Origin of the sequence: Pseudomonas sp. FSL R10-0399, assembly GCF_009600165.1 — a bacterium.
Classification (GTDB): domain Bacteria; phylum Pseudomonadota; class Gammaproteobacteria; order Pseudomonadales; family Pseudomonadaceae; genus Aquipseudomonas; species Aquipseudomonas helleri.
In genome coordinates this window covers 1-44,538 of the sequence record NZ_WIWK01000042.1, presented here as the reverse complement: position 1 = coordinate 44,538, position 44,538 = coordinate 1, and the positions used below count along the sequence as shown (strand labels likewise).

At 59.6% G+C, this 44,538-nt stretch carries 37 protein-coding genes; 20 read left to right on the top strand and 17 right to left on the bottom strand.

The window, feature by feature from the left end:
- From GHO41_RS14145 to GHO41_RS14105, 9 genes are all read left to right on the top strand, one after another.
- The coding region (locus GHO41_RS14145; protein WP_153433896.1) for a hybrid sensor histidine kinase/response regulator at positions 1-1,799 on the top strand (1,799 nt) is incomplete at its 5' end.
- Complete coding sequence (locus GHO41_RS14140; RefSeq protein WP_153373655.1) at positions 1,796-2,806, top strand: chemotaxis response regulator protein-glutamate methylesterase; 1,011 nt, start codon at positions 1,796-1,798, stop codon at positions 2,804-2,806. The genes GHO41_RS14145 and GHO41_RS14140, both read left to right, overlap by 4 nt.
- A 52-nt stretch (positions 2,807-2,858) precedes the next feature.
- Entirely contained in the window at positions 2,859-3,860 is a 1,002-nt protein-coding gene (locus GHO41_RS14135; RefSeq protein ID WP_153326151.1) for a PleD family two-component system response regulator, read from the top strand.
- Positions 3,861-4,279: 419 nt separating this feature from the next.
- Positions 4,280-5,375 (top strand): peptide chain release factor 2 gene (prfB, locus tag GHO41_RS14130; RefSeq protein ID WP_123749704.1). Its coding sequence is split into 2 segments (ribosomal slippage): positions 4,280-4,351 and positions 4,353-5,375, totalling 1,095 coding nucleotides; the frame shifts between segments, so codons are not numbered across the junction.
- 113 nt (positions 5,376-5,488) lie between these two features.
- On the top strand, positions 5,489-6,991 hold the full coding sequence (gene lysS / locus GHO41_RS14125; protein WP_048368143.1) for a lysine--tRNA ligase: 1,503 nt from the start codon (positions 5,489-5,491) through the stop codon (positions 6,989-6,991).
- A 259-nt stretch (positions 6,992-7,250) separates the two neighbouring features.
- Positions 7,251-7,799: a hypothetical protein gene (locus tag GHO41_RS14120; RefSeq protein ID WP_153433895.1), complete on the top strand. Its 549-nt coding sequence runs from the start codon at positions 7,251-7,253 to the stop codon at positions 7,797-7,799.
- 24 nt (positions 7,800-7,823) lie between these two features.
- Positions 7,824-9,101 carry a flavohemoglobin expression-modulating QEGLA motif protein gene (locus tag GHO41_RS14115; RefSeq protein WP_371928923.1) on the top strand — a complete coding sequence of 426 codons (1,278 nt, stop codon included), beginning with the start codon at positions 7,824-7,826 and terminating at the stop codon, positions 9,099-9,101.
- A 16-nt stretch (positions 9,102-9,117) separates the two neighbouring features.
- Positions 9,118-10,023, top strand: coding sequence for an alpha/beta hydrolase (locus tag GHO41_RS14110; protein ID WP_153326153.1), 906 nt, complete (start codon positions 9,118-9,120; stop codon positions 10,021-10,023).
- Entirely contained in the window at positions 10,020-10,346 is a 327-nt protein-coding gene (locus tag GHO41_RS14105) for a hypothetical protein (RefSeq protein ID WP_048385602.1), read from the top strand. Before GHO41_RS14110 ends, GHO41_RS14105 begins: the two co-directional genes overlap by 4 nt.
- A gap of 195 nt (positions 10,347-10,541) precedes the next feature.
- Here the strand turns inward: GHO41_RS14105 and GHO41_RS14100 are convergent, their stop codons facing one another.
- Positions 10,542-11,321, bottom strand: coding sequence for an OmpA family protein (locus tag GHO41_RS14100; protein ID WP_153433894.1), 780 nt, complete (start codon positions 11,319-11,321; stop codon positions 10,542-10,544).
- A gap of 65 nt (positions 11,322-11,386) precedes the next feature.
- Positions 11,387-11,800, bottom strand: coding sequence for a DUF4398 domain-containing protein (locus tag GHO41_RS14095; RefSeq protein ID WP_048368136.1), 414 nt, complete (start codon positions 11,798-11,800; stop codon positions 11,387-11,389).
- A 269-nt stretch (positions 11,801-12,069) separates the two neighbouring features.
- Here GHO41_RS14095 and ppc point away from each other — a divergent pair, with 269 nt between their 5' ends.
- The 5 genes from ppc to GHO41_RS14070 all read left to right on the top strand — a co-directional run bounded on the left by ppc (position 12,070) and on the right by GHO41_RS14070 (position 17,759).
- Positions 12,070-14,700: a phosphoenolpyruvate carboxylase gene (gene ppc / locus GHO41_RS14090; RefSeq protein ID WP_153433893.1), complete on the top strand. Its 2,631-nt coding sequence runs from the start codon at positions 12,070-12,072 to the stop codon at positions 14,698-14,700.
- Positions 14,701-14,986: 286 nt separating this feature from the next.
- Positions 14,987-15,634, top strand: a complete 648-nt coding sequence (adk, locus tag GHO41_RS14085) for an adenylate kinase (RefSeq protein ID WP_048368134.1) — start codon at positions 14,987-14,989, stop codon at positions 15,632-15,634.
- 95 nt (positions 15,635-15,729) lie between these two features.
- Positions 15,730-16,416, top strand: a complete 687-nt coding sequence (tsaB, locus tag GHO41_RS14080; protein WP_153326159.1) for a tRNA (adenosine(37)-N6)-threonylcarbamoyltransferase complex dimerization subunit type 1 TsaB — start codon at positions 15,730-15,732, stop codon at positions 16,414-16,416.
- A gap of 172 nt (positions 16,417-16,588) precedes the next feature.
- Positions 16,589-16,885, top strand: a complete 297-nt coding sequence (locus GHO41_RS14075) for a hypothetical protein (RefSeq protein ID WP_048368132.1) — start codon at positions 16,589-16,591, stop codon at positions 16,883-16,885.
- Positions 16,886-16,889: 4 nt separating this feature from the next.
- Complete coding sequence (locus GHO41_RS14070) at positions 16,890-17,759, top strand: DUF72 domain-containing protein (RefSeq protein ID WP_153433892.1); 870 nt, start codon at positions 16,890-16,892, stop codon at positions 17,757-17,759.
- Here the strand turns inward: GHO41_RS14070 and GHO41_RS14065 are convergent.
- Positions 17,756-18,376 (bottom strand): hypothetical protein, encoded by a 621-nt coding sequence (locus tag GHO41_RS14065; protein ID WP_048368129.1) that lies wholly within the window; start codon positions 18,374-18,376, stop codon positions 17,756-17,758. The two genes, GHO41_RS14070 and GHO41_RS14065, sit on opposite strands and share 4 nt — an antisense overlap.
- A gap of 92 nt (positions 18,377-18,468) precedes the next feature.
- Here GHO41_RS14065 and GHO41_RS14060 point away from each other — a divergent pair, with 92 nt between their 5' ends.
- Positions 18,469-19,251 (top strand): class I SAM-dependent methyltransferase, encoded by a 783-nt coding sequence (locus GHO41_RS14060; protein WP_048368128.1) that lies wholly within the window; start codon positions 18,469-18,471, stop codon positions 19,249-19,251.
- A gap of 98 nt (positions 19,252-19,349) precedes the next feature.
- Here GHO41_RS14060 and GHO41_RS14055 read toward each other — a convergent pair whose 3' ends face one another.
- Positions 19,350-19,988 (bottom strand): TetR/AcrR family transcriptional regulator, encoded by a 639-nt coding sequence (locus GHO41_RS14055; protein ID WP_048368127.1) that lies wholly within the window; start codon positions 19,986-19,988, stop codon positions 19,350-19,352.
- A 90-nt stretch (positions 19,989-20,078) separates the two neighbouring features.
- On the opposite strand from GHO41_RS14055, the gene GHO41_RS14050 reads away from it, so the two are divergent.
- Positions 20,079-21,179 carry an efflux RND transporter periplasmic adaptor subunit gene (locus tag GHO41_RS14050; RefSeq protein ID WP_048368125.1) on the top strand — a complete coding sequence of 367 codons (1,101 nt, stop codon included), beginning with the start codon at positions 20,079-20,081 and terminating at the stop codon, positions 21,177-21,179.
- A 5-nt stretch (positions 21,180-21,184) separates the two neighbouring features.
- Positions 21,185-24,253 (top strand): efflux RND transporter permease subunit, encoded by a 3,069-nt coding sequence (locus GHO41_RS14045; protein WP_048368124.1) that lies wholly within the window; start codon positions 21,185-21,187, stop codon positions 24,251-24,253.
- A gap of 121 nt (positions 24,254-24,374) precedes the next feature.
- Here the strand turns inward: GHO41_RS14045 and GHO41_RS14040 are convergent, their stop codons facing one another.
- A complete protein-coding gene (locus GHO41_RS14040; RefSeq protein WP_123749714.1) occupies positions 24,375-24,773 on the bottom strand; it encodes a YbaY family lipoprotein in 399 nt (132 codons plus the stop codon).
- Positions 24,774-24,856: 83 nt separating this feature from the next.
- Positions 24,857-27,364, bottom strand: coding sequence for a glycerol-3-phosphate 1-O-acyltransferase PlsB (gene plsB / locus GHO41_RS14035; protein WP_048368121.1), 2,508 nt, complete (start codon positions 27,362-27,364; stop codon positions 24,857-24,859).
- 241 nt (positions 27,365-27,605) lie between these two features.
- On the opposite strand from plsB, the gene GHO41_RS14030 reads away from it, so the two are divergent.
- Positions 27,606-27,815: a cold-shock protein gene (locus tag GHO41_RS14030; RefSeq protein WP_048368120.1), complete on the top strand. Its 210-nt coding sequence runs from the start codon at positions 27,606-27,608 to the stop codon at positions 27,813-27,815.
- A 98-nt stretch (positions 27,816-27,913) separates the two neighbouring features.
- Here GHO41_RS14030 and GHO41_RS14025 read toward each other — a convergent pair whose 3' ends face one another.
- The 4 genes from GHO41_RS14025 to GHO41_RS14010 all read right to left on the bottom strand — a co-directional run bounded on the left by GHO41_RS14025 (position 27,914) and on the right by GHO41_RS14010 (position 33,026).
- A complete protein-coding gene (locus tag GHO41_RS14025; protein WP_048368119.1) occupies positions 27,914-28,288 on the bottom strand; it encodes a hypothetical protein in 375 nt (124 codons plus the stop codon).
- A 79-nt stretch (positions 28,289-28,367) separates the two neighbouring features.
- Positions 28,368-29,177, bottom strand: coding sequence for a putative RNA methyltransferase (locus tag GHO41_RS14020; protein ID WP_153433891.1), 810 nt, complete (start codon positions 29,175-29,177; stop codon positions 28,368-28,370).
- Complete coding sequence (dapE, locus tag GHO41_RS14015; protein WP_048385577.1) at positions 29,177-30,328, bottom strand: succinyl-diaminopimelate desuccinylase; 1,152 nt, start codon at positions 30,326-30,328, stop codon at positions 29,177-29,179. Before dapE ends, GHO41_RS14020 begins: the two co-directional genes overlap by 1 nt.
- 106 nt (positions 30,329-30,434) lie before the next feature.
- Positions 30,435-33,026, bottom strand: a complete 2,592-nt coding sequence (locus tag GHO41_RS14010; protein ID WP_048385575.1) for a glycosyltransferase — start codon at positions 33,024-33,026, stop codon at positions 30,435-30,437.
- Between the two features lie 276 nt (positions 33,027-33,302).
- On the opposite strand from GHO41_RS14010, the gene tcdA reads away from it, so the two are divergent.
- Positions 33,303-34,115, top strand: a complete 813-nt coding sequence (tcdA, locus tag GHO41_RS14005) for a tRNA cyclic N6-threonylcarbamoyladenosine(37) synthase TcdA (RefSeq protein ID WP_048368114.1) — start codon at positions 33,303-33,305, stop codon at positions 34,113-34,115.
- A gap of 129 nt (positions 34,116-34,244) precedes the next feature.
- On the opposite strand, the gene GHO41_RS14000 is transcribed toward tcdA, so the two are convergent.
- The 4 genes from GHO41_RS14000 to GHO41_RS13985 all read right to left on the bottom strand — a co-directional run bounded on the left by GHO41_RS14000 (position 34,245) and on the right by GHO41_RS13985 (position 37,358).
- Entirely contained in the window at positions 34,245-34,649 is a 405-nt protein-coding gene (locus GHO41_RS14000) for a SufE family protein (RefSeq protein WP_153433890.1), read from the bottom strand.
- A complete protein-coding gene (locus GHO41_RS13995) occupies positions 34,646-35,851 on the bottom strand; it encodes an aminotransferase class V-fold PLP-dependent enzyme (protein WP_153433889.1) in 1,206 nt (401 codons plus the stop codon). The genes GHO41_RS14000 and GHO41_RS13995 overlap by 4 nt, the downstream gene beginning before the upstream one ends.
- Before the next feature lie 62 nt (positions 35,852-35,913).
- On the bottom strand, positions 35,914-36,948 hold the full coding sequence (dapD, locus tag GHO41_RS13990) for a 2,3,4,5-tetrahydropyridine-2,6-dicarboxylate N-succinyltransferase (RefSeq protein ID WP_153433888.1): 1,035 nt from the start codon (positions 36,946-36,948) through the stop codon (positions 35,914-35,916).
- Positions 36,949-36,995: 47 nt separating this feature from the next.
- Positions 36,996-37,358, bottom strand: a complete 363-nt coding sequence (locus GHO41_RS13985) for an ArsC family reductase (RefSeq protein ID WP_048368107.1) — start codon at positions 37,356-37,358, stop codon at positions 36,996-36,998.
- Positions 37,359-37,595: 237 nt separating this feature from the next.
- Between GHO41_RS13985 and GHO41_RS13980 the strand changes: the two genes are divergently transcribed.
- Positions 37,596-39,245 carry a Na+/H+ antiporter gene (locus GHO41_RS13980; RefSeq protein ID WP_048368106.1) on the top strand — a complete coding sequence of 550 codons (1,650 nt, stop codon included), beginning with the start codon at positions 37,596-37,598 and terminating at the stop codon, positions 39,243-39,245.
- 89 nt (positions 39,246-39,334) lie between these two features.
- Here GHO41_RS13980 and dapC read toward each other — a convergent pair whose 3' ends face one another.
- Genes dapC through map form a run of 3 tightly spaced genes read right to left on the bottom strand, consistent with a single transcriptional unit; the run spans position 39,335 to position 44,079 of the window.
- Positions 39,335-40,534: a succinyldiaminopimelate transaminase gene (dapC, locus tag GHO41_RS13975; protein WP_153433887.1), complete on the bottom strand. Its 1,200-nt coding sequence runs from the start codon at positions 40,532-40,534 to the stop codon at positions 39,335-39,337.
- Between the two features lie 23 nt (positions 40,535-40,557).
- Positions 40,558-43,257 (bottom strand): [protein-PII] uridylyltransferase, encoded by a 2,700-nt coding sequence (locus GHO41_RS13970; RefSeq protein WP_153326186.1) that lies wholly within the window; start codon positions 43,255-43,257, stop codon positions 40,558-40,560.
- 39 nt (positions 43,258-43,296) lie between these two features.
- Positions 43,297-44,079: a type I methionyl aminopeptidase gene (map, locus tag GHO41_RS13965; RefSeq protein ID WP_048368102.1), complete on the bottom strand. Its 783-nt coding sequence runs from the start codon at positions 44,077-44,079 to the stop codon at positions 43,297-43,299.
- Between the last annotated feature and the right edge of the window lie 459 nt (positions 44,080-44,538).

Genomic DNA, 44,538 nt, shown 5'->3' with positions numbered 1-44,538 from the left:
CCGAGCCGGCCCCCGAACCTGCGCGTCGGCCTCAGCGCCTGACAGAAAGCGGCGAACGGGTGTTGCGCGTCACCGCCGAGCGCCTCAACAGCCTGCTCGACCTGTCGAGTAAATCGCTGGTCGAAACCCAGCGTCTCAAGCCGTATCTGATGGCGCTGCATCGGCTTAAACGCATGCAGAGCACCAGCCTGCGGGCGCTGGATACCCTCAACGAGCAGCTCAAAGTGGTGGGCCTGACGCACGAGGTTGAAGAGGCCCTGAACGAGGCCCGGCGCGTGCTCTCCGAGTCGCAGCATTTGCTCAGCGAGCAGACCGCCGAACTCGACGAATTCGGCTGGCAGACCAGCCAGCGCGCGCAATTGCTCTATGACACCGCGCTGGCCTGCCGCATGCGCCCGTTCGCCGATGTGCTGGTGGGCCAGGAGCGCATGGTCCGTGATTTGGGTCGAGCGTTGGGCAAGCAGATTCGCCTGGAAATCGAAGGCGAGAAAACCCAGGTTGACCGCGATGTCCTCGAAAAACTCGAAGCGCCGCTCACCCACTTGCTGCGCAACGCCGTCGACCACGGGATTGAATCGCCCGAGCAACGCTTGCTGGCGGGCAAACAGCCGGAAGGCACGATCCGCTTGCGGGTGTCGCATCAGGCCGGGTTGCTTGCCGTCGAACTGAGCGACGATGGCGCCGGTGTCGACCTCGAACGCTTGCGTCGCAGCATCGTCGAGCGCCAGTTATCCACCGCCGATACGGTGGCGCAACTGAGCGAAGAAGAACTCCTGACCTTCCTCTTTCTGCCGGGGTTCAGCCTGCGCGATACGGTGACTGAAGTCTCCGGGCGCGGCGTCGGGCTGGATGCGGTGCAACACATGGTGCGCCTGTTGCGCGGTGCCATCGTGCTGGAGCAAACCGCAGGGCAGGGCAGCCGGTTCCTGCTGGAAGTGCCGCTAACCTTGTCGGTGGTGCGCAGCCTGGTGGTTGAAGTGGCCGACGAGGCCTACGCCTTCCCGCTGGCGCACATCGAGCGTATGCGCGACCTGTTGCCGGATGACATCGTGCAAGTCGAGGGGCGTCAGCACTTTTGGCACGAAGGCCGGCACGTTGGTCTGGTGGCCGCCAGCCAGTTGCTCCAGCGCCCGCCCAGCCAAAGCGATGACGAAACCCTCAAAGTGGTGGTGATCCGTGAGCGCGACGCCGTATATGGCGTGGCCGTTGAGCGCTTTATCGGTGAGCGGACTCTGGTCGTCCTGCCGCTCGATCCACGCTTGGGCAAGGTGCAGGACATCTCGGCCGGTGCGCTGCTGGACGATGGTTCGCCGGTGCTGATTGTTGATGTTGAAGATATGCTGCGTTCGGTCGATAAGTTGCTCAACACCGGGCGTCTGGAGCGTATTGATCGGCGCAATCGGCACACCGCAGAATTGACCCGCAAACGCATTCTGGTGGTAGACGACTCGCTGACCGTACGTGAATTGCAGCGCAAATTGCTGATTAATCGGGGTTACGAAGTGGCCGTTGCGGTTGACGGCATGGACGGCTGGAACGCCCTGCGTGCCGATCATTTCGACCTGTTGATTACCGACATCGACATGCCGCGCATGGATGGCATAGAGCTGGTCACCCTGTTGCGCCGCGACAACCGCCTGCAGTCCATGCCGGTGATGGTCGTTTCCTACAAAGACCGCGAAGAAGACCGACGACGTGGCCTGGATGCGGGAGCCGACTATTATCTAGCCAAAGCCAGCTTCCATGACGACGCCTTGCTTGATGCCGTGGTTGAACTCATTGGGGGAGCCCAAACATGAAAATCGCCATCGTCAACGACATGCCTTTGGCGGTTGAAGCGCTGCGTTGGGCGCTGGCCTTTGAGCCGAGCCATGAAGTGGTCTGGGTCGCTCACAATGGTGCCGAGGCGGTACAAAAGTGTGCTGAGTTCACCCCGGACCTGATTTTGATGGACCTGATCATGCCGGTCATGGACGGGGTGCAGGCGACGCGACGGATCATGGCTGAAACGCCCTGTGCCATCGTGATTGTGACCGTTGACCGGGAGCAGAACGTACACCGCGTGTTCGAGGCCATGGGCTTTGGCGCGCTGGATGTGGTGGACACGCCCGCGTTGGGCGCAGGCAATGCCAAAGAAGCGGCAGCGCCGTTATTGCGCAAGATCCTCAACGTGGGCTGGTTGATGGGGCAGAGTGACAAGCGGGTACGCCCGGTGTCGGCGCAGCCGCGGGCATTGGGCTTGCAGGGCGGGCTGGTGGTGATTGGCTCGTCTGCGGGCGGCCCGGCGGCGCTGGAAAGTTTGCTCAAGGGGCTGCCGCGAGATTTCCAGGTGCCTATCGTCCTGGTGCAACACGTAGACCAGGTGTTTGCGGCGGGCATGGCGGAGTGGTTGAGCGGCTCGTGCGGGCTGGACGTACGTTTGGCTCGGGAAGGCGAAGTGCCACAGCCGGGGACGGTATTGCTGGCGGGCACCAACCACCACATACGCTTGTTGAAAAACGGCACCCTGGCCTACACGGCAGAGCCGGTAAACGAGATCTACCGCCCCTCGATTGATGTGTTTTTTGAAAGTGTTGCAAGGTACTGGAAGGGAGATGCCGTGGGGGTGTTATTAACCGGCATGGGACGCGATGGGGCTCAGGGGCTTAAACTCATGCGCCAACAAGGCTTCCTCACCATTGCGCAAGACCAACACAGCAGTTCGGTGTACGGCATGCCTAAAGCAGCTGCGGCCATTGATGCCGCGGTTGAGATCCGTCCTTTGGACAAGATTGCGCCACGTTTGCTGGAGATATTTGCCAAATGATCGACAAAATCCCGCAGGACTGGCTTGAAGGCAGTAATTCAGGTGAACGCGCATGAGCGATTTACAGTTGGACGACGTTAAAACAGACGAAAACGCCGCCATGGTGCTGCTGGTAGACGATCAGGCGATGATCGGCGAAGCCGTGCGCCGGGGTTTGGCGCTAGAGCAGAACATTGATTTTCACTTCTGTGCAGACCCGCATCAGGCGATTGCGCAAGCCATCCGCATCAAACCGACCGTGATTTTGCAGGACCTGGTCATGCCGGGGCTGGACGGTCTGACCCTGGTGCGTGAATACCGCAATCACCCGGCGACGCAGAATATTCCGATCATCGTGCTGTCCACCAAAGAAGACCCGCTGATCAAAAGCGCGGCGTTTTCGGCGGGGGCCAATGATTACTTGGTCAAACTGCCCGATAACATCGAGCTGGTGGCGCGCATTCGCTATCACTCGCGCTCTTACATGACCCTGTTGCAGCGTGACGCGGCCTACCGTGCGCTGCGTGTGAGCCAGCAGCAACTGCTCGATACCAACCTGGTGCTGCAACGGTTAATGAACTCGGACGGCCTGACCGGGCTGTCGAACCGTCGGCACTTTGACGAATACCTCGAACTGGAGTGGCGCCGCGCCTTGCGTGAGCAGACCCAGCTGTCGTTGTTGATGATCGACGTTGACTACTTCAAGTCGTTCAACGACACCTTCGGCCATCTGGACGGCGACGAAGCATTGCGCAAAGTGGCCTCGACCATTCGTGATGCCAGCAGTCGCCCGTCTGACCTGCCGGCGCGTTACGGCGGCGAAGAATTCGCCATCGTCTTGCCCAACACCTCCCAGGGCGGAGCACGGCTGGTGGCAGAAAAACTGCGTCAGGCCGTAGAAGCCCTGAAAATCCCGCACATCCAGCCCAGCGAAGGCCGCAGCCTGACCATCAGCATTGGCCTGGCGACCCTCACCCCGCAACAAAACGGCAGCTCACGCCAATTGATCTCCGCGGCGGACAAAGGCCTGTACCTGGCCAAGCACAACGGACGTAACCAGGTCGGGATCGAGTAACCATCCCACCTTGTCTCGCGAACTTTTGATCATTAAAGGCAAAAGATCGCGAGACAAGCTCGCTCCTACAGGGTAGGTTTTGCTTACATGAGGGGGGTTGTTACTCAGCGTTGTCCAGCAATGAATCCACCACCGCACGGGCCATTTCGACCGAGTGCACCATCTGCTAGGCGCATAACAGCAACTAGGAAGTGCCCTGCATTGGGAAGAGGAAATTGCTGACGGAATGCGTCAAAAAGCCATCCCAAAACTCTGTAGGAGCGAGCTTGCCTCGCGATCTTTTGATATTTAAAGGCAAAAAATCGCAGCCTTCGGCAGCTCCTACAAAGTGAACTGCCCCCGCCAGGCGGGCTGCTGCCAACCCATGTTTGCGGTATACTCCCCGGCTTTGTAAAAATCGCCTACGAGTGCCGCCAGCCATGGAAATCAACCCGATCCTTAACAGCATCAAGGACCTGTCAGAGCGCTCCGAAACTATTCGGGGGTATCTTTGACTACGATCAAAAGCATGAGCGTCTGATCGAAGTCAATCGCGAGCTTGAAGATCCTAGTGTCTGGAACAACCCGACGTACGCCCAGGAGTTAGGCCGCGAACGCGCCCAACTGGCGCAGATCGTCGAAACCCTGGATGAGATGCACACAGGTCTGGCCGACGCCAAAGACCTGCTGTTGATGTCTGCCGAAGAAGAAGACCAGGCCGCTGTCGATGACGTTGCCGCTGAAGTCGAGCGTCTGCGCGAAGCCCTTGAAAAACTCGAATTCCGCCGCATGTTCAGCGGTGAGATGGACGCCAATAACGCTTACCTGGACATTCAGGCAGGCTCCGGTGGTACCGAAGCGCAAGACTGGGCCAATATCCTGTTGCGGATGTATCTGCGTTGGGCCGACAAGCGCGGCTTCGATGCCACCATCATGGAACTGTCTGCCGGTGAAGTCGCCGGGATCAAAGGCGCAACCGTGCATATCAAGGGTGAATACGCCTTTGGCTGGCTGCGTACCGAGATTGGCGTCCATCGTCTGGTGCGTAAAAGCCCGTACGACTCGGGCAACCGTCGTCACACCTCGTTTTCGGCTGTTTTCGTTTCGCCGGAAATCGACGACAACATCGAAATCGACATCAACCCGTCTGACCTGCGGATCGATACCTATCGTTCCTCCGGTGCGGGTGGTCAGCACGTAAACACCACTGACTCGGCCGTGCGGATTACCCACGTACCGACCAACACTGTGGTGAGCTGCCAGAACGAACGTTCCCAGCATGCGAACAAAGACACCGCCATGAAAATGTTGCGGGCCCGTCTTTATGAGCAAGAAATGCAGAAGCGCAGCGCGGCGTCCCAAGCCCTGGAAGACACCAAGAGTGACATCGGCTGGGGCCACCAGATCCGCTCGTACGTACTCGACGCTTCGCGTATCAAGGATTTGCGTACCAACATCGAGCGCAGCGATTGCGACAAAGTGCTCGACGGCGATATCGACGAATACCTGGTAGCCAGCCTGAAACAAGGGCTGTAAGTCGCGCAATAACCGTAAGTGCGCAGCCAATGCGATGCCTCAAGGCGCGCTAAAGGCCCGCCAACCCCTGCCGCAGGGCAGGGGCAACGAACCTGTGATGGAATTTTTAAGACATGAGCGACCAACAACTCGACCCCCAAGACCTGCAACAGGAAGAAAACGCCCTGATCGCCCTGCGCAAGGAAAAACTTGCCGCCGAGCGCGCTAAGGGCAACGCCTTCCCTAATGATTTTCGTCGTGAAAACTACTGCGCTGACTTGCAGAAGCAGTACGCCGACAAGACTAAGGAAGAGCTGGCTGAAGCAGCCATTCCGGTCAAGGTTGCGGGTCGCATCATGCTTAACCGTGGCGCGTTCATGGTGATCCAGGACATGACCGGTCGCATCCAGGTCTACGTCAACCGTAAAACCCTGCCAGAAGAAACCCTGGCCGCCGTGAAAACCTGGGACCTGGGCGACATCATCGCCGCTGAAGGCACCCTGGCCCGTTCCGGCAAAGGCGACCTGTACGTTGAAATGACCAACGTGCGTCTGCTGACCAAATCCCTGCGCCCGCTGCCAGACAAGCACCACGGTCTGACTGACACCGAGCAGCGCTATCGTCAGCGTTACGTTGACCTGATCGTTAACGAAGACGTGCGCCACACCTTCCGTGTGCGTTCGCAAGTGATCGCGCACATCCGCAGCTTCCTGATGGCGCGTGACTTCCTTGAAGTTGAAACGCCGATGCTGCAAACCATTCCGGGCGGCGCGGCAGCCAAGCCTTTCGAAACTCACCACAACGCGCTGGACATGGAAATGTTCCTGCGTATCGCGCCTGAGCTGTACCTCAAGCGTCTGGTGGTGGGCGGCTTCGAAAAAGTGTTCGAGATCAACCGTAACTTCCGTAACGAAGGCGTGTCGACCCGTCACAACCCAGAATTCACCATGCTTGAGTTCTACCAGGCGTACGCCGACTACGAAGACAACATGGACCTCACCGAAGAGCTGTTCCGTGAACTGGCACAGCTGGTGCTGGGTAGCACCGACGTGCCGTACGGTGACAAGGTGTTCCACTTCGGCGAGCCGTTTGTGCGCCTGTCGGTCTTCGACTCGATCCTCAAGTACAACCCTGAGCTAACCGCTGCAGACCTGAACGACATCGACAAGGCGCGTGAAATCGCCAAAAAAGCCGGTGCCAAGGTGCTGGGCTTCGAAGGCCTGGGCAAGCTGCAAGTGATGATTTTCGAAGAGCTTGTCGAGCACAAGCTGGAACAGCCGCACTTCATCACCCAGTACCCGTTTGAAGTGTCGCCGCTGGCCCGTCGTAACGACGACAACCCGAACGTGACCGACCGCTTTGAGCTGTTTATCGGTGGTCGTGAAATCGCCAACGCCTACTCCGAGTTGAACGACGCGGAAGACCAGGCCGAGCGTTTCATGGCGCAGGTAGCGGACAAAGACGCCGGTGACGACGAAGCCATGCATTACGACGCCGACTTCGTACGTGCGCTGGAATACGGCATGCCGCCAACGGCGGGTGAAGGTATCGGTATCGACCGTCTGGTGATGCTGCTGACCAACTCCCCGTCGATTCGCGACGTGATCCTGTTCCCGCACATGCGCCCACAAGCGTAACGATGCCGAATAAAAAACCGCCGATTCAAGGCGGTTTTTTATTGCCTGCAGAACGCTGAGCTGGATCTTTGTGTGGGAGCGGGCTTGCTCGCGATAGCATCAACGCGTTGTCGCAGGTAGATCAGGGCGCTTGCATCGCGAGCAAGCCCGCTCCCACAGTCAGTCATAAGGCATACCAACGGTTGACGGCGATTGTCAGTCGGATGGAATATCAGGCCCTACTCAATGAGCCCTGGCCGCTCTATAGAAGGATGCAGGCATGAAAGTGTGGCGCGTATTGCTGGTGGCATTGTCATTTTTGATGTTGAGCGGGTGCCTGGTGACGTTTAAAGACGCACCGATCGCGGCCCAGCCAGCGCCAAAACAACTGCTCGGAAAATGGACCAGCAAGGATGCCTGGGGCGAGGCGCGCAACCTGAATATCCGCGCCGTCGACAAGACTCGCTACCAAGCCGTGATCTACCCCAAGGGCGAACCCAAGGCGCGTGATCGTTACACCTTTATCGTTGCCCGCCACGGCAGCCGCTGGTACGCCTCGGCCAATTTGCCGGCCAAACTGGGCGGTGGCTACACCCTCAATGGTTTTGAGGTGAACGACAACGGCGAGTTGGTGGTGTACGACCTGGACCTTGACCAGATCAAGCAGGCGATAGGCCAGTCGGCCTTGAACGGTGAGCCGGTCGAAACGTCTGAAGGCTCAGGCGTACAGATCCAGAGCCCATCAGCTACAGTTTTTGCATACCTCGATGATCCTGCCAATTCGGACGTCTTTGTCGAAGTGGCCCGCTATCAGCGTGCGATCAAGTAACCGTATTTAATCAAGGAGCCGCGGGTGGACGATTACCAGCGCACCATACGCACATTGTCAGACCGCATTGTGCTGGCCCAGGCGCCGATCCGCGTGCTGGATGCGGTGAAGTGGGATGACAGCATCCGCCAGGGTTTTTTAAAGGCCAAAGGCAAAGAGATGCCAGCGATCAGCCGTGACTATTACTTGTCCCGGCCGCTGTCTTTTGACTCCAGTGCGGTCAAGTCAGAGTTCCAGCACATCGAGCGTGACATCACCCGGCAACTGGGGCAGTTCAACCCGGTCGGGCAGATCATGCGGCGTATGTGCAAAGAGTACCGAATGGTGGTGCGCATGCTCGAAGCCCGCGGCACTGAAGACTTCGGGCTGATTTCCCAAGAGTTGTACGGCGCCGCTTCCGACGCGTTCCATGCCGGTGATCCGACGCTGGCCGATCTGGGCCTGATGATGTCCGATTACCTGGACAACATCGACGGGCGTGGTGACCTCAAGGACGAAGCCAAAAACCTGACCGCCAAAGACGCGGTCAACCTGCTGCAAAGCCGGCTCAACAAGGTCTTTGGCGAGTGCGAAGAAACCATCCGGGTGTTTGAGTCTGACGGTATCGTCGCGGACGCAGCGGCCGGCGCCGACTACATCAAGATCCGCAGCGATGCGATGTTCAACGAGCGTGACGTGCGCGCCCTCGAAGTACACGAAGGGCTGGTGCACGTGGGCACCACGCTCAATGGCCAGAACCAGCCGATTTGCACCTTCCTGTCCAAAGGCCCGCCCTCATCGACCGTGACCCAGGAAGGGCTGGCGATTTTGATGGAAGTCATCACCTTTGCCTCTTACCCGAGCCGCCTGCGCAAACTGACCAACCGCACCCGCGCCATCCACATGGTGGAGGAGGGCGCGGACTTTATGCAGGTGTATCAGTTCTTCCGTGATCAGGGGTTCGAGATGCCAGAAAGCTACGGCAACGCGAGTCGGGTTTTCCGTGGCTCGGTGCCAAATGGACTGCCATTCACCAAAGACTTGTCCTACCTCAAAGGCTTCATCATGGTTTACAACTACATTCAGTTGGCCGTGCGTAAGGGCAAGCTCGAACAAGTGCCGCTGCTGTTCTGTGGCAAGACCACGCTGGAAGACATGCGCACCTTGCGCCAGTTGGTCGATGAAGGATTAGTGGTTGCGCCTAAATACCTGCCGGACCAGTTCCGCGACATGAACGCCTTGTCGGCATGGATGTGCTTCTCCAACTTCCTCAACCACTTGAGCCTGGACCGGATCGAAGCCGACTACTCCAATATTTTGTGACAAGGCGGTCCATTCAATGAAAACCCTGGCTGCACTCTGCCTGCTGCTCGCCCTCAGCGGATGCAGCTCATTGTTGTTTTACCCCGAACCTGGCCAGCCGATTACCCCGACGGCGGCGGGCCTTGCCTACAAAGACGTCAACCTCACTGCCGCCGATGGCACGCAACTGCATGGTTGGTGGCTGCCGGCCAAGCCCGGCGTGCCGCTCAAGGGCACCGTGCTGCACCTGCATGGCAATGGCGGCAATCTGGCGTACCACCTGGGCGCGGTGGCCTGGTTGCCCGAGCAGGGCTATCAAGTGCTGATGCTCGACTATCGCGGTTATGGCCTGTCGCAGGGCAAACCGGGCTTGCCCGCGGTGTATCAGGACATCGACGCCGCCTTTGACTGGTTAGAGCAACAACCGTCCGTGCAGGGGCAGCCGCTGATTGTGCTGGGGCAAAGCCTGGGCGGAGCCATGGGCGTTCATTACCTGAGCCAGCACCCGCAGCAGCGCGCTCGGCTCAAGGCTGTGGTGCTTGATGGTGTACCGGCCAGTTACCGCGAAGTGGGGCAATTTGCCCTGAGCACGTCCTGGCTGACCTGGCCCTTGCAAGTGCCGCTGTCATGGCTGGTGCCTGACGCAGACAGCGCGGTGTACGCGATGCTGGACATGAAAGACGTGCCTGTGTTGATTTTTCACAGCATGGACGACCCTATCGTGCCGTTGTCCAACGGCATCCGCCTGTACCAAGCCGCGCCGCCGCCCAAGGTGTTGCAACTGACCCGGGGCGGTCACGTGCAAACGTTTGGTGACCCGACCTGGCGCCAAGTGATGCTGCGTTATCTTGAAGACCCGCAACATTTCAACGGTGTGCGGCGACTGGGGGAGATCCCCAATTACCCACCGACTAAAGCTCCCGAAACAGAGACCCCGCAATGAGTGAAGAGCGTAACGCCATCCCCCTGATCCTCACTGGTATCGGCACCATCATCGGTACGGTGGGCTGCCTGTGGTACTACGGTTACCTGCACTTCGCCAAGCCTGAGGATGCGTTGCTGCTCAACGACTTCACCATGCTTAAGACCTTGCCGGGGGAGGATTACAAAGTCTCCCTGACCCCGGCCAACCAGGTGGCACAGTGCATTGACGGGATCGTGGTGTTGTTTGATACCGAACAAAAAGGCCTGACCGGGGTGTTGGTCAACAACAAGAAACAGGCCGTGCATTGCATGGGGCAAGAAACGCCGAAGCTGCAACCTTAAGAGCAAAAGGCCCTCACCACGCCTCTCCCGATTGCGGGCTGCTGCAGATTTTGTCGATCTGTGAGCCTGACGCTGAATGTGCGAACACTGTAGAGCTCCCTCTCCCGCGGGAGAGGGCTGGGGTGAGGGGAAAGCCATACAACAAAAAGCCCCGCCTGATCACTCAGGCGGGGCTTTCATTTAACGCTTATCGATTTACTGGATCGAAGAGCGTGGCGCAACCGGCTGGTTGTCGTTGGAGATGGTCACTTCAACGCGGCGGTTTTGAGCGCGGCCCGAGTTGCTGCTGTTGTCAGCAACCGGGTATTCCTTGCCATAGCCTTGGGCAACGATACGCGATGGGTCTACACCGGCACGTACCAGTGCCGCTTTAACCGCATTGGCGCGACGCTCGGACAGGTTCTGGTTGTAAGAAGCGCTGCCTTTGCTGTCGGTGTAACCCTCAACAATTACCTTGCGATCCGGGTTCTGGATCAGGTAATTGGCCAGGGTCGAGATGCTTTCGCGGCTGTTAGGCTTGAGGTTGGCCTGGTCGAAGTCAAACAGCACGTCACCGAAGGTCACCAGGGTGCCACGGTCCGTTTGCTTGGCGTTCAGGCTTTGCAGCTTTTTGATCTGCGCATCACGGGCGTCCAGCAGAGCCTGGGCACGATCGGAACCGGCGTTTTTCAGCTGGTTTTCAGCGGTACGCAGGGCGATGGTTTGCTTGGCCAGTTCAACACGCTGGTTGGTCAGGTAAGCCAGTTGGTCAACCTTGGACTCTTTTTCTTTGTCCAGGTAGGCCTTTTCAGCTTTGTCCAGCCACTCGCCAGCGTCTTTGGTTTCAAGCGCTGCAACCTTGGTCGCTTCCGGGTTGGTTTGCAGGGCCGAGTAGTTGCTCTTGGCGTTTTCCAGGTTAACGTTCGGCTGGTGCGAGCACGCGGCCAAACCAACGCTCAGGGCCAGCAGGGCAGGGATCATTACTGTATTGCGCATAATAGTTGTCCTTTCTATCTATTAGGAATGCTGTATCGCCAGTTGCGATCAAAGAGGGGCGGCTGTTATTGCAGGCCGCGCATGCCTTCCTGACGCAGTTGCTGGACGGCTTTCTGAGCATCCTGAACGGCCTTCTCGGCTTTTGCGGCCTGGGCTTTACGTTCTGCTACGCGAGCGTCCCATTCAGCTTGTTCGGACAGGCGACGGGCTTCGTCATATTTTTTGTCGTGCATAGCCAGCTCAGCTTGTTTGAGCTTGTCTTGTGCCGACTTCATTTCCACTGGAGCGTATTCGGTACCGCCAGCGCTGACGGCGTTGTTCACGGCCGACTGCGTCACAGCGTATTGCTCGGTTGGCGGGTTGCCAGCGCAACCGGCTAAAACGAAGCTGGCACCGATCGCCAATGCAGCCAGTTTCAGCCCGCGCAGGCGAGGAGAGGTGGTTTTGACAGTGCGGGTCATCATGGTCTTCAACTCCATTAGGAAACTCCTTAAAAACATCATCTCCATCACAACTGTCGGGTGACCTGGAGCAGTTGGACGCAGGTTCCTGCAGTGATGGTTAAAAGCTGTGACCTGAACGAAATTTGAATAGTTCAAAAAAAAAGATGGCAGTTTGCCTAAAAATTTTCTGACTGACGGGTCATAGGGTAATTAGCTGTTTAGCGCGCGCATGGCTTGCCAGCGACGCCCATTGCGACGCACTCTTGGGTCACGAACTCGCCCAGAATCTGCTGGAGAAATGGCTGATGACCGATATTGATGCACGCTTGCGCGATGATGTTCACCTGTTGGGTGAGCTGTTGGGTAATACGATTCGTGACCAATACGGCGACGCCTTTCTCGCCAAGATCGAACGCATCCGCCAGGGTGCCAAAGACGACCGGCACGGCACTCCGGGCGAAGAATTGAGCGCCATTCTCGATGCCCTCAGCGATAACGAAGTGCTGCCGGTAGCACGGGCGTTCAACCAGTTTTTGAACCTGGCCAATATCGCCGAGCAATACCAGTTGATTCACCGGCGTGGCGATGACCAGCCGCAACCGTTTGAGTCGCAAGTGCTGCCCACCTTGTTGCGCCGCTTGCTGGCCGAAGGGCATGACGCGAACTCGCTGGCGCAACAACTCAGCAGCCTTGAAATTGAGTTGGTGCTCACGGCGCACCCGACTGAAGTCACGCGCCGCACCTTGATCCAAAAATATGACGCGATTGCCGAGCAACTGGCGGCTCAAGATCACCGGGATCTGACCCTGGCCGAGAAGTCGCGAATCGAAGAGCGCTTGCAACGCTTGATCGCCGAAGCTTGGCACACCGAAGAAATCCGCCGCACCCGGCCTACACCCGTGGATGAGGCCAAGTGGGGTTTTGCCGTTATTGAACACTCGTTGTGGCAGGCGCTGCCCAATATGCTGCGGACCGCCGACGCGGCGTTGCACGGGGCCACCGGGCTGCATTTACCGCTGGATTCAGCGCCCATTCGCTTCGCCTCGTGGATGGGCGGCGACCGTGATGGCAACCCCAACGTGACCGCCACGGTCACCCGCGAAGTGCTCTTGCTGGCGCGCTGGATGGCCGCCGATTTGTACCTGCGTGATATCGATAAACTCGCCGCCGACCTGTCCATGCAGCAGGCCACCGATGAATTGCTCGCGGTGGCGGGGGAGAGTGCCGAACCGTACCGCGCGGTGCTCAAACAATTGCGTGAACGCTTGCGCATCACCCGTGCCTGGGCGCAGAGCGCCTTGCACAGCGCACAACCTGCGCCAGAAGGTGTGTTGAGCGACAACCAGGACCTGCTGGCACCCTTGAAGCTGTGTTACACGTCGCTGCACGCCTGTGGCATGGGCGTGATTGCTGACGGGCCGCTGCTCGATTGCCTGCGTCGGGCGGTGACGTTTGGTCTGTTCCTGGTGCGCCTGGATGTGCGTCAGGACGCGGCCCGGCACACCTCGGCCATGACTGAAATCACCGATTACCTGGGCCTTGGCCGCTATGAAGACTGGGATGAAGACGCGCGCCTGATCTTCCTGATGCGCGAATTGAACAACCGTCGCCCGCTGTTGCCGGGTTACTTCAAACCCGCCGCCGAGACGGCCGAAGTGCTGGCCACATGCCGTGAGGTGGCAGCTGCGCCGGGGGCTTCGCTGGGCTCATACGTGATCTCCATGGCGGGTGCGGCTTCTGACGTGCTGGCCGTGCAACTGCTGCTCAAAGAGGCAGGGCTTGAGCGCCCGATGCGCGTGGTGCCACTGTTTGAAACCCTGGCCGACCTGGACAATGCCGGGCCGGTGATTGAGCGTCTATTGCTGTTGCCGGGCTACCGCGCACGCCTGCAGGGGCCGCAGGAAGTGATGATCGGCTACTCCGACTCGGCCAAGGATGCTGGCACCACGGCAGCGGCGTGGGCGCAGTACCGGGCGCAAGAAAATCTGGTGAATATTTGCCGCGAGCAACACGTCGACCTGCTGCTGTTTCATGGCCGTGGCGGTACCGTGGGGCGTGGCGGCGGCCCGGCGCATGCGGCGATTCTGTCGCAACCGCCGGGGTCGGTGGCGGGGCGTTTCCGTACCACCGAACAGGGCGAGATGATCCGCTTTAAATTTGGCCTGCCTGACATCGCCGAGCAAAACCTCAACCTGTACCTGTCGGCGGTACTCGAAGCCACATTACTCCCACCGCCGCTGCCTGAGCCGGGGTGGCGAGTGCTGATGGACGAACTGGCCGACGATGGGGTCAAGGCCTACCGCTCGGTGGTGCGCGACAACCCGCAATTTGTCGAGTATTTCCGCCAGTCCACCCCGGAACAGGAATTGGGCCGCTTGCCCTTGGGCAGTCGCCCGGCCAAGCGCCGTGCAGGCGGGATTGAAAGCTTGCGCGCCATTCCGTGGATTTTCGGCTGGACCCAAACCCGCCTGATGCTGCCCGCTTGGCTCGGCTGGGAAACCGCGCTCAGCCAGGCGCTGGCGCGCGGTGAAGGAGAGCAACTGGCGCAAATGCGCGAGCAGTGGCCGTTCTTCCGCACCCGCATCGACATGCTGGAAATGGTCCTGGCCAAAGCGGATGCCGACATCGCCCGGCTCTATGACGAACGTCTGGTGGCCCCTGAATTGCTGCCTTTGGGTGCTCACTTACGCGACTTATTGTCGCAGGCGTGCGAGGTGGTGCTGGGTTTGACCGGGCAGTCTCAACTGATGGCGCACAGCCCGGACACGCTGGAGTTCATCCGCTTGCGCAACACCTACCTTGACCCGCTGCACTTGTTGCAGGCTGAGCTGCTGGCGCGTTCGCGACGCCAGCAAACCGATCAGGACAGCCCTCTGGAACAAGCGCTGCTGGTGACTGTGGCGGGGATCGCGGCGGGTTTGCGCAACACCGGCTAAGCTCGTTCGCTAGTCAAAAGTCGCGCCGTGGTGCCAAACATCGGGGCTTTTCATGGCCTGATCCGGCCCCGGCGCGACACTTTTTGCCAGGGTTACGACCTGTGACACCCGGTCGCAAGGGCTGCTTTAGCAGTGATTATTCCTACTTTGGCCCGCTTGTGTGGTCCGGAACGGCTGTGTATCTTGGTCAGCCCTTTGGCCTGTTTTGCGGCCATTACCCGATTTTGAGATTGGCCCCAAGAGGCGAGTCTGTTGTCATTTAAATAAAAAATTGAGGAGCACATCGATGCGCGTAATTCTGCTGGGAGCTCCCGGGGCCGGTAAAGGTACTCAGGCGAAGTTCATCACTGAAAAATTTGGCATCCCGCAAATCTCCACCGGCGATATGTTGCGTGCTGCGGTCAAGGCTGGCACCGAGCTGGGCCAGAAAGCTAAAAGCATCATGGACAGCGGCGGTCTGGTTTCTGACGATCTGATCATCAACCTGGTCAAAGAGCGCATTGCTCAGCCAGATTGCGTCAACGGTTTCCTGTTTGACGGTTTCCCGCGCACCATCCCTCAAGCTCAAGCACTGGTCGACAACGGTGTAGAGCTGGATCACGTGGTTGAAATCGCCGTAGAAGACGAAGAAATCGTTCAGCGCATCGCCGGTCGTCGCGTTCACGAAGCGTCGGGCCGCGTTTACCATATCGCGCATAACCCGCCAAAGGTTGAAGGTAAAGACGACGTGACCGGTGAAGACCTGGTTCAGCGTAAAGACGACACCGAAGAAACCGTTCGTCACCGCCTGTCGGTTTACCATTCGCAAACCAAGCCGCTGGTGGATTTCTACCAGAAGCTTGAGTCTGCCCAAGGCAAACCCAAGTACAGCCACATCGCCGGTGTTGGCTCGGTAGAATCGATCACCGCCAAGGTGCTTGCAGCCCTGAGCTGATAAGTCGATTTTGCTTGGTGACAACAGCCCGCTTGCGGGCTGTTGTTGTTTATACTGCTGCACTTTTTTCAATTTTGATTCTGACGGGAACACCGATGAGCACCTTGCTGGCCCTGGATACCGCGACTGAAGCTTGCTCTGTTGCCTTGCTGCACGATGGCAAGGTCACAAGCCACTACGAGGTGATCCCGCGCCTGCATGCGCAAAAGCTGTTGCCGATGATTAAAGATCTGCTGGCCCAGGCTGGCGTTGAGCTGTCGGCGGTCGAGGCGATTGCCTTTGGTCGCGGGCCGGGTGCGTTTACCGGTGTGCGCATCGCCATCGGCGTGGTGCAAGGCCTGGCCTTTGCCCTGGAGCGCCCGGTATTGCCTATCTCCAACCTGGCAGCATTGGCCCAGCGTGCCTATCGCGAGCACGGCGCGACCCAGGTGGCATCGGCCATTGATGCGCGCATGGACGAAGTGTATTGGGGTTGCTACCGCGAGCAGGCCGGTGAAATGCGCCTGCAAGGCGTCGAAGCGGTGTTGCCACCTGAAGCCGCTGCGTTGCCGGACGGCGCCAGCGGTGACTGGTTTGGTGCAGGCACCGGCTGGGGCTATGCCGAGCGCTTGAACGTCAAACCAACGGCGCTGGACGCTGGCATGTTGCCTCACGCTGAAGACTTGCTGACCCTGGCGCGTTTTGCCTGGGCGCGCGGCGAAGCCATCCGCGCTGACGATGCGCAGCCGGTGTACCTGCGCGACAAAGTAGCGGCAACCCGCGCCGAGCGTGGTCTTATCTAGCCCAGCTATTATTGGATCGGGTTGTGGGAGCGGGCTTGCTCGCGATTGAATCGGCAAGGTGTAACAGGCATACCGCGTTGCCTGCATCGCGAGCAAGCCCGCTCCCACAGGACTATTTGCTTAGTCGGGCCAACGCCGCTAAATTGCCAATACCGCTACCGAGCTTGCACTTATGCGTATTGACGGCTTTTCCTCCCAGTCTTACCCCATCAAGCGCAAGCCGCGTAAAGGCAAGGTGCAGGTTGATGAGTCGGTAGAAGACAGCCCGGCTGAACTTGAAAACCTGCCGCAAGTCACTCGCCAGGCCTCGTCGGGTGAGCGCATCAGCCAACTGCCGGTGCGTTCCCAGGACATGATTTTCCAGCGCGGGATGAGCAAAAACGCCGCCAGCGCCCTCGCCAGTTACCTGACTACCCAAGGCTTTGTTGATTGGGAAATAGAAGTGATGGGGCTGGACCTGTACATTTGACGGCATGACTGACGCCCAACTGCCTTATTACCTCGGCTGCCCGTCCTGGAGTGAAAACGCCTGGCGTGAAGGCCTGTACCCCCAAAATGCCCAACCCACCGAGTTTTTGAGCCTGTACGCGCAGGTGTTCAATACCGTTGAAGGCAACACCACGTTCTATGCCAGCCCCAAGCCCGCCACGGTGGCGCGTTGGGCAAGCAGCATGCCCGAACATTTTCGCTTTACGGCCAAGTTCCCCCGTGAGATCAGCCACGGCGGCGATTTGCGTGAGCAAGGGCAGGCAATCGAAAGCTTCCTGCAGTTGTTAAAGCCACTGGGGCCGCGCGTGGCGCCGTTCTGGCTGCAACTGCCCGCAAGCTTCGGGCCGCAGCGGCTGGCCGAGCTGGTGAGCTTCATCGATGACTTGCAGCGTCCATTGGCCGTTGAGGTGCGTCACCCGGAATTTTTTGCCAAGGGCGATGCCGAGCGCTTGCTCAATCGCGTGTTGATGGAGCGCGGGGTTGAGCGTATTTGCCTTGATCCGCGGGCGCTGTTCAGTTGCGACTCCAGCGACCCGGCGGTGCTGCATGCCCAGTCGAAAAAGCCCAAGGTACCGCCACGACCGGCGGCGTTTACCCAATGCCCGCAAGTGCGCTTTATCGGGCGCCCGGAACTGCAGGCCAATGACCCTTACTTGAAACCCTGGGTGGAGAAAGTCGCTGGCTGGATCGAAGAAGGCCGCAAGCCTTATGTCTTTTTGCACACCCCGGACAACCACCGGGCACCGGAGCTGGCGCGGCGTTTTCATCAGCAGTTGACTGAGCGCTTGCCGGGGCTGCCCGCACTGGCCCACTTGCACACGCCGCAAACCACCGAGCAACTGGGGCTGCTTTAAGCCGCCAGGCGCAGGTTATTGACGATCAATGGGCGCGCCCAGGCGAGGTCAAAGTCCATCGCGTTCTGCTGTTCAATCAAGGTGGCGACGTCGAATGGCTCGGCGGGTTTATCCAGCAGGTCCATTTCAAATTCGGCAATCGGTAAGTGCAAAGGCCGAGGCTCAGGCGCCGGACCCGGCTCGGGCAACGGCTGACCTTGGGCCATGACCAATGGACGAACCCAGGCGTCGTTGAACGCCTGCAGGTGCTGTTGTTCGGCGATGACATCCGGCGGGAAGGGCAGCGCGGTAGGCGGCAGCAAATCCAGCTCGAACTCAGCAATTGGCAAGAACAACGCTTCGGGCGGTTTGATCTCGGTGTCCTGCACGTTGCAATGGCGCTGGGTCACGATGGCGCTCAGGACATCATTGCCGCCGCTGGGCTCGGCATTCTCGTGCGCCGCCGCGAGGGGCATCTCGATGGCCGGGAATTCATCCGTCGCCGACTGCTCTGCCATGGCCTGGGCATAGAAGTCCTTCCACAGGTGATTGACGCTGCCTGTGACTTGCGAATTGTGTCGGCCAAAGTCGCCAATGGGGGCGATAAAGCCGATGGATGCGGAATGAATGTCTGACATAGCTCTCGGTCGACGCCCAGCTCTGGCAAAATGCCGGATATTTCATTTATCGGCAGCGTTTGCCGATCATTAAATTTTTGAGCGTGTTTTAAATGATTGAGCAAGCAGCGGGCAGTCGTATCAAAGTCGAAGCGTTGGACGAGGCTTATCAGGCCCTGGCCGAGCAATGGGCTGAGCGCCTGGGGCTGCCGTTGGACGAGCCGCAGGCTGACTTTGCCTTGCAGATCGGCGACCAGGGGTTGCAGTTGCAACAGCTGGGCCCGGATGCCCCCGGCCCGGTGCGGGTTGATTTTGTGGAAGGCGGCGCAGCTCACCGGCGCTTGTTTGGTGGCGGCACCGGGCAAATGATTGCCAAGGCTGTGGGAATTCAACAGGGCGTACGCCCGCGCGTGCTGGATGCCACGGCGGGGCTGGGCAAGGACGCATTCGTGCTGGCGAGCCTGGGCTGCGAGATGAGCCTGATCGAACGCCAGCCCTTGATCGGCGCCTTGCTGGAAGACGGTTTGGCCCGTGGCCTGGACGACTTTGAGGTGGCGCCGATTGTGTCGCGCATGCACTTGCTCAAAGGCAACTCGATTGAAGTGATGCGCAACTGGGAAGGCGAGCCGCCGCAGGTGATCTACCTCGACCCGATGTTCCCGCACCGAGAGAAAACCGCCCTGGTGAAGAAAGAAATGCGCCTGTTCCGCCCGTTAGTAGGGGATGACAACGACGCACCGGCCTTGCTTGAGGCGGCGTTGGCGCTGGCCACCCACCGCGTGGTGGTCAAACGCCCGCGCAAGGCCCCGTGCATTGCCGGCCCCAAGCCGAGCCACGCGCTGGACGGCAAATCGAGCCGTTACGACATCTACCCGAAGAAGGCGTTGAAGCCTTAAGCGCTATAAATCCCGCTGTAGGAGCGAGCTTGCCTCGCGATCTTTTGATCGTTAAAAAGATCGCGAGGCAAGCTCGCTACACAGGGGGTGTGGGCCTTTCAGTTCGCCCGATAAGCCCGCATAAACACTTCGACCACTTCCTGTATATGCGCCTCGGTTTCTTCGTCGGTCAGCACGCCGCCGTAGCCATACAGCAGGCGAAAGTTGGGCGAGCCCTTGAGCATGCAGAAGAAGTGCTCCGCCGCGTAATGCGCACGCTCAATGCGCAGGGTACCGGTGTTGTGAATCTTGTTCAGCAGGCGCTCCATTTCCAGCACCACCCGCTCCGGCCCCGCCTCAAAAAAGATCTGCGACAGCTTCGGGTCCTGGGTGCCCAGGGTCACCATCAATCGATGCAGGTTGAGCGACTCTTCGCTGTTGATCAGCGCCACAAACCCCCGGCCAATGGCGAGCAAGACCGTTTCAATCGGTACGCCGTCGGGCAGTTCAAAAAACAAATCCGGTAACTGTTCAGAGCACTTGGCGAGGATCGCCGAGGAGAACAGCGTCTCTTTGTCGGTGAAATGGCTGTAGACCGTCAGTTTTGAGACCCCCGCCAGGGTCGCGACCGCATCCATGCTGGTGTTGGCATAGCCATGGGTCAGAAACAGGGATTTCGCCGCATCAAGGATGGCCTGGCGTTTTGCCATGTCCTTGGGGCGTCCGAGTGCAGTGGGGGGTAAATGATCGTCAGACATATCCGTTTATTACTGGACTGGTGAGTTTAGTATTAATAACATGCCGTCCAGTATAAATATTCCAAGCCTCATTAGCGAAAGGTCATCCCCATGTTGCGCCATGCCTTGCCCCGCGCTTTGCCTGTCTGTCTGGTGTTTTTGCTGTCTGCGTGTGGGCAGGAGCAGCCCGTCAAAGTCACTGTTAGCCCGGCGCTGGTGGTTCAGCCGCAGCCTTCGGCGTTGGCGATGCAAAGTTATCCGGGCGAGGTGCGGGCACGGTTTGACCCGCAACTGGCGTTCCGCATCGGCGGCAAAGTGACCAAGCGCCTGGTGGATGAAGGCGAGCGGGTCAAGGCGAATCAGCCGCTGGCAGAACTCGACCCGCAAGACGTACGGCTGCAACTGGATGCCACCCGCGCGCAAGTCACGGCGGGGCAGGCCAATTTGAATCTGGTGCGTGCCGAGCGTGATCGCTACAAAACCTTGCTCGACCGCCAGATGGTCAGCCGTTCGCAGTTCGACAATGCCGAAAACCTCTACCGCGCCGGTGAAGCCAAGCTCCAGCAGCTTAAGGCCGAGCAGGACGTGGCCAGCAATCAGGCCAGTTATGCCGTGTTGCGCGCGCCACAAGACGGCGTGATCGCTCAGCGTCAGGTAGAAGTGGGGCAAGTGGTGGCCGCCGGTCAAACCGTGTTTACCCTGGCCGCCGATGGCGAGCGTGAGGTGCTCATCAGCTTGCCGGAACAAGCCTTTGGCCGTTTCAAGATCGGCCTGCCGGTTGAGGTTGAACTGTGGTCGCAGCCGGGCCAGCGCTTCAGCGGGCGGATTCGTGAGCTGTCGCCGTCTGCTGATCCAAAATCGCGCACTTTCGCCGCCCGAATCGCTTTCACCGAAGGCAAAGTCCCTGCCGAGCTGGGCCAAAGTGCCCGGGTTTTTATCCCGAGCGAAGGGGTGAGCCCCTTGTCGGTGCCGCTCTCGGCCCTGACCGCAGAAAACGGCGCGACCTATGTGTGGCGCGTTGGCCAGGGCAACAAACTGGAGCAGGTGCCTGTGCGGGTCGGACCGTTTGGCGAGAACAGCGTGCCGGTGCTCGAAGGGCTCAAGGCCAATGACTGGATTGTCTCGGCTGGCGTGCACGTGCTGCATCAGGGGCAGGAGGTACGACCTATTGATCGTTCCAACCGAACGATCAATGTCGCGGTGAAGGAGTAATCCAGATGGGTTTCAACCTTTCCGCCTGGGCGCTGCGCAACCGCCAGATCGTGCTGTTTTTGATGCTGTTGCTGGCTGTGGTTGGTGCGCTTTCTTATACCAAGTTGGGACAAAGCGAAGACCCGCCGTTCACCTTCAAGGCCATGGTCATTCGTACGTTGTGGCCGGGTGCGACCGCCGAAGAAGTGTCGCGTCAGGTCACCGAGCGCATCGAAAAGAAGCTGATGGAGACCGGCGAATACGAGCGCATTGTTTCGTTTTCCCGGCCTGGCGAATCGCAAGTGACCTTTATGGCCCGCGACTCGATGGACTCTTCGCACATCCCGGACCTGTGGTATCAGGTGCGCAAAAAAATCAGCGACATTCGCCATACCTTGCCGCCTGACGTGCAGGGGCCGTTTTTCAACGATGAATTCGGCACCACCTTCGGCAATATCTACAGCCTGAGTGGCGAAGGTTACGACTACGCGGTGCTCAAAGACTACGCCGACCGCATCCAGATTCAGCTGCAACGGGTCAAGGATGTGGGCAAGGTGGAGTTGCTCGGCCTGCAAGATGAAAAGATCTGGATCGAACTGTCCAACCTGAAACTGGCGACCTTGGGCTTGCCGTTGGCGGCGGTGCAACAAGCGCTTCAAGAACAGAACGCGGTATCGACCGCAGGTTTTTTTGAGACCCCGACCGAGCGCGTGCAATTGCGCGTTAGCGGTAATTTCAAAACCGTTGAAGAGATCGAACGCTTCCCGATTCGGGTGGGTGAGCGCACGTTGCGCATCAGCGACGTGGCCGATGTGCGCCGTGGGTTCAATGATCCACCAGCACCGCGCATGCGCTTTATGGGTCAGGACGCTATTGGCCTGGCCGTGGCGATGAAAGACGGCGGCGACATTCTGGTGCTGGGCAAAGCCCTCGAAGTCGAATTTGAGCGTCTACAACGCAACCTACCGGCCGGCATGAAACTGGCCAAGGTGTCGGATCAGCCGGCTGCGGTAAAAACCAGCGTCGGTGAGTTCGTTCAGGTGCTGGTGGAGGCTTTGGCGATCGTGTTGCTGGTGAGTTTCTTCTCGCTGGGCGTGCGCACCGGCATGGTGGTGGCCCTGACCATCCCGCTGGTGCTGGCGATGACATTCGCCGCCATGCATTACTTCGGCATTGGCCTGCACAAGATCTCGCTGGGTGCGCTGGTGCTGGCGCTGGGCCTGCTAGTGGACGACGCGATCATTGCCGTTGAAATGATGGCGATCAAGATGGAGCAGGGCTACGACCGGCTCAAGGCGGCGAGTTTTGCCTGGACCAGTACCGCGTTCCCCATGCTCACCGGCACGCTGATCACAGCGGCGGGCTTTTTGCCGATTGCCATGGCGCAGTCGAGCACCGGTGAGTACACCCGCTCGATTTTCCAGGTGGTCACCATCGCACTCTTGGCATCGTGGATTGCTGCCGTGGTGTTCGTGCCGTATCTGGGCGCGTTGCTGTTGCCGGATCTGGCCAAGCTGCATGCCGCCAAACACGGCACCGGCGCGGGCGCTCCGGACCCGTATGGCACACCGTTTTATCAGCGCATTCGACGTTTGGTGGAGTGGTGCGTACGCCGCCGCAAAACCGTGATCGCGCTGACCGTGCTGCTGTTTTTGGGCTCGGTGGTGCTGTTCAAGTTTGTCCCGCAGCAGTTCTTTCCGGCCTCCAGCCGCTTTGAACTGATGGTCGATCTGAAGCTGGCCGAAGGGGCTTCGCTGAGCAACACCACGGAACAGGTCAAACGCCTGGAAAACCTGCTCAAGGATCACCCCGGCATCGAGAACTACGTGGCCTACGCGGGTACCGGTTCGCCGCGCTTTTACTTGCCGCTGGACCAGCAGTTGCCGGCCGCCAGCTTTGCCCAGTTTGTGGTGCTGGCCAAGACCATTGAAGACCGCGAAAGCCTGCGCACCTGGCTGATCGATACCCTGAACGAGCAGTTCCCCACGGTGCGGGCGCGGGTCACCCGTCTGGAAAACGGCCCGCCTGTGGGGTATCCGGTGCAGTTCCGGGTGACCGGCGAACACATCGAAGAAGTCCGGGCGCTGGCGCGTAAAGCGGCGGCCAAGGTGCGCGAAAATCCGCACGTGGTAAACGTGCACCTGGACTGGGAAGAACCGAGCAAGGTGGTGTACCTCAATGTCGATCAGGACCGGGCGCGGGCGCTGGGCGTGAGCACCGCCAACCTGTCGCGGTTTCTGCAAAGCACCTTGCTGGGCTCGACCGTCAGCCAGTACCGCGAAGACAACGAGTTGATCGAGATCCTGCTGCGCGGCACCCCTCAGGAGCGGACCGAGTTGTCGTTGCTGCCGAGTTTGTCGGTGCCCACCGACAACGGTCAGAGCGTTGCCTTGTCGCAAATCGCGACGCTGGAATATGGCTTTGAAGAAGGCATCATCTGGCACCGCAACCGCTTGCCGACAGTCACCGTGCGCGCTGACATCTACGGCAAGGAGCAACCGGCCACTTTGGTACAGCAGATTTTGCCGACCCTGGAAGGGGTTCGCGCTGAACTGCCGGATGGCTATTTGCTTGAAGTGGGCGGCACCGTGGAAGACTCCACCCGCGGCCAGGATTCGGTGAAAGCCGGCGTGCCGCTGTTTATCGTGGTGGTGCTGACGTTGCTGATGGTGCAACTGCGCAGCTTCTCGCGCATGGCGATGGTGTTTTTGACCGCGCCGCTGGGGTTGATCGGTGTGACCCTGTTTTTGCTGGTGTTCAACAAGCCATTTGGCTTTGTGGCCATGCTCGGCACCATCGCTTTGTCGGGGATGATCATGCGTAACTCGGTGATCCTCGTGGACCAGATCGAGCAGGACAAGGCGGCGGGGCTGGCCCCGTGGCAGGCGATTATTGAGGCGACAGTGCGGCGGTTCCGACCGATTGTGCTGACCGCTCTGGCGGCGGTGCTGGCGATGATTCCGCTGTCACGCAGCGTGTTCTTCGGCCCGATGGCGGTGGCGATTATGGGCGGCCTGATCGTGGCCACGGCTTTGACGCTGCTGTTCTTGCCAGCGCTGTATGCCGCGTGGTTCAGGGTGAAAAAGCCTGAGTGAGGGCTAAAGAACCTGTGGGAGCGGGCTTGCTCGCGATGCTGGCGGTGCGGTGGTTCTGCATGTCCGCGTTGCTGCCATCGCGAGCAAGCCCGCTCCCACAGGGGAATAAGCAATTAGTTGCTTAACGCACCTGATCGACGCGCAAGCGAATCGGTTGCAGGGTTTTGGCGTTCAGGTCAACGCTGTTGCGTTCGGTGCTGATAAACAGCAATTTGCCGTCTTCTTCGATCCGCGCGCTCACCGCATAGGTGTGCCCTGGTTTGACGTCTGCGGGATCATAGGTGAGGTGGAACGGCAGTGGCACCTGGCCTTTGATGGTGCCGCTTTGCTTGGCCAGGGTCACGGCCGGGGCGTCGGCCAGCGACACGTCTTGCAGGCTCACTTCAAGGGTGGCGGTGGGCGGCAGGGCGATGCGTTGCAGGTAAAACACTTCGCCGTCGAGGGTGGCTTGCGGGGTGGAGTTCATCGAGCTGCAGGCTCCGAGCAAGGCCGTGAGGCTGAGTAAAAGGATTTTTTTCATGGCAGTTTCCAAAGGATTAACAGAATAAAGTCGCCGATGTGTACACCCGGCCAATCACTGCATGAGTGGCCGGGTGTTCTTGGTTAAGGCGTTTTTTCGAGCGGCGGTGGTGGTTGGTCTTGTGCATCTTCACTGCGATGCAGTGCCACCTGGCGGATCGACAGGCGAATCTCAGGCGGCAGCACGCGTTTAGCCGCGCCTTCGGCCAGTTCACCCAGCACTTCACGATAGCTCAGCTTGCCGTTGGCATCGCGGCGCAACACGTCTTGCTCCAGCAATGTCTCGATAAAGTGACGGAACAGGCTCTTGTCGAAAAACTCGGGGGCGTTGAGCCCGTGCAGGATCGACAGGCGCTGGGCCATCATCGTGCACAGGTCTTCCAGTTCTTCACTGCTCAATGTGTTCTGGCCGCTGTTAAGCAGCAGCGAGATGGCCATGTAGAAGCGCTGCAAGGTTTGCGCAATGCTCTTGGACAGCAGCGTCAGCAGCACAAAGTGCCGTGAGCTGGGGGCCGGGCGCAGGTAAATGTCGTTTTCGAAGCGCAGCAACCCTTGCTCGACAAAGGCTTCAAGCCATTGATCAACCACACCGTCGAGCTCGTCCAGTGACCAGCGGATAAACAGCTCCGATTGCAGGTACGGGTAGAGTGCGCGGGTGTAGCGCAGGATTTGCTCGCGGGTCATGCGTGACGAGCTTTGGAAGAAACTGGCCAGCAAGGCGGGCAGGGCAAAGATGTGCAGCACGTTGTTGCGGTAGTACGTCATCAATACCGCGTTCTGCTCATCCAGATAGAGGATTTTGCCCAGCGCGTCACTTTGCTCAGACAGCAAATCCATGGCTTTGACGTGTTCGATCAAGGCCTGGCCATCGCCGTCGGGCAGGGTGGTGTGCGGCGAGTAAGGCACACGCCGCAGCAACGCCAGGTACAGGTCCAGCACCCGCGCCATCGCCCGGTCGTCGAGTGCCAGTTTGCTGGTCGACAACAAGGCCAGCGCCACCAGGTTGACCGGATTGATCGCCGCCGCTTCGTTGAGGTGCCGGGCGACTTTCTCGCCCAGGCGGTTGGTGGTGGCATTCAACCAGTCAGGCCGGTACAGCGGTGCCAGCTCTTGCTTGCGCCAGTCGGGTTGTTCCTGGTCGAGAAACTCCGCCAGTTTGATCGGCTCGCCAAAGTTGACTGCCACCTGGCCAAACTTCTGTTTCAGAGCGCCGATGACTTTGAAGATGTCGAAAATCGATTCTTTTTTCTTGCTCGCGCCGCGCAGTTCGCCCAGGTACGTGCGGCCTTCGAGTACGCGCTCGTAGCCGATGTACACCGGGACAAAGACGATGGGGGTGCGTGAAGAACGCAAGAAGCTGCGCAGGGTGATGGCCAGCATCCCGGTTTTCGGTTGCAGCATGCGCCCGGTGCGCGAACGCCCGCCTTCCACGAAGTACTCCACCGGGAAGCCTTTGGTGAACAGGGTGTGCATGTACTCATTAAACACCGAGGTGTACAGCGGGTTGCCCTTGAACGTGCGGCGCATGAAAAACGCCCCGCCGCGCCGTAGCAGCGGGCCGATCACCGGCATGTTGAGGTTGATCCCGGCGGCAATGTGCGGCGGGGTCAGGCCGTTGCGAAACAGCAAGTAGGACAGCAGCAGGTAGTCAATGTGGCTGCGGTGACACGGTACGTAGATGATCTCGTGGCCTTGGGCGACGTCTTGCACGCCCTTGATGTCGTTGACTTTGACGCCGTCGTAAATCTTGTTCCAGAACCAGCTCAGGATCACTTCAAAGAAGCGGATGGCGGTGTAGGTGTAGTCCGAGGCTATTTCATTGGCGTAGCGCAGGGCCTGGGCCTTGGCTTTTTCCGGGGAAATATTCTCGCGCTGGGCCTCATCGAGGATGGCCTGACGAACCGCGGGCTCATTGACCAGGCCTTTGACCAGCGTGCGCCGGTGCGAGAGGTCGGGGCCGATGGTGGAGATTTTAAGGTTACGAAAATGCACACGCAAAATGCGTTGGGCCATGCGCACCGTACGCTCGTGACCTTTGTTGAGGTCGATCAGCTCGCGTAAATGGATCGGCGCAGAGAACTGCACACGGGTTTTTCGACCCAGAATCAGAATGCGTAACAGCCGGCGTAGACGCCCGGTAACCGCCCAGCTGTCGGCAAACAGCAGCTTCCATGGGCTGGACTCGCTGTCGGGTGATTGGCCCCAGAACACGCTGACCGGAATGATTTGTGCATCCTCAGTCGGGTTGTGGGTCAAGCCATCGACCAGACGGGTCAACGTGGGCGGCGCGCCGCGTTTGTCCTGACGGCCGAGCCAATCGGGCTCGGGGGTCAGGTAAAAGAACGCAGCGGGTTCGGTCATGGCCCCGACGGCAACGGGCAACACCGGGCGTGGCAGACCCACTTTGGTGCACTCGGCATCGACCACCGCCAGTTCGGTGATCGACGGCGATTGCAGGACGTAGAACACCGGTCGGCTGCGGTCCAGGCTCAGCGCCAGGGAGGACTGGTTAATAGTCTCCGAACGTACCCACAGGTACAGCAAGCGACGCAGGGCGCCAAAGACGAGACGGTGGAATGGGGAGCGGGTCATACGGCTTCTGCGTTAGTGGATTAAAACGAGTGTTTACTCGGGTTGGTAGTGTGCCGTATCTCTGGAAAATCGGCAAAAAAGCAGCGAACTAATATTGATTGAGTGTTCTTCGCGCTGACATATACTCGACCCTCTTTCGCCTTATGGCGTAAGACAAGGTCTTGGAAAGTTAAGTTCGAGTAAAAGTTCTTGGCGGGCCAACCAATGCGCCCATTCAAAAAATAAAAAGGGGGAAGGATCTATGAGCACACGTTTGACTGGCAATGTGAAATGGTTCAACGACGCCAAAGGCTACGGTTTTATCCAGAGTGAAAGCGAGGGTGATGTGTTTGTGCATTACCGCGCGATTCGCGGTGAAGGCCATCGTTCCTTGACCGAAGGCCAGCAGGTTGAATACACCCGCGTGTCCGGTAACAAAGGGTTTCAGGCAGAAGACGTGGTAGGGCTGTAACCCCACAAAACGTGTAGGAGCGAGCTTGCCTCGCGATCTTTTGATCCTTTAAAAAGATCGGGAGGCAAGCTCGCTCCTGCAGGGTATTGCTGTATGGATCAGGACGTGCGCCAGATGATTTCTTCTTCGCCGTCTGCGCTGACGCGGATCCAGCGGTCGGCGTCTTCTTCGCCTTCTTCTTCAATCCAGGTGCCCGGCGCGCAACGGACTTCTACGTTCAATGCCGTGAAGGCGTCACGGGCGCAGGCGATGTCGTCGTCCCACGGTGTTTGGTCGCTTTCCAAGTACAAACTGTGCCATTTGCCCACGGCCTTTGGCGTCCAGGTCACCGGGACTTTGCCAGCGGTGCATTTCCATAGCTGGCCTTTTTGCTTCCACTCCGTGCATCCGCCTAGCGCCTTGGATAACCAGTCGACGATTTCTTTGTGGGTGAGCGGTTCCTTCAGGTAAATCTCAATATCGGGCTGGCGCATGGATGGTCCTCACTCGTGTCTGAAAAATCCATTCGCGGATTCGTCGGGCCTGCCGCTGGGGTGGCAGGCCGTAAAAGGGTTATTGAAGCACGAAATAATCGTAACGCATGGACACGGTCACCTTTAAAGGCTCCGGGTCTTCGATGACCTGTGCCCGGCGTTCGGCACTGGCGCGCCAGCCGTGCGGGGTCATGGCCAACAAGTTGGCGCGGTCCTGGGGCTCGCTCAGGCTTAAGGTGAACTCCAGTGTTTCACTGTGTTGCAACTGCATGCCGTCCGGCACCAGTGCCAAATGCTTGTCGTCGCTGTAGTCGCGCACCTCGTCGTAGAGCCGCTCACGCAGCTCCATCAGGTGACCACGGGTCGGCCCTACGCGCATCAAACCGCCGCCGGGGCTGAGCAAACGCTTGGCTTCAAGCCAGTCGAGCGGGCTGAATACGCTGGCAAGGAACTGGCAGCTGGCATCAGCCATCGGCACCCGCGCCATGCTGGCGACCAGCCAGCTCAGGTTCGGGTTGCGCTTGCAGGCGCGCTTGACCGCTTCACGGGAGATGTCCAGGGCGTAACCGTCGGCATTGGGCAAGGCGTCGGCGATTTGCGCGGTGTAGTAGCCCTCGCCACAGCCGATGTCGAGCCAGCGCTGCGGGGCACGCTCGGCGGCCAGTTCGGCCAGACGCTTGGCAACCGGCGCATAGTGGCCCGCGTTGAGGAAATCGCGGCGGGCTTCAACCATGGCCTGGTTGTCACCAGGGTCTCGGCTGTTTTTGTGCTGCACCGGCAACAGGTTCAAATAACCCTGGCGGGCACGGTCAAAGCGATGGCCCGCGGGGCAGGCCACGCCATTGTCGAGCGCCGTCAGCGGCGCTGCGCAAATAGGGCAAGCGAGCATCAGGCGAGCAACTTGATCAGGGTGTGGTAGTAGATCTCGGTCAGCACGTCGAGATCACTGGCCAGTACCCGCTCGTTGACCTGGTGGATGGTCGCGTTGACCGGGCCCAGTTCAACCACTTGAGTGCCCAGGGTGGCGATAAAACGCCCGTCCGAGGTGCCGCCGCTGGTGGAGGCTTTGGTTTCGCGGCCGGTGACCTGTTTGATGCTCGACGACACGGCGTCCAGCAGGGCGCCCGGCTCGGTCAGGAACGGCAGTCCGGACAGCGCCCACTCGATGTGCCAGTCCAGGCCGTGCTTGTCGAGGATATCAGCGACGCGCTGCTGCAAGCCTTCAACGGTGGATTCGGTAGAGAAACGGAAGTTGAAGACCGCCACTAGATCACCGGGGATCACATTGGTCGCGCCGGTGCCCGAGTTAAGGTTGGAGATCTGGAAGCTGGTCGGCGGGAAGAACGCGTTGCCGTCATCCCAATGCTCGGCGGCCAGTTCAGCCAGCGCCGGTGCCGCCAGGTGGATCGGGTTCTTGGCCAAGTGCGGGTAGGCAACGTGGCCCTGAACACCGCGAACGGTGAGCTTGGCGCCCAGCGAGCCGCGACGACCGTTTTTCACCACGTCACCGACCAGGGTGGTGCTCGACGGTTCGCCAACGATGCACCAGTCCAGACGCTCGTTGCGCGCGGCAAAACGCTCGACCACCGCCTTGGTGCCGTGGTGGGCCGGGCCTTCTTCGTCGCTGGTGATCAGAAACGCAACCGAACCCTTGTGGTCCGGGTAGTCCGCAACAAAGCGCTCAGCGGCGACCAGCATGGCCGCGAGGCTGCCCTTCATGTCGGCGGCGCCGCGTCCGCAGAGCATGCCGTGTTCGTCGATCACTGCGTCAAACGGGTCGTTCTGCCAGGCGTGCACCGGGCCGGTCGGCACCACGTCGGTGTGGCCGGCGAAGCACAGCACCGGGCCTTCGTGTTTGCCGTGGGTGGCCCAGAAGTTATCAACGTCTTCGATGCGCATCGGTTCCAGCTTGAAGCCGGCATCACCCAGGCGTTGCATCATCAGCTTCTGGCAGTCGGCGTCGATCGGCGTCACAGAAGGGCGACGGATCAGATCGCAGGCAAGTTGCAGGGTCGGCGAAAGGTCGGCATGGGCCGTCATGATAGGGACTCCGAAGCGGGACAAGTGCGGGCGGCACGGCACAAAAGGGCGGTTATCTTAAAGCAAAACGGCGGCCAGAGGCCGCCGTTTAGAGGTTGCGTGCAATTTATGCCGCGGGTTGCTCCTGCTCGGCTTCAACAGGCTTGGGCAGGGACGAGGTGAAGGCCATGATCAGTGCCGCCAGATACGGCAGCGATTGCACCATCAGCATCACCACCCAGAAGCGCATGTCGTTGCTCGGCAGGCCCTGGACCAGGAAGATCCCGAGCGCTGCACCCCACAGCAACAGCATGATGAAGACTTCTTCGCGGGCTTCCGAAATGGCCACCCAAAAGCCGTGGTTGTCGGCGTTTTTAGGCGTGCGGAAGAACGGAATGCTGGTGGTGAAGAAGCCGTACAGCACCGCTTTGGCAATGGTGTGCGACAACGCCAGGCCTGCCAGGGCCGCGGCAAACGCGTCCTTGAGGTTAACCCCCACGGCGCGGCGGTACAGGAAGATGATCTTGCCGACCTTGAACACAAACAGCGCCAACGGCGGGATGGCGAAAATCAGCAACGGCGGGTCAACCCGCGTCGGCACAATAATCATCGCCGCCGACCACAGCAGGGCGCCCACGGTGAAGAAAATATTCATGCCGTCAGCCACCCACGGCAACCAGCCCGCGAGGAAGTGGTAACGCTGGCCACGGGTCAACTCGGTGTTTTTGCCCAGCAGCAGGCTCGACGCGTGACGCTTGATGATCTGAATCGCCCCATAGGCCCAGCGGAAGCGCTGTTTCTTGAAGTCGATAAAGGTATCGGGCATCAGCCCCTTGCCGTAGCTGTTGTGGGAATAGGCTGCGGAATAGCCTTTTTCGAACACGCGCAGGCCCAGCTCGGCGTCTTCACAGATGCACCAGTCAGCCCAGCCCAGCTCTTCGAGCACCGAGCGACGGGTCATGGTCATGGTGCCGTGCTGAATGATCGCGTCACGGTCGTTGCGGGTCACCATGCCAATGTGGAAGAAGCCTTTGTATTCCGAGTAGCAGAGCTTCTTGAAGGTGCTTTCGCTGTGGTCGCGGTAGTCTTGCGGCGACTGCACGATGGCGATTTTAGGGTCGGCAAAGTGCGGCACCATGTGCTTGAGCCAGTTGCGATCGACGCAGTAATCGGAGTCGATGACCGCGATCACTTCGGCGTCTGGTGCGGTGTGCGGGATCAAGTAGTTCAGCGCGCCGCCCTTGAAGCCGGCCAGCGGTGCCACATGGAAAAACTTGAAGCGCGGGCCCAGGGTGGCGCAGTAGTCACGCACCGGTTCCCACACCGCCGGGTCTTTGGTGTTGTTGTCGATCAGCAACACTTCGAAGTCCGGGTAGTCGAGGTTAGCCAGAGCGTTGAGCGTCTGTTTGACCATCTCTGGCGGCTCGTTGTAACACGGCACATGAATCGAGACTTTCGGGCGGTAGGCATCGTCGCTTTCGACCGGTAAAAACTCACGGCGCCGCTTGCGAATCCAGACCGCTTCAGCCAGTTCATGGGCCTCGGTGAGCAGCACAATAAACACCCCGAGCGCGCCCAGCCCGAGCAGGAAGCCCACCGTCAGGCTGAACCAGGTGCTGTATTGCTGGCTGTAGTCGTAGCCGATCCACACCAGCGCCGAACCACACAGGAACGCAGTGAAGGTCAGGAAGGTGCGGCCACGTTGACGCAAGGCCGAGCCATCGATCAGCAGCAAGGCCAGCGACAGCAAGCCCATCACCACCGAGCCAATGGCCAGTACCCGCCACTGCGGGATGGCAACCACCGGGCCTTCAAAATTGAATTTTTGCTGGCGGGCCGCGTTGAATACACCCCAGTACGCGCCTACCGAACCCTCATCGCTGGCCTTCCACGGCTGGTCGAAGGCTTCGATCACGAAGTAGTTGTAGCCGCGACGGTTCAGGTTGTTGACCAGCGTACGCAGGTAAATGGCCTGGTCAGCCGGTGACGCGTCAGCGCCACCGCGCATGCGACCGTTGCTCGGCCAGCCGACCTCAGAGAGCAGCAGCGGTTTTTTCGGGAATATTTTTTTCAGGTCGCGGGCGCGGTCCAGAACAAACTGGCCAGCTTTGTCGACCGGGATAAATTCCCAGTACGGCAGTATGTGCGCGGCGATCAGGTCAACGTGCTTGGCCAGTTGCGGGTATTTCTCCCAAATGTGCCATTGCTCAGACGTTGTCACCGGGACTTTAACTGCGGCCCGCACCCGGTCCAGCAGCACGGCGAGGTCTTCGGGGGTGATCTCTTCGCGAAACAGCGCTTCGTTGCCGACCACAACCCGTACGACGCTGCGCGAGTTATTGGCCAGTTCGATGGCTTTTTGAATTTCGCGCTCGTTGCGCTCCAGATCAGGGCTGATCCAGATGCCGAGGGTCACCCGCAGACCGAACTCTTCCGCCAGCTTGGGGATGTCGCCCAAGGTGCCGTCGACCGAGTAGGTACGAATGTTGTCGGTCAGTTTGCTCATGATCTCCAGATCGCGACGCATTTCATCGTCGGTCGGGTACTGGTCCTTTTGCGGGTACTGGCCTTGTTGAAACGGCGAGTACGAAAAACCGGAGATCTGATCAGGCCAGTTGGGGGCGGATACCGGGCGGTTAATCAGCGCCCAGAAGCCTGTGAAGAGGGCAGCGATGGCCAGCACGACCACCAGGTTGAGTCCAAATTTACGCGATGACATAACGTTTTCGGGTTCCAAAAGGAGTGGAACGAAGATCGATCGGCAGGTGCCAAACGGCGCGCATCCTACACTGCGCTCTGACCTACCGTACAGCGCACGGAATCAGGTCGCGCATTGGGCAGCTAGAGCACTCTTAAGTTCTTTCTTTGTTGCTTGTAGCTCTTGTCTTGTTAACTAGTGGGTCATTAAAGCAGTGTTGGTCGCATAGAGCTTGGTAAAGATACTCAACGGCCCGCATGCCCCCTATAATGCGCGCCGGTTTTTGGGGTGTTGGTGATGAGTACAGAAGATCCACGGTTTGCCGGCGTCGCCCGGTTATATGGGCTGCAAGGCCTGGAACGACTGCGTGCAGCGCACGTGGCAATTGTGGGCGTGGGCGGTGTCGGCTCGTGGGCGGCCGAGGCCATTGCCCGCTGCGGCGTCGGCGAAATCTCGTTGTTCGACCTCGATGACGTGTGCGTCAGCAACAGCAATCGCCAGTTGCACGCGCTGAGCTCGACCATTGGTCGGGACAAAGTCGAAGTGATGGCTGAGCGCCTGCGCGAGATCAACCCGGAGTGCACCGTGCATGCGGTGGCAGATTTCGTGACCCGCGAAACCATGGCTGAGTACATCACCCCGAACATTGACTGCGTGATCGACTGCATCGACAGCGTCAATGCCAAGGCGGCGCTGATTGCCTGGTGCAAGCGGCGCAAGATCCAGATCATCACCACGGGCGGTGCGGGCGGGCAAATTGATCCGACCCTGATTCAGGTCTGCGACCTGAACCGGACTTTTAATGACCCGCTGGCCTCAAAAGTGCGTTCTACCTTGCGCCGCGATTACGGCTTTTCGCGCACGGTGACCCGTCATTACAGCGTGCCGTGCGTGTTTTCGACCGAGCAACTGCGCTATCCCAAGCCTGACGGCAGCATTTGCCTGCAGAAGAGTTTTGTCGGCGATGGCGTGAAGCTCGATTGCGCTGGCGGTTTTGGTGCCGTGATGATGGTTACCGCGACCTTCGGTATGGTCGCGGCCACCAAGGCCGTGGACAAGATCGTGGCGGGCGTGCGCCGACCTTCAGAGAAGGTCAAGGCCAAACCCTGAGTTGTAGTCGCTGCCGAAGAATGAGGCTGCGATGGATTGCGAAGCGATCCCTTGGACGGCGGTCCTGCGGCCCGCATCGCAGCCTCGTGCCTCGTCAGCGACTACGGGCAAGATAGCCAAGATCCAGTGTTAAGCAGACAACTCGCGCATCCGCTGTAACACCGCATTCAGCCCGTTGCTGCGCGATGGCGACAACTGGCGGCTCAGGCCAAGCTGGTTGAACCAGTCGGGCAGGTCCACGTGGTGCAGCGCCTCGCTGGACAAGCCATTGACCCGCGCCAGCAGCAACGCCACCAACCCGCGAATCAAGCGTGCATCGCTGCTGGCAGCAAATTGCCAATGGCCGTCTTTTAATTCACCCACCAACCACACCTGGCTTTCACAGCCGTGCACGCGGTTGGCCTCGGTTTTGTCGGCCTCGGCCAACTCGGGTAAGCGTTGGCCCCATTGCATCAGTAGGCGGGCGCGTTGTTCCCAACTGGCGCAGTGTTCAAAGCTGTCGAGGGCGGCCTGAGCGTCAGCGGGCAAGGTCATTGCAATAACTCCAGGGCCTGATCGAGGGCATCGAAAAAGCGTTGCAGGTCATCTGAGTCGTTGTACAGCGCCAGCGACACGCGGATGGCACCTGCCAAACCGAGGCTTTTCAGCAGGGGCATGGCGCAATGATGCCCGGCCCGCACGGCAATGCCTTGCTCGGTCAACAAGTGGGCAAGGTCGGCGTTGTGCACGCCCTCGACCACAAAACTCACCAGTGCCAGTTGCGGCGAGCCCAGCAGACGAATGCCGGGGCGCTGTTGCAGGCCTTCAACCAGCAGCGCGTGCAACGCGGCTTCGTGGGCGTCGACGGCGCTCTGGTCGAGGCTGCTCAGATAGCTCAGGGTCGCGCCCAGGCCAATCACGCTGGCAATCGGCGGTGTACCAGCTTCAAAGCCCAGCGGGGCAGGGCGGAAGGTGGCGTGCTGGTAGTCGGCGTCCTGAACCATCTCGCCGCCAAACTGCCAGTGCTTGAGGCTGGCCAGTGCGCCATGGCGGCCAAACAGCACGCCCAGCCCGTCCGGGCCGTACAGTTTGTGGCTGGAAAACACATAGAAGTCGCAACCCAGCGCATTCACGTCCTGACGCCCGTGGACCACGCCTTGGGCGCCATCGACCACGGTCAAGGCGTTCTGTGCTTTGGCCAGGGCCAGCAACTCAGGCAAGGGCTGCCACACGCCCAGCACGTTGGACAACTGACTGACAGCCAGCAGGCGGGTGCGCGGGGTAATCAGGTGGGCGGCGGCGTCAAGGTCGATCACGCCGTCGGCATCCAGCGGCAACACCACCAGGGTTAGTTGTTGGCGCTGGGCAAGCTGCTGCCAGGGCAGCAGGTTGGCGTGGTGCTCCAGGGCGCTGATGACAATCTCATCGCCCGGATTGAAAAGGTGTTCCAGCCCGTAAGCCAGAAGGTTCAGTGCCGAGGTGGCACCGTGGGTGAAGACTATTTGCCCGCAGTCAGCCGCGTTGAGCCATTGGGCGACTTTGCAGCGCGAGTTTTCAAACGCCTGGGTGGCATGCGCGCCCGGCAGGTGCTGGGCCCGGTGCACATTGGCGGCGCCACTGGCGTAGTAGTGCGTCAGTGCGTCGAGCAGGGCTTGAGGTTTTTGCGTGGTGGCAGCGTTGTCCAGATAAGTCTGGTCCTGACGTTGCAGGGCGGCGATGGCCGGAAAGTCAGCGCGCCAGGGAGAAGGCAAAAGCATGGTGTTCAAGGCTCTGTTGACGAGGCTGCAAGCAGCCAGCCCCGTCAGTGGCAGACAAACGCTTAGTTGTGAGCGTGCAGCGCTTCGTTCAGCTCGATGGCCGACTTGTGGGTTTTGCATTCCACAGCGCCGGTTTCTGAGTTGCGACGGAACAACAGGTCTGGTTGACCGGCCAGTTCACGGGCTTTGACGACTTTAACCAGTTGGTTGTTTTCGTCCAGCAGCGCGACTTTGGTGCCCGCGGTCACGTACAGGCCCGACTCAACGGTGTTGCGGTCGCCCAATGGAATGCCGATACCGGCGTTGGCGCCGATCAGGCAGCCTTCGCCCACTTTGATCACGATGTTGCCACCGCCCGACAGGGTGCCCATGGTCGAGCAACCGCCGCCCAGGTCCGAACCCTTGCCGACGAAGACGCCCGCCGAAACACGGCCTTCGATCATGCCCGGGCCTTCGGTGCCGGCGTTGAAGTTGACGAAACCTTCGTGCATCACGGTGGTGCCTTCGCCGATGTAGGCGCCCAGACGGATACGTGCGCTGTCAGCGATACGCACGCCAGCCGGTACTACGTAGTCGGTCATTTTCGGGAACTTGTCGACCGAGAACACTTCCAGCAGTTCGCCACGCAGGCGGGCTTCGAGTTGGCGCTCAGCCAGCTCGCTCAGATCGATGGCGCCCTGGCTGGTCCAGGCCACGTTTGGCAGCAGCGGGAACACACCCGCCAGGCTCAGGCCGTGCGGCTTGACCAGACGATGGGACAGCAGGTGCAGCTTCAGGTAAGCCTCCGGGGTGGAGGTCAGGGCAGCGTCTTCGGCCAGCAGGGTGGCAACCAATGGCTTGTGGCTTTCGGCCAGGCGGGTCAGCAGCGCGGCCTGGGCAGCGTCAACCGGCTTGACGGCTTCAGCCAGTTGCGCGGCTTGAGCGGTGGTAAAGGTGATTGCCTGATTGCCACCGGTGTAGCCCAGGATCGGCGCGACAGCTGCGATCAGTTCGGCCGACGGGTTGATCAGCGGTTGTGCGTAGAACACTTCCAGCCAGGCGCCTTGACGGTTTTGAGTGCCGACACCGAAGGCCGCGCTGAATAGGGTAGTAGACATGCAATTACCTCGTACAAAAATGAAGGGGCGGGCTTTGGCCAGTTGGCTCAGAGAAGGGCCGCCGCATAAAGATCAGGCTTGAAGCCAATCAGGGTTTTATTACCGAGATCGAGCACCGGGCGCTTGATCATCGAGGGTTGGGCGAGCATCAGCTCAATGGCTTTCGCTTGGTCGAGATCGGCTTTCTGTTCGTCTTCGAGTTTGCGAAAGGTAGTGCCTGCGCGGTTGAGCACAACTTGCCAACCGTGCTCGTCGCACCATTGAGTCAGGTGTTCACGGTCGATACCGCTGCTTTTGTAATCATGGAAGTCATAACGCACGTCATGTTCATCCAGCCAGGTGCGAGCCTTTTTCATGGTGTCGCAGGCCTTGATGCCGAAAAGGTGCAACGTCTTGCTCGAATCGGTCACTGAATTGCCCCTCCTTTGGAGATGCGTGGAAATAAGCGGTGGCGGATTATGCCATGGGCGAGGCGCTTGAGCGCAGGCTGCCTGCAACCTTGGCAGGATCTTGTGACAGGTAGTCGCATTGAGACTTATGTTCAAGGTCGACGTCAGCCATTTGAAGCTACTATGAGGCTGGATCTAAAATTGTTGCTAGCTGTGTTTGAATTCAGTTAACGCTGATTGTTCGGGAATTTTGTTGATATGCAAACCGCCTATACCGTACTCATCCTGCTGATGTTGGTAGGAGTCTCGCGTTTATTGGGGCGTGTGATCCCTTTACCTCTGCCGTTGGTGCAAATTGCTGCGGGTGCCGTGTTGGCCTGGCCAACCCTGGGCTTGCACGTTGCACTGGACCCGGAGCTGTTCCTGTTTCTGTTCTTGCCGCCGTTGCTGTTCTCGGATGGCTGGCGCATGCCCAAACGTGAATTCTGGCGTTTGCGTGGGCCGATTCTGACGTTGGCAGTGGGTTTGGTGCTGTTCACCGTGGTCGGGGCGGGTTACTTCATTCATTGGCTCTTGCCGACGATTCCCTTGCCGGTGGCGTTTGCCCTGGCTGCTGTACTGTCACCGACGGACGCCGTGGCAGTGTCGGCCATTTCCCAGAACCGCCTGCCTGGCCCGCTGATGCATATGCTCCAGGGCGAAGCCCTGATGAACGACGCTTCGGGTCTGGTGACGTTCAAATTTGCCTTGGTTGCAGCCATCACCGGGGTGTTCTCGCTGACCAATGCCAGCCTGACCTTTGTACTGGTGGCCTGTGGCGGCCTGGCCATCGGTGTGGCGCTGAGCTGGCTGGTGGGGCGCCTGCGGGCCTGGATGATCGGTCGCGGCTGGGATGACCCGGCGACCCACGTCGTGTTTATGTTGCTGCTGCCGTTTGCCGCTTACGTACTGGCTGAGCGCTTGGGCGCCTCGGGCATTTTGTCAGCGGTGGCGGCGGGGATGATGCAAAGCTGGCTCGACCTGTTGCCGCGTCAAACCAGTACGCGCCTGCTTAATCGCAGTGTGTGGGGGCTGCTGGAGTTTGCCTTCAATGGCTTGATCTTCCTGCTGTTGGGCTTGCAACTGCCAGACATCATCAAGGCGGTGGTCAGCCACGAAACCACCTTGTGGCCGACCCTGTTTTATCGCTGCCTGGACGTGGTGGCGATTTTTCTGGTGCTGCTGGCGCTGCGTTTTATCTGGGTGCAGAGCATCTGGCGCCTGTTTGGCCTGCTGCGTCGCTGGCGCGGCAAGGGCGACCTGACCCTGGTGCCGACGGCGCGTTCGTGCTGGTTGCTGACGGTGGGCGGTGTGCGCGGTGCGGTGACGTTGGCGGGTGTGATGTCGGTGCCGTTGTTGATCAGCGCGGGGGTGGACTTCCCTGAGCGCGACCTGCTGATCTTTATTGCAGCGGGGGTGATTTTGCTGTCGCTGGTGGCGGCCTGTATTGCCTTGCCCTTGTTGTTGCGCGGCATTCCCAAGAGCCCGGACGACGCCATGCGCAAAGAGGTACGCGAAGCCTGGCGGCGCACGGCAGAGGCGGCGATTCATGCGCTGGAAGCCGAAGATGTGGTTGAGCCAGCCGATAGCCCCCAAGACGCGGCCCAAGCAGCACTGGCGGCTGAATTGAAGGCGCGGATCATGTCTGAATACCGCCATCAGCTCGAAGTGTTTAATGACTCGGCTGAAGCGCAGGCGTTGGCCTCGCAGATGGACCTGCTGGAAAGCCGCTTGCGCCTCAAGGCACTCAGGGCGCAGCGTCTGGAGCTGTACAGCTTGCGTCGCCACCATGAGATCGGCGATGACGTGCTCAGCGAGATTTTGCGTGATCTGGATTTGAGCGAAGCGAATCTTGGGACGGTGAAGTAAGGCTATGAATACTGTAGGAGCGAGCTCGTCTCGCGATCTTTTGATCGTCTAAAAGATCGCGAGGCAAGCTCGCTCCTACAGATTTGGGTTTAGCGGCGGCGCTGGATGAAGTCGCGGATCCGCTCGGCGGCTTCTACGCATTCAGCCAATGGCGCCACCAGGGCCATGCGCACGCGGCCTGCACCCGGGTTAAAGCCGTCAACTTCGCGTGACAGATAAGAACCCGGCACCACGGTCACGTGTTCTTCAGCGAACAGGTCGCGGGAGAATTCTGTGTCATCCCCTTCGACATTCGCCCACAGATAAAACCCGCCATCCGGGCGCTGTACATCCAGTACCGGCGTCAGAATCTCCAGCACGGCATCGAACTTGGCGCGGTACAGGTCGCGGTTGGCGCGCACGTGTTCTTCGTCGTTCCAGGCAGCAATGCTCGCCAGCTGGGTTTGCACCGGCATGGCGCAGCCGTGGTAGGTGCGGTACAGCAGGAACGCCTTGAGAATCTCGGCATCACCGGCGACAAAGCCCGAGCGCAGCCCCGGCAAGTTTGAACGCTTGGACAGGCTGTGGAAGACCACGCAACGCTTGAAGTCTTCGCGGCCCAAGGCCACGCACGCGCTGAGCAAGCCTTCTGGCGGGGTCTGCTCGTCGAAATACAGCTCGCTGTAGCATTCGTCGGCGGCGATCACGAAGTCGTGTTCATCAGCCAGTGCAATCAGTTTTTTCAGGGTTGCCAGCGGGATCAAGGCACCGGTCGGGTTGCCCGGCGAGCACAGGAACAGGATCTGGCAGCGCTTCCAGGTCTCGACCGACACCGCGTCGAAGTCCGGGTTGAAGCCTTGTTCAGCCAGGCACGGCAGGTAGTGCGGCTTGGCGCCGGCCAAAAACGCGGCCCCTTCGTAGATCTGGTAGAACGGGTTCGGGCTGATCACCAGGCCGTCGTCGCTGCGGTTGACCACGGTTTGGGTGAAGGCGAACAGCGCTTCACGGGTGCCGTTGACGGGCAGGATGTTGCGCGCCGGGTCCAGCCAGCCAGCCGGCACGTTAAAACGGCGCTCGGCCCAGCTACCAATCGCTTCGCGCAGGGCAGGGATGCCGAGGGTGGTCGGGTAGACCGCCATCTGGTCGAGGTTGTCCGCCAGGGCCTTGGCCACGAAATCGGGCGAGCGGTGTTTCGGTTCGCCAATCGACAGCGCAATCGGGCGCTTGTCGGCGTTGGGCTGCACGCTACCCAGCAGGGCACGCAGTTTTTCGAACGGGTAAGGCTGCAACTGGTTTAGAGCGTTGTTCATTGGATGCGGGTCTCACTCGGCGGCTAGATGCTCAGGCGCCAGGTTGGGGTTGAGTCTTTGTTGACCGTTAGTTGCTCCACGATGGCTTCCTGCAAACGTATGCACAGTTGTGGGTCAGACAATGGCTGATTGTTTTCGTCGGTAATGAAGAAGACGTCTTCGACGCGCTCGCCCAAGGTGGCGATCTTGGCGTTTTGCAGCGACAGGTCGAACTCCAGGAAGATCATCCCGATGCGCGCCAGCAGACCGGGACGGTCCGGTGCGCTGAGCTCCAGTACGGTGACCGGGCGCTGGGCGTCGTTGTGGATCGTCACTTGCGGCGGGAAAGCAAAGTGTTTGAGCTGGCGCGGTACCCGGCGCTGGATGATGTTGGGGTAGTCATCCGGGTTGCGCAGGGCTTCGGTCAGGCCTTTGCGGATTTTTTCGATGCGCTCCGGGTTATTGCCGATCGAGTCGCCGTCGTTGTCGAGCACGATGTAGGTGTCGAGGGTGAACTGGCTGCTGGAGGTAATGATGCGCGCGTCATGAATGTTGAGGTTGAGCTGGTCCATGGCCGCCACGGTCACGGCGAAGAAGTCGTGCTGGTCGGGCGCATAAATGAAGATCTGCGTACCGCCCTCGAAATCGCGCTGGGTGGTTTCCTTAATCAGCACCAGCGGGCCGCCATCTACAGGTTGCTGCAGGATGGCTTCGGTGTGCCAGGCCACATCGGCCGAGGTGTGGCGCAGGAAGTAGTCATCGCCCAACTGCGACCAGAGCTGCTCGACATCGTCCTGATCGTTGCCGTTGCGCACCAGCACGTCCAGCGCGGCGCTTTGGGTCTGGCGAATTTGTTCTTCGCGATCGACCGGGTTTTCCAGGCCGCGACGCAGGGCGCGCTTGGTTTCGGTGTAGAGCTGGCGCAGCAGGCTGGCGCGCCAGGAGTTCCACAGTGTCGGGTTGGTGGCGTTGATGTCGGCCACGGTCAGCACATATAAGTAGTCGAGGTGTGTTTCGTCGATCACGGTCTGGGCGAAGTCATGGATGACTTGCGGGTCTGACAGGTCTTTGCGCTGGGCAGTGGTCGACATCACCAGGTGGTTTTGCACCAGCCACACGATCAGCCGTGTATCCCAGGCGGGCAGGTGATGACGAATGCAGAAGGCTTCTGCGTCCACCGCGCCAATCTCCGAGTGGTCGCCGTGGCGGCCTTTGCCGATGTCGTGGTACAGCCCGGCCAGATAAATCAGCTCAGGTTTGGGCAGCTTGGCCATGAGTTTGCTGGCCAGCGGGAATTTTTCCGAGACCTGGGTGTACTGCAACTTACGCAGGTGCTTGATCAGGTTCAGGGTATGCGCATCGACCGTATAGATGTGGAACAGGTCGTGCTGCATTTGCCCGACGATAAAGCCGAATTCCGGCAGGTAACGTCCGAGAATGCCGTAGCGGTTCATCCGGCGCAGGTTGCGATGAATGCCGATTTTGCATTTGAACAGCTCGATAAACAGGCTGGTGTTGCGGATGTCACTGCGAAAATCATCGTCGATCAGGTAGCGGTGTTCGCGCAGCAAGCGGATGGTGTCAGCCCGCACGCCTTTGATGTCGGGGTGCTGCGCCATCAGCAGGAAGATTTCGAGCATGGCAAACGGCGTGCGCTTGAACACGTTGTTGCTGGTGGCTTCGATGTAGCCGTCGTGCAGTTGAAAGCGCGAGTTGATCGGCGTCGGCGGCGCTTCGTCTTCCGGGGCCAGAATCACTTCTTCAAAGTGCTGGATGATCAGGTCGCTGAGCTGGGCAATGCTCATGACCACCCGGTAGTACTGCTGCATGAAGTTTTCGATGGTCTGCTTGGTGTCTTCGCCGGTAAAGCCGAGCAACTCGGCGATGCTGCGTTGATGGTCAAACAGCAGACGGTCTTCGGCGCGGCCAGCAAGCATGTGCAGGGCGTAGCGGACCTTCCAGAGAAACTCCTGGGAGGAAGAGAGCAGGTCGTGTTCGCTTTCGACCAGGAAACCTTCGCCAGCGAGGGCGCGCAAATTCAGGGTGCCATACTGGCGACGGGCTACCCACAAGATGGTCTGAATGTCGCGCAGGCCGCCGGGCGAGCCTTTGACGTTGGGCTCAAGGTTGTATTCGGTGTCGTTGTACTTGTGGTGCCGGGCTTTTTGCTCGGCACGCTTGGCCAGAAAGAATTCCTTGCTGGGCCACATGTGTTCGGTGCTGGTGACTTCGAGCATGCGTTGACGCAAGCGCTCGGGGCCAGCAATGGTGCGGCTTTCGATCAGGTTGGTGATGACGGTCAGGTCGGCGCGGGCTTGCTCTGCACATTCGTCGACCGAGCGTACGCTCTGGCCGACTTCCAGGCCGATGTCCCACAGCAGGGTCAGAAACCGCTCGATGGAATCGCGGAAGATCTCATGGTCTGCGTTGTCGAGCAGGATCAGCAAGTCGATGTCGGAGTAGGGGTGCAATTCGCCCCGGCCATAACCGCCCACTGCGACCAGGGCGATATCGGCCTGGTCGCTCCAGCTGAACTGGTCCCACGCTTGTTGCAGGATGTTATCGACGAACCAGGCGCGGTCCTCGATCAATCGTCGAATATCGCGGCCTTTGCGAAAGCGTTCGTCGAGCACTTCGCGTGCCTGGCGGATTGCCTTTTTGAAAGCGGCAATCGGGCTTGCCTTTAATGCCAATTCGGCCTGGAACTGGCCGCGGTCAAAAAGTTCGGGATCCACCTGCGGCATCGATTGGCTTTCCTGTCGTGGGATGTGTGGGGGTTACTATCAGGCCGAAACCCGCGGGATGGTGTCATCGCTGCGCAGGGTGAAGATTTCGTAACCGGTGTCGGTCACCAGCAGGGTGTGTTCCCACTGCGCAGACAGCTTGCGGTCCTTGGTGATCGCCGTCCAGCCATCGCCCAGCACTTTAGTGTCGGCTTTGCCCTGGTTGATCATTGGCTCGATGGTGAACGTCATGCCAGCCTTGAGTTCCATGCCGGTGCCCGCGCGGCCGTAGTGCAGGATTTGCGGCTCTTCGTGGAATACCTTGCCAATGCCATGGCCGCAGAACTCGCGAACCACCGAGAAGCCGTTCTTTTCGGCGTGCTTCTGAATCACTTCACCGATATCGCCCAAGCGGCAGCCAGGCTTGACCAGTTCGATGGCCTTATACATGCATTCCTGGGTCACTTGCGACAGGCGCTCAGCCCAGACCGGCACTTTGCCGACATGGAACATGCGGCTGGTGTCACCGTGATAGCCATCTTTGATGACGGTCACGTCGATGTTCAGGGTGTCGCCTTCCTTCAGCGCCTTGTCACCCGGAATGCCGTGGCAGACCACGTGGTTGATCGAGGTGCAGATCGACTTGGGGAAGCCTTTATAGTTGAGCGGCGCAGGGATGGCCTGTTGCACATTGACGATATAGTCATGGCAAATGCGGTCCAGCTCTTCGGTGGTGACGCCGGGTTTAACGTGTTCAGCGATCATTTCCAGTACGTCGGCGGCCAGTTTGCCGGCGATACGCATTTTTGCGATGTCCTCGGGAGTTTTGAGGGTGACGGTCATACAGGCTCTCTTCGCGCGTAAGCGCTCATCAACGGGGTTGCGGGTGTGTGACGAGTTATTTCAGCTACACACCGCCATAAAAACGCGATTCTACCAGACGGTCGGCTGTAAACATGAGCCTTGCGCCATCGCTTCTATTAATAGAGTGGGGCATTCTGGCCCTATTCCAAGGCTCTAGCAAAAGGAAGGGCCTGCTTTTGATCAGGGTTTTTGATCTGCCTGCCTCGCGGTAAGGGCTAAATCGGTGAAATGCCGTTGTGCAGTTAACGGGCACACCACAGATCAAACGATCGCGAGGCAAGCTCGCTCTTATCAAACATAAAATAAGTGATTGATTTTAAAGGCTTTGTAGGAGCGAGCTTGCTCGCGATCTTTTGATCTGGATCTTGCTTTTGATCTTGATCTAAAAGGCCCCATTAAACCACGCTGGCCGAACGCAGGTTTTGCGCAGTGGGTAAC

Coding starts and splice junctions, on each gene's coding strand:
- GHO41_RS14105 (WP_048385602.1), top strand. CDS start 10,020: ATGAGTGAAGAGCGTAACGCCATCCCCCTGATCCTCACTGGTATCGGC.
- GHO41_RS14120 (WP_153433895.1), top strand. CDS start 7,251: ATGAAAGTGTGGCGCGTATTGCTGGTGGCATTGTCATTTTTGATGTTG.
- adk (WP_048368134.1), top strand. CDS start 14,987: ATGCGCGTAATTCTGCTGGGAGCTCCCGGGGCCGGTAAAGGTACTCAG.
- GHO41_RS14060 (WP_048368128.1), top strand. CDS start 18,469: ATGATTGAGCAAGCAGCGGGCAGTCGTATCAAAGTCGAAGCGTTGGAC.
- GHO41_RS14095 (WP_048368136.1), bottom strand. CDS start 11,800: ATGGAGTTGAAGACCATGATGACCCGCACTGTCAAAACCACCTCTCCT.
- GHO41_RS13995 (WP_153433889.1), bottom strand. CDS start 35,851: ATGCTTTTGCCTTCTCCCTGGCGCGCTGACTTTCCGGCCATCGCCGCC.
- GHO41_RS14135 (WP_153326151.1), top strand. CDS start 2,859: ATGAGCGATTTACAGTTGGACGACGTTAAAACAGACGAAAACGCCGCC.
- tsaB (WP_153326159.1), top strand. CDS start 15,730: ATGAGCACCTTGCTGGCCCTGGATACCGCGACTGAAGCTTGCTCTGTT.
- GHO41_RS14110 (WP_153326153.1), top strand. CDS start 9,118: ATGAAAACCCTGGCTGCACTCTGCCTGCTGCTCGCCCTCAGCGGATGC.
- lysS (WP_048368143.1), top strand. CDS start 5,489: ATGAGCGACCAACAACTCGACCCCCAAGACCTGCAACAGGAAGAAAAC.
- GHO41_RS14050 (WP_048368125.1), top strand. CDS start 20,079: ATGTTGCGCCATGCCTTGCCCCGCGCTTTGCCTGTCTGTCTGGTGTTT.
- GHO41_RS14100 (WP_153433894.1), bottom strand. CDS start 11,321: ATGCGCAATACAGTAATGATCCCTGCCCTGCTGGCCCTGAGCGTTGGT.
- tcdA (WP_048368114.1), top strand. CDS start 33,303: ATGAGTACAGAAGATCCACGGTTTGCCGGCGTCGCCCGGTTATATGGG.
- GHO41_RS14025 (WP_048368119.1), bottom strand. CDS start 28,288: ATGCGCCAGCCCGATATTGAGATTTACCTGAAGGAACCGCTCACCCAC.
- GHO41_RS14020 (WP_153433891.1), bottom strand. CDS start 29,177: ATGCTCGCTTGCCCTATTTGCGCAGCGCCGCTGACGGCGCTCGACAAT.
- GHO41_RS14000 (WP_153433890.1), bottom strand. CDS start 34,649: ATGACCTTGCCCGCTGACGCTCAGGCCGCCCTCGACAGCTTTGAACAC.
- GHO41_RS14055 (WP_048368127.1), bottom strand. CDS start 19,988: ATGTCTGACGATCATTTACCCCCCACTGCACTCGGACGCCCCAAGGAC.
- GHO41_RS14140 (WP_153373655.1), top strand. CDS start 1,796: ATGAAAATCGCCATCGTCAACGACATGCCTTTGGCGGTTGAAGCGCTG.
- GHO41_RS13980 (WP_048368106.1), top strand. CDS start 37,596: ATGCAAACCGCCTATACCGTACTCATCCTGCTGATGTTGGTAGGAGTC.
- GHO41_RS14075 (WP_048368132.1), top strand. CDS start 16,589: ATGCGTATTGACGGCTTTTCCTCCCAGTCTTACCCCATCAAGCGCAAG.
- GHO41_RS14010 (WP_048385575.1), bottom strand. CDS start 33,026: ATGTCATCGCGTAAATTTGGACTCAACCTGGTGGTCGTGCTGGCCATC.
- ppc (WP_153433893.1), top strand. CDS start 12,070: ATGACCGATATTGATGCACGCTTGCGCGATGATGTTCACCTGTTGGGT.
- GHO41_RS14070 (WP_153433892.1), top strand. CDS start 16,890: ATGACTGACGCCCAACTGCCTTATTACCTCGGCTGCCCGTCCTGGAGT.
- GHO41_RS13970 (WP_153326186.1), bottom strand. CDS start 43,257: ATGCCGCAGGTGGATCCCGAACTTTTTGACCGCGGCCAGTTCCAGGCC.
- GHO41_RS14065 (WP_048368129.1), bottom strand. CDS start 18,376: ATGTCAGACATTCATTCCGCATCCATCGGCTTTATCGCCCCCATTGGC.
- map (WP_048368102.1), bottom strand. CDS start 44,079: ATGACCGTCACCCTCAAAACTCCCGAGGACATCGCAAAAATGCGTATC.
- plsB (WP_048368121.1), bottom strand. CDS start 27,364: ATGACCCGCTCCCCATTCCACCGTCTCGTCTTTGGCGCCCTGCGTCGC.
- dapD (WP_153433888.1), bottom strand. CDS start 36,948: ATGTCTACTACCCTATTCAGCGCGGCCTTCGGTGTCGGCACTCAAAAC.
- dapC (WP_153433887.1), bottom strand. CDS start 40,534: ATGAACAACGCTCTAAACCAGTTGCAGCCTTACCCGTTCGAAAAACTG.
- GHO41_RS14040 (WP_123749714.1), bottom strand. CDS start 24,773: ATGAAAAAAATCCTTTTACTCAGCCTCACGGCCTTGCTCGGAGCCTGC.
- GHO41_RS14030 (WP_048368120.1), top strand. CDS start 27,606: ATGAGCACACGTTTGACTGGCAATGTGAAATGGTTCAACGACGCCAAA.
- GHO41_RS14045 (WP_048368124.1), top strand. CDS start 21,185: ATGGGTTTCAACCTTTCCGCCTGGGCGCTGCGCAACCGCCAGATCGTG.
- dapE (WP_048385577.1), bottom strand. CDS start 30,328: ATGACGGCCCATGCCGACCTTTCGCCGACCCTGCAACTTGCCTGCGAT.